Genomic DNA, 57,267 nt, shown 5'->3' with positions numbered 1-57,267 from the left:
GCCAGCAGTACCGCCCAACCCCGGTCTTGGGTCAGTTCGGCGACGCGTTCGAGTGCCGGGCATACGGCCAGCAGTTGTTGGCGCAGGCGGTTGATGGTGCGGGTGCGGTCGGCCACCAGATCGGCGCGGTGGGCGGTGAGCATGCGCAGTTCGGTGATCAGGTCATCGCCGGGACGCAGGACCGGCAGGTCCGCACCGCGCATCCGGGATTGATCGGCAATCACCCGGGCGTCTTTGGCATCGGTCTTGGACTCACCACCGCGGTAGGTGGCCGATGCTTGCCACACCTGCCGGCCCGCAAGGTATCGCACCGTCTTGCCTGCATCGGCCAGCACCGTGAGCACCAGGGCGGCGTACACGTTGCTCAAGTCCACTGTCCAGGACACCTCACCGGCAAGTGTGTCGATTTCGGCGACCAGGTCGCCGATCGTGCGCTCGTCGTTGACCACCTTGCGCGAGAACACCATGTTGCCGTTGCTGTCCACGACGCACACCCAGTGATGTTCTTTGCCGACGTCGATCCCAGCCCACATTTGCTTTTCGGTCACCGGACCTCTTTTCGCTTGTCTGCCAACAGAATCCCCAAGGACGACCTCGCCGGCATTTCCTTAAACAAGCGATCACATCGCAGATCTCAATCAGCGGCCCGAGGAAGTCCAGGCAGGCCGGGCGGCCAGTCCTTTCAAGCCGCACCACCAGGGCCGGCACCACCATGGCAGCCATACCCGACCCACCCGGGTCACAGCCCAACGTAACGCTCAGCAATACGAAGTAACTGCAACTACGAACTTAAGGACCATCATGAAAATTGTTGTCATCGGCGGCCGTGGGCTCATCGGCGCCAAGGTATCGACCATCCTCACCGCGCAGGGCCACGATGTGGTTACCGCGTCCCGCCGGTCGGGTATCGACGCACTCACCGGTGAGGGTCTCGCCGACGCGCTGGCAGGCGCGGATGTCGTCATCGATGTTTCCGACTCGCCATTGTTCGAAGACGAGGCGGTGATGCACTTCTTCACCACAACGACCACGAATCTCCTGGCAGCCGAACGTGCAGCCGGCGTAGGACACCACGTGGCACTGTCGGTCGTCGGGGCGCACACGACGCCTGATAGCGGCTACAACACTGCCAAAGGAGCCCAGGAAAACCGGATCCAGGATTCCGGCCAGCCGTACTCGATCGTTCGCGCTACGCCGTTCTACGAATTCGTGGGCGGCCTGGCCGACTCGGCCACCGATGGGGACGTTGTGACCTTGCCGCACGCCGCGTTTCGCCCGATCGCCGCCGACGATGTGGCGGCCGCCGTGGCCGGTGCCGCTGTTGGCAGCCCCACCAACGGGGTGGTGGAGGTTGTCGGTCCGGAAGCGATTGGGATGGACGACTTTGTCCGCACGGGTCTCGCGGCGGCCGGCGATCCTCGCCGGATCGTGACCGACGCCCGCGCGCCGTACTTCGGGGCAGTGATCGATGATCTCTCCCTCGCACCAGGTGACAACGCCACCATCTGCACGACACGCTTCGCCGACTGGCTCGCCGCGAACTCCGTTCGCCACTGCTAGACCCGGGCGGTGGAAAGGAGATCGGCAACCTATGCCTGCTGTGCCACCGGAGCGCGTGAATCCGGCTCGTGTGCGGTGCCCGTCGCGACGGCCGGCGGCTGAAACCGTTGGCCGGGTAGCGCAATGACACCGGCGGCAGCCGCCGCGTAGCACAGTGCCGCGACGACCGTGCACGCCGTGGTGATGCCGCTGAGGAACGAATGTTGCACGGCAACAAGCAGTTCGGGGTGCGCAGTGGCAATGCCGAACGCGGTCGGTACGGAGTTGCCGGCCTCGCTGGCCTTTCCGGTTGCGGCGAACGCGCTGTCGGCGAGGCGGGCACTGAAGATCGAGGAAAAGAGTGAGCCGACGATGGCCACGCCGAGTGTGGCACCCAGCTCGCGCGTGGCGTCGTTGACCGCCGAACCGATACCGGCCCGGGCCGGCGGCAGCACGAGCATGATGGATTCTGTTGCGGGAGTGGAGACCAGGCCGATGCCCAGGCCCATGAGAACCATCTGCGCAACGATGGTGGCCCAGTAGGGGGTATCGGTGTCGATGCTCCCGGCAATCCAGGCCATCGCAGTGCCGAAGGACGCCAGTCCGCTGACCACCACGGCGCGGGTGCCGATGCGTGGGGCGAGCAAGCCGCCGGCGATGGAACCGATCGCGATGGAGCCGGCGACGGGCAGGATGCGGGCGCCGGTCGAGAAGGGGCTGAACCCGCGCAGCACCTGAAAGTACTGCGTGATCAGAAAGATGAAGCCGGACAACGCGAAGAAGGTGACGGCCACCGACGCGCTGGCGGCGCTGAATCTGCGGTCGGCGAACAACCGGACATCGAGCATGGGGTGCTCTGCTGACTGCTCGATCGTCACGAACGCCAGCGTCAGCGCTGCCGCGGCGACAAAGCCGAACAGTGTCGCGGGGCTGTGCCAGCCTCGGGCAGGGGCTTCGATGATGGTGTAGACGAGCACTCCGAGCAATGCGGTCGAGGTGATCAAGCCCCGGATGTCGAGCGGTGGCACGCCCGGGTCGCGTGATTCCGGGACGAGGAAAACCCGAGAACGACTGCCAGCAGGGCCAACGGGATGAGTGCCCAGAACACGCTGCTCCACGAGAAGTGTTCGAGCAGAAGGCCTCCCGTGACCGGGCCGGCGGCGACACCGACGCCGACCACCGCGCCCCAGCCGCCCAGTGCCGCGGCGCGTTGGCGTCGGTCAGAGAAGGTGTTGGTGATGATCGACAGGGTGGTGGGGAAGATCAGCGCGGCGAAAACTCCCATGCCGAACCGCGCCGCGACGAGGGACCCGGTGCTGGTGGCCAGTGCGCCCATCCCACTGGTGACAGCGAATCCGAGAAGGCCGATCAGCAGCGCCGGCCGGCGACCGTAGCGGTCCGACAAGCTGCCTGCTGCCAAGACGAGGGCCGCGAAGGTCAGGGTGTAGCCGTCGACGACCCATTGCAGGCCGCGGGTATCGGCGTGCAGTTGGGTCGCGATGCTGGGCAAGGCGACGTTGACGATCGTCACATCGAGATTGATGGCCAGGACTGCTACGTAGACGGCAGTCAGAATGCCCGTCTTGCGGCGCGGGTCGTTTTGTCGGTCTGGGATTGTCATGGCAACCTCCGCTCGGTAGTTGATATAATCAGGTGTACTTTAAAAAATCAAGTGAGTGATGATGAGTAAAGATTACGGCCAGTACTGCGGACTCGCCAGGGCATTGGACGTGGTGGGTGACAGGTGGAACCTGCTGATCGTCCGTCAGCTCCTGATCGGGCCGGCGCGCTTCGGTGAGCTACGTGAGGGGCTGCCGGGGATCGCGACGAACCTGCTGACCGACCGGCTCCGCGATCTCGAATCCGCTGGTGTGGTGGCACGGCGCCTGTCCGATGAGGCCAACGCGATCACGTACGCCCTCACTGACTGGGGCGCCCAATTACGGGAGCCGATCTACGCCATGATCCGCTGGTCGACGCCGTTGATGATCCGCGGTCCGGAGGGCGATTCCTTCCGCGCCGACGGGCTGCTGCTGGCGCTGCCGGCCTTGTTGTCCGCGCGTGTGCCCGGTGATCGGCCGACCACGGTGGGAATCGTCGTGGACGGTGTGACCGTCCAACTGAGCGCGACCGAGGCCGGCATCGACGTGGGCTGGCCCGACGGTCGCAAGCTCGACGCCGTGCTGACGGCCGAGGCGCAGATCGTTCTCGGGCTCGCGGCGGGCCTGCTCGCCCTCGACGACGTCGCCCCTCTCGTCGACATCACTGGCGACCTCGCGGCGTTGCGCGTCTTCTTCGACGCGCCCACGTCTGCTGTCGACGTCGCGAAGTGATCGCGGGACGTCAGCGCCGCTGGACCAACAGCGTCTGCGCTGACGTCCCGAAGAAGCCCTGTTCGTCGAACAGCTCGGCCGTCGTCGAGCCGAGGCCGTCGGGGCCGATCGAGCCGCGGGCCCGCAGACAGAACTCCGGGCCGACAGGGGCGCGGTGCAGGTGCACCGTGGTGTCGGTGTTCATGAACATAAACTCGTTCGGATCCAGCGCCGCGCCAACGCCATTCGCGGAATCGACGACCATCGCCAGCTGCTGCAGGTCAGTCGTCTTCTCGTCATCGACCAGCGAGATCAGCGGCCGCATCCACACCACCGACGCGTTGGCGTCGTCGGGCTGCGGCACCCAGGTGACGGTCTCCAGATAGCCGGGCCGGCCCTGCCAGTGATGCCGGAAACCGGTGTCGGGCACCCGGGGCATCGGCGGGTACCGATCGAGGACCGCGTCGCGCGTGTCGGTCACCGCAAGAAGCCACGCCGACATCCGGGCCACCGCGCGTTCGGAGCCGTCACGCTGCGCGGCCGTCATCTCCGCGGTCATCATGCAGATGCGCGAGCCCGGCCGCGACACCCAGGCCCGAACCGCAACGGGCGCAACGGGAATGGCGCCGAGGATGTCGAGGGTCAGCCGGCCCACCTGCATGCCGCTGCCGGCAGCCAGTTCTTCGATGGACTTGGTCAGCAGTGCCAGCGGCGGTGACCCGTGCTGGATGCTCTCGTCCCAGTTGCTGCCGGTGCCTTCGGTCGATTCGAAGCGCTGCAGATCGCCGTCGGCGTCCAGCCGACGGTAGTAACAGTCGATCATGCGGCCCCGAAGTTCTCGGGCCAGCCGGGGTACGGCGGGGGAGTGCCGCCGAAGGCGGGGCACAGATCCTGGTGCGTGCACCACGAACACAGCTTGGACGGGTTGGGCCGGAAATCACCGGTCTCGCCCGACTTCTGGATGGCGTGCCAGATGGCCATCAGGGTCTTCTCGAACCTTTCCAACTCGGCCAGATCAGGGCTGTAGTCCAGCACCTGACTGTCGGCGAGGTACAGCAGCCGCAGCCGCGCCGGCACCACGCCCCGCAGCCGGAGCAGCGCCACCGCGTAGAACTTCATCTGGAACATGGCCTTGAACTCGGCCAGTGCCCGCGCTTCCGGAGGGGCCTTCCCGGTCTTGTAGTCGACCACGCGGAGCTCGCCGGTCGGCGCGACGTCGATCCGGTCGACGAAACCGCGCAGCAGGGTGCCGTCGGACAACTCGACCTCGACGCGTTGTTCGCAGCTCTGCGGGTCGAAGCGCGTCGGATCCTCGAGCCGGTAGTAACCCGACAGCAGGGCCCGCGCTTCCTTCAGCAGCGTCTCCCGCAGCTCGGGCGCGATCTCCTCGGCCAACTCGGGCTTCTCTGCCACCACGGCGTCCCACGCCGGTGTCACCAGGGACAACGCGGTCTCCGGCACGCGGTCGGTGGCAGGCAGCGCGTACAGCTGCTCCAACGCGGCGTGCACCACCGAGCCGCGCAACTGCGCGGTCGACGGCGGCTCCGGCAGCCGGTCGATGGCCCGGAACCGGTACAGCAGCGGGCACTGTTTGAAGTCACCGGCCCGCGACGGCGACAGCGCCGGCCGTCGGACAGGGGCGGTGGGCGAAGTCACGCGCGATCCGCCTTCGGCTTCTCGCTGTTGGTCATGCCAGCAGCTTAAGTGGGGGCCACGACAAAGTTGACGAGCCCCGGCCGTCTGCCCGGGTGGGTCGGCTGGCAGGCTGGCCCTGTGAGAATCACCGGACCCTTCACCGTCGGCGACCGCGTCCAACTGACCGACGCCAAAGGCCGGCACTACACGATGGTGCTGGCGACGGGCGGAGAATTCCACACCCATCGCGGCATCATCGCCCACGATTCGGTGATCGACCAGCCCGAGGGCAGCGTCGTGAAATCCACCAACGGCGACCCGTTCCTGGTGCTGCGTCCGCTGCTGATCGACTACGTCCTCTCGATGCCGCGCGGTGCGCAGGTGATCTACCCCAAGGACGCCGCGCAGATCGTGCACGAGGGCGACATCTTCCCGGGCGCAAGGGTTTTGGAGGCCGGCGCCGGCTCGGGTGCGCTGACGTGTTCGCTGCTACGGGCCGTCGGCCCGGGCGGTTCTGTGACGTCTTACGAAGTTCGCGACGACCATGCGGTGCACGCGGTGCGCAACGTCGAGACCTTCTTCGGTGAGCGGCCGGAGAACTGGAACCTGGTGATCGCCGATCTGAACGACTACGACGGCGGCGAGGTCGATCGGGTGGTGCTCGACATGCTCGCGCCGTGGGACGTGCTGGAGACGGTGTCGAAGGCGCTCGTCCCGGGCGGCGTCCTGATCGTCTACGTCGCGACCGTCACGCAGCTGTCGAAGACGGTCGAGGCGCTGCGCGAGCAGCAGTGCTGGACCGAACCGCGGTCGTGGGAATCACTGCAGCGCGGCTGGGACGTCGTCGGACTCGCGGTGCGCCCGCAGCATTCGATGCGGGGCCACACCGCGTTCCTGATCAGCGCGCGCCGCCTCGCGCCGGGGGCGGTGACGCCGCAGCCGCTGCGGCGCAAGCGCAACATCTAGTCGTCGCTGCTGACGAGGCCGCGCCGCACGGACAGCAGTTCGATTTCCGGGCGGCCCGCGACCTGACGTTCGGCGGCATCGAGCACCTCGACGACGTGATGGCGGTCAGCCGCCACGACCGACACCCCGATGGCCGCCCGGCGGTGCAGATCCTGATTTCCGCTCTCGGCTGCGGACACGTAGAACTTGCGCTGCCGTTCGGCGATGATCGGCCGGATCACCGAGCGCTTCTCTTTCAGCGAGTGCACATCGCCCAGCAACAGGTCGAATTCCAGCCACCCGACCCACATTCGACAGCTCAGCGACCAGGCGTCGGCTCCGCGCCCGACGCGCCCGGCCCGCCGGGTTGACCCAGCTTGAGCAGCAGGTTGGCGGTTTGCCGGTTCAGCTGCCAGGCGTCCCGGATGGGGCTGAATTCCATGGGGAACGTGAACTTGTTGTCCGGCGCTGCGACCGAACTGATGGTGATCGTGGCGATGATGTCGCCCGGCTGCCCGGCCGACCACAGCAGGTCGGTCGCCGTCACGTTCATCGGATTGAAGCCGTTGTCGCGCAGTGCCCTGGTGAAGTTGTCCAGCCCGGCCTGATCCTCGGCGGTGCCGTATTGGATCAGCCCGATCTTTTGTGCCGACGGCACCGCAGGGTCCGCGATCCTGTACAGCACCGCGGTGATCGCATCGGGCGATGGCAGCGGCGCCGCCTCGGGCGCCTTGGCGTCGGTCGTCAGCAGTGAACGGGGCATCGGGTCGGCCGGCGGCTCGACGTGTTCACTGCACCCGGCCAACCCGATCGCCGCCGCGACGACGGCGATCAAGGTCCCTCGGGTCGTATTCACCGGGCTGGTCCTGGCGCCTACTTCACCGACGACAGCAGGGCCATGGCCGAGCCCTTGGACAGTTGCCAGCCGGTGGGGCTGGGGCCGGCCACGAAGGTCAGCGGCTGGGCCGCGGTGGCACCGGTGGCAGCGGTGGCGGTGACGTTGGCCGTCGCGGTGCCGTCTCCGAGGTCATCGATGTCGGCAACGGCGAAGCTCATGGGGAACACGCCCTGCTTGACCGCGTTGCTGTAGGCCCGGTCGGCGGTGATGGCCTCGAGCCGCCCCACGCCGCCCTGGATGTAGCTGCCCTTGGACCCGGCGAAGCTTCCGGCGGCCGTCAGCCCGTTGAGTGTCGAGACCAGCGACGACTGCAGGCCCGGCGCGGGCGCCTGCGGCAGCGGCACCTGGCGGACGACCGGCGCGACCGCGGTCGACGTGCCGGTGGTCGGGATGGCCGTCTGCGAAGCCACGGTCGTCCCGACTGCTGCGGCGCCGACGAGGGCGGTGGCTGCGATGCCGGTGACGAGGGATTTGACGATCACTGCGGTCCTTTCGATGAGCCCGACTCGGGTATGAGATTAACAGCGCGGTCAGAGGGACACCCGTGTGTCGCAATTCCTTCGACGCCCACGATCGGCAGATCGCCGGTAGCGTTGAGGTATCCGCCGCACCAACTTCCGGTGTGGGAAAGGAGCAGCAAGATGTCTGAAATGGATCGCCCGGACGCCTTCGGCAGCCCGGGCACATCTCGTCAGAACCCCATGTCCAGCACCGATGCCGCCGAGTTGGCGCGGCTTCGCAGCGAGACGGCGGCGCTGCGAGAGCAGCTCACGAACGCGGCCGCGACGCATCGCGGACCGCGTGACGTGCAGCAACTCGAAGCCCGCATCGATTCGCTGACGACCCGCAACGGCAAGTTGATGGACACGCTCAAAGAGGCGCGGCAGCAGTTGCTGGCGCTCCGTGAGGAAGTCGATCGGCTGGGGCAGCCGCCCAGCGGGTACGGCGTCCTGCTGCTCACCCACGACGACGACACCGTCGACGTCTTCACCTCCGGCCGCAAGATGCGGCTGTCGGTGTCGCCGAACATCGAGGTGTCCGAACTCAAGCAGGGCCAGACCGTCCGCCTCAACGAGGCGCTGACAGTGGTCGAGGCCGGCTCGTTCGAGTCGGTCGGCGAGATCAGCACCCTGCGCGAAATCCTGAACGACGGGAAGCGTGCCCTCGTCGTCGGCCATGCCGACGAGGAGCGCATCGTCTGGCTCGCCGAGCCGCTGATCGCGCTCGAATTCCTCGACCCCGAGGTCGCCGAGGTGCTCGAGGGCGTCGACGACCTGGCCGACGAGCGGGCGCGCAAGCTCCGCCCGGGCGACTCGCTGCTGGTCGACAGCAAGGCCGGGTACGCCTTCGAGCGCATCCCCAAGGCCGAGGTCGAGGACCTGGTCCTCGAAGAGGTGCCCGACGTCGCCTACAGCGACATCGGTGGCCTGACGCGGCAGATCGAGTTGATCCGCGACGCCGTCGAGCTGCCGTTCCTGCACAAGGACCTGTACCGGGAGTACGCGCTGCGGCCGCCGAAGGGCGTGCTGCTGTACGGCCCTCCTGGTTGCGGCAAGACGCTCATCGCGAAGGCCGTCGCCAACTCGCTGGCGAAGAAGATGGCCGAGCTGCGCGGCGACGACGCCCGGGAAGCGAAGAGTTACTTCCTGAACATCAAGGGTCCCGAGCTGCTCAACAAGTTCGTCGGCGAGACCGAGCGGCACATCCGCCTGATCTTCCAGCGGGCTCGCGAGAAGGCCTCCGAGGGCACCCCGGTGATCGTGTTCTTCGACGAGATGGACTCGATCTTCCGTACCCGTGGCACCGGCGTCAGCTCCGACGTCGAAACCACCGTGGTGCCACAGCTTCTCAGTGAGATCGACGGTGTCGAAGGCCTGGAGAACGTCATCGTCATCGGCGCCTCCAACCGCGAGGACATGATCGACCCGGCCATCCTGCGGCCCGGCCGCCTGGACGTGAAGATCAAGATCGAGCGGCCGGACGCCGAAGCGGCGCAGGACATCTTCTCGAAGTACCTCACCGAGGAACTGCCGGTGCACGCCGACGACCTCGCCGAGTTCAACGGCGATCGCGCGCTGACCATCAAGGCCATGATCGAGAAGATCGTGGACCGGATGTACGCCGAGATCGACGACAACCGCTTCCTCGAGGTCACCTACGCCAACGGCGACAAGGAGGTCATGTACTTCAAGGACTTCAACTCCGGTGCCATGATCCAGAACGTCGTGGACCGGGCCAAGAAGTACGCCATCAAGTCGGTGCTGGAAACCGGGCAGCGCGGTCTGCGGGTGCAGCATCTGCTGGACTCCATCGTCGACGAGTTCGCCGAGAACGAGGACCTGCCCAACACCACCAATCCCGATGACTGGGCACGGATTTCGGGCAAGAAGGGCGAGCGGATCGTCTACATCCGCACGCTGGTCACCGGCAAGAGTTCGTCGGCCAGCCGGGCCATCGATACCGAGAGCAACCTGGGGCAGTACCTGTAACAGGACAGCAGGTGTGGGGGCCGTGCGCGCAATACTCCGGAATTGCGCACACGGCCTCACGCATGTCTGAGGTCGGCGAGGTAGCGGTCCCGTGCGTCGAGCCGGCGGCGCAGGCTGTCGACCTGTGGGTCGACGAACTCCGCGCGGTACTCGGCATCGGTCGTGGTGCGCGCGGTGATGTACATGAAGGTCAGGGCGCCCAGGAAGAGCGTCGTCTGGATCAGCGACTCCGGAATGGGCAGCGTCATGCCGAAGATGGTGCCGTCGGGCGAGCCGTTGCCCCGCGTCCATTCCGCCAGCAGCTTCGGGCTGATCAGGATCAGGCCGAGCACCAGGAAGATGAAGGCCGTCACCAGCGCGACGATCAGCAGCTGCAGCACCTGCGACATGGCCAGGACGAACACCACGTTGACACGTTCGATGCGCGACAACGGGATTCGGTGCTCGGGCGCGGGTAGGTGAACGAACGGCGTGTCGGCCAGTACCGCGTTCTGGGTCTCGGGCGCGTCGGGCGCCGCCGCCGTCAGGATCGGCCGGACCCGGTCGATGGTGGTCGCGATGACGAACGCCACGGCGATCAGCGCCAGGAAGCCCAGCGCGGACCACAGCCGGGCCCGGCTGACGATGGCCGCCATCAGCCAGACGTAGGTGTTGAAGAACACCAGCACCGTCAGCAGCATGATCGGCAGGGCCCGCACGAAGAGGCTGCCCACGAGCGTCAGGTTGTGCGCCGTGGTGTCCAGGGCCCAGCCGAGGATCGAGCCGATTCCGGTCGCGGTACAGACCAGGATGACGGCGACGATCACGCCGACGTAGATCAGGTTGCCGCCGACTTTCGGACCGGGACCGCCGAGCACCGTGCCGACGGCACACACGGCCACCGATACCGCGGCCACGCCGGCACGATTGCGCCACGACGCGATGCGCGACACCAGCCAGCCCGCCAATGCGGCCACCGGCGCCACCAGCAGGAGTAACGCCAGGACGAACCACTCGGTCCGGGTGGGCTGCGCCTCGATGTTGATGGTGTGTTTGCCGGTGACGGCGGTGACGAGGATCGAGTTGGCCATGAACACCGCGAACGCGGCCAGCGCCGGGGCCGAGCGTTGCCACAGCCGTCGCACCAGCGCCCCTGGACGCAGCACCGCGGGCAGCCCGCGCCGCAGAAACCAGGTCTCGGCGGCGACCCGGTCTGCCGGTGATGTGGTCATGCGGCTAATCGTCGCGTATCGACAGCCGTCTAGTCTTGGCGGCATGCAACGGATCATCGGAACTGAGGTCGAATACGGCATTTCGTCGCCGTCTGATCCGACCGCGAACCCGATCCTCACGTCCACCCAGGCGGTGCTGGCGTACGCGGCCGCGAGCGGCATCCAGCGGGCCAAGCGCACGCGGTGGGACTACGAGGTCGAGTCCCCGCTGCGCGACGCGCGTGGCTTCGACCTGAGCCGCTCCACGGGCCCGGCCCCGATCGTCGACGCCGACGAGATCGGCGCGGCCAACATGATCCTCACCAACGGCGCCCGCCTGTACGTCGACCACGCCCACCCGGAGTACTCCGCTCCCGAGGTCACCGACCCGATGGACGCGGTCATCTGGGACAAGGCCGGCGAACGCGTCATGGAGGCCGCGGCCCGCTATGTCGCCAGCGTCCCGGGCGCGGCCAGGCTGCAGCTGTACAAGAACAACGTCGACGGCAAGGGCGCGTCGTACGGCACGCACGAGAACTATCTGATGAGCCGGCAGACGCCGTTCAACTCGGTGATCGCCGGCCTGACGCCATTCTTCGTGTCCCGCCAGGTCGTGACGGGTTCCGGCCGGGTCGGCATCGGGCAGTCGGGGGACGAGCCGGGGTTCCAGCTGACGCAGCGCGCCGACTACATCGAGGTCGAGGTCGGGCTCGAGACGACGCTCAAGCGCGGCATCATCAACACCCGCGACGAGCCACACGCCGACGCCGACAAGTACCGCCGGCTGCACGTCATCATCGGTGACGCCAACCTGGCCGAGACGTCGACGTACCTCAAGGTGGGCACCACGTCGCTGGTGCTCGATCTGATCGAGTTCGGGCCGGCCGAGGGCATCGAGCTGTCCGACCTGGCGCTGGCGCGCCCGGTGCACGCGGTGCACGTCATCAGCCGGGACCCGTCGCTGCGCGCGACCGTGGCCCTGGCCGACGGCCGCGAGCTGACCGGCCTTGCGCTGCAACGCATCTACCTGGACCGGGTGGCCAAGCTGCAGGAACGCCGCGATCCGGACCCGCGCGCGGACCACGTCCTGGAGACCTGGGCCCACGTCCTGGACCTGCTGGAACGCGATCCGATGGAATGCGCCGACCTCCTGGACTGGCCGGCCAAGCTGCGCCTGCTGGAGGGCTTCCGGCAGCGGGAGAACCTGAGCTGGAACGCACCGCGCCTGCACCTGGTCGACCTGCAGTACTCCGATGTCCGGCTGGACAAGGGCCTGTACAACCGCCTGGTGGCGCGTGGCTCGATGAAGCGGCTGGTCACCGAGCAGCAGGTGCTCGACGCGGTCGAGAACCCGCCCACCGACACCCGCGCCTATTTCCGTGGCGAGTGCCTGCGCCGGTTCGGTGCGGACATCGCGGCGGCCAGCTGGGACTCGGTGATCTTCGACCTCGGCGGCGAGTCGCTGGTGCGGATTCCGACGCTGGAACCGCTGCGTGGAAGCAAGGCCCATGTCGGTGCGTTGCTCGATTCGGTGGACAGCGCGGTCGAGTTGGTGGAACAGCTCACCACGTAAACGCTTGTGTTCCCGGGGAACCCGGGCCCGGACCGGTAGTGTGAAGTTAGATATCGAGCAATCAGGAGGCGGCGATGGCTCAGGAACAGACCAAGCGCGGTGGCGGCGGCGGCGAGGACGACGACGTCTCCGGCCCGTCTGCCGCAGGTCAGGAACGTCGCGAGAAGCTCGCCGAGGACACTGACGATCTGCTCGATGAGATCGATGACGTGCTGGAAGAGAACGCTGAGGACTTCGTGCGCGCGTACGTCCAAAAGGGCGGCCAGTGACGCCAGCGTTCGGGCCCTTCTCTGATCGACTGGATGTCACCTCACCCCACCTGAACTTGTCCTCGTTTTCGGACTTTCTGAGCCGGCAGGCACCTCACCTGCTGCCGGTGGTGGGGGATGCTGTGGCCTCTGGTGCGGACCTGCCCCACGGCACGACGATCGTCGCGATCAAGTACCCCGGTGGTGTGCTGATCGCGGGCGACCGGCGCGCCACGCAGGGCAACATGATCGCCAGCCGTGACGTGCAGAAGGTGCACATCGCCGACGACTACACCGCGACCGGTATCGCCGGCACCGCGGCCATCGCGGTGGAGTTCGCGCGGCTGTACGCCGTCGAACTCGAGCATTACGAGAAGCTCGAAGGCGTGCCGCTGACGTTCCGTGGCAAGGTCAACCGGCTGGCCATCATGGTCCGCGGCAATCTCGGCGCGGCCCTGCAGGGCTTCGTGGCGCTGCCGCTGCTGGTGGGTTACGACCTCGACGACTCCGACCCGGGCAATGCGGGCCGCATCGTCTCGTTCGACGCCGCCGGCGGCTGGAACATCGAGGAAGAGGGCTACCAGTCGGTGGGCTCGGGCTCGCTGTTCGCCAAGTCGTCGATCAAGAAGCTGTATTCGCATGTGACCGACGCCGATTCGGCGCTCAAGGTCGCCATCGAGTCGCTGTACGACGCTGCCGACGACGATTCGGCCACCGGCGGACCGGATCTGACACGTGGCATCTATCCGACCGCGGTACTGATCGGTGCCGAGGGCGCCGAAGAGGTCACCGAGGAGCGTATCGCCGCGCTGGCCCGGGAAGTCATCGCCAACCGGACCCGCGCGAGAGGTAATGCCTGATGAGCTTTCCGTATTTCATCTCGCCCGAACAGGCGATGCGGGAACGTTCCGAGCTTGCGCGCAAAGGCATTTCGCGGGGTCGCAGCGTGGTTGTCCTGGCTTACGACGGGGGCGTGCTGTTCGTGGCGGAGAACCCGTCGCGCTCGCTCCAGAAGGTCAGCGAGCTGTATGACCGCGTCGGTTTCGCGGCGGTCGGCCGGTTCAACGAGTTCGACAACCTGCGTCGCGGCGGCATCCAGTTCGCCGACACCCGTGGCTACGCCTACGACCGGCGCGACGTCACCGGCCGCCAGTTGGCCAACGTCTACGCCCAGACCCTCGGCACCATCTTCACCGAGCAGGCCAAGCCCTACGAGGTCGAGCTGTGTGTCGCCGAGGTCGCGCATCACGGCGAGACGAAAGCTCCTGAGCTGTACCGGATCACCTACGACGGGTCGATCGCCGACGAGCCGCATTTCGTCGTCATGGGTGGTACGACCGAGCCGATCATCGCTGCGCTGGGCGACTCCTACCAGGAGAACGCGAGCCTGGCCGACGCGGTGAAGATCGCCGTCGACGCGCTGCACGCCGGGGCCGGCGATCGCGTGCTGGGGGCAGCGACGCTCGAGGTCGCGATCCTCGACGCCAAGAAGCCGCGCCGCGCGTTCCGCCGGATCACCGGTGCGGCGCTGGATGCGGTTCTGCCGAAGACCGAGGCGGAAGCTGAGGACGGGGACAAGGCCACCGACGGCGAGAGCAAGCCCGAGGGCGACGCGGCCGAGTAATCACTCGGCCGACGGGACCGCCGCCAGTCCGCGGAGTAGCACTCTGACGCCGAATTCGAAGGCGTCATCGGCGCGTTCGGGTTTGGTGGTGCCGGTGGCCAGTGCGGCCGCGAATTCCGGTGCGACATCGGCGCCCGCCTGCCACGGTTCGTCGGGCGCGGCGACATCGAGCGCCGAGCCCAGCACGAACGAGTCGATCAGGGTGATGGCCCGCAACGTGTCCGCGGGATCGAACCCGGCCCGGTCGAACGCCACAGCCAGCACGTTGTACATGGTGAGGGCGTGGTCGCTGTTCACCGCGTGCGACGTCAGCAGGGGGATGAGCCGCGGGTAGCGGGCGTAGCTCTGGCGGTAGGACCGCATGATGTCGGCGACGACGTCGGTCCACGGGCGCTGCGGGTCGTCGGCGGGCAGTGCGACCCCGGACATCGCCCGTTCACGCAGCAGCTCGACGATCTGTTCACGTCCTGCGACGTGGTTGTACAGCGATGACGGGCTGACCTTGAGGGCCCGGGCCAGTTCCGGCACGGTGAAGCCGCCGGTCTTGTTGACCAAATCCATTGCTGCGCCGGCGATGCGATCCGTGGAAAGCAGCGGTTTGGAGGGGCGGCCCATGGCATATGTCTACTACCTCTTTACAAGCGGGGGTAAGTGGGGCCAGAATAAAACGAATCTAATTCGTTTTAGGAGTCGAGCTGATGATCACCCTGACCGCCACCGCACCCGAGTCGCTGTCCCGCAGCACCGAGTCGACGCGCCCGCCGGTGCGGGTCGGTCTGGTGCAGCACCGCTGGCGTCCCGACGCCGACGAACTCGCCAAGGTGCTGCGCGACGGCATCGACCGCGCCGCGGGAGAGGGTGCCGCGCTGGTGTGTCTGCCGGAGATCACCCTGCTGCGGTACCCCGCCGACACCCCGGCCGGTCCGAACCCGGGTGACACCGCAGAAGACCTGCTCGACGGCCCGACGTTCGCACTCGCCGCCGAGGCCGCCCGTGCCAACGGGATCTTCGTGCACGCGTCGCTCTACGAAAAGTCGCCGGCGGCAGACGGTTTGGGCTTCAACACGGCGATCCTGGTGTCCCCGTCGGGCGAGCTGGCCGGCCGCACCCGCAAGATGCACATCCCCATCTCGGCGGGCTACTACGAGGACACCTATTTCCGGGCGGGCCCTGCCGAGGGCAACCCGTACCCGGTCTACGAGCCGGAGGGGCTCGGCGCCAAGCTGGGCATGCCGACGTGCTGGGACGAATGGTTCCCCGAGGTGGCCCGCAACTACTCGCTCGGCGGTGCCGAGATCGTCGTCTACCCGACGGCCATCGGCTCCGAGCCGGTCTTTCCCGCCTTCGACACCCAGCCGCTGTGGCAGCAGGTCATCGTCGCCAACGGCATCAACAGTGGCCTGTTCATGGTGGTACCCAACCGGATTGGCGACGAGGGCACCGTGACCTTCTACGGCTCGTCGTTCATCTCCGACCCGTACGGCCGGGTGCTGGTGCAGGCCCCGCGCGACGAAGAGGCGGTGTTGGTTGCCGACCTGGACCTCGACCAGCGCCGCGACTGGCTCGAGCTGTTCCCGTTCCTGCTGACCCGGCGTCCGGAGAGCTACGGTGCGCTGACCGCACCCGTCGACGCCCAGCGCCCGTACGGCGCCGGCCACGAAGCCACCGCGGTGGTGAAATGACCGACTATGTGATGCCTGCGGAGAGCGCGCCGCAGGACCGGGTGTGGATGGCGTTCCCCTCGGCCGGTTATTCGTTGGGGGACGACGAGACCGAGCACCACGAGGCCCGCTCGACGTGGGCCGCCGTCGCCCATGCGGTACTGGAATTCGAGCCGGTGACCGTCGTGGTGGACCCGGCAGAGATGGCCGCCGCGCGGCGGTATCTGTCGGCCGACGTCGACATCGTCGAGGCACCGCTGAACGACGCCTGGATGCGCGATATCGGACCCACCTTCGTGCATGCCGGCGACGGTTCGGTGGCCGCGGTGGACTGGGTGTTCAACGGCTGGGGTGGCCAGGACTGGGCGCGCTGGGATCATGACGCGAAAATCGGTGCCGCCGTGGCCGGTTGGGCCGGCGTTCCGGTGGTCAGCTCGAACCTGGTCAATGAAGGCGGCGGCATCCAGGTCGACGGGCAGGGCACGGTGCTGGTCACCGAGACCGTCCAACTCGACCCCGGCCGCAATCCCGGCGCCACCAAGGCCGACATCGAGGCCGAACTGGCCCGCACCATCGGCGCCACCCATGCCGTCTGGTTGCCGCGGGGCCTGACCCGCGACTCGGAGCGCTTCGGCACCCGTGGACACGTCGACATCGTCGCGGCCATCACGTCGCCGGGGCGCCTGTTGCTGCACGCGCAGCGCTCCGATGCACATCCGGACCACCTGGTGTGCAAGGAGATTCGCGAAGCGCTCGCCGACACCTGCGACGCCGCGGGCCGGCCGTGGGACATCGTCGAACTCCCGGCGCCGGATCTGCTGACCGACGCCGAGGGCTACGTCGACTACAGCTACATCAACCACCTGGTGGTCAACTGCGGCGTCATCGCATGTGCGTTCGGTGATCCGCGCGACGCCGACGCGGCCGCGATCCTGGCCGAGCAGTACCCCGGCCGGCGCGTGGTCAGCGTCGACGCCCGGCCGCTGTTCGAGCGCGGCGGTGGCATCCACTGCATCACGCAGCACCAGCCGTCGGCGCAGTGATCTGATCTCAGCCATTTGGCTGATGCCCCAGCTGCCCGGGTGGTGCTTTATTGAAGTCATCGCCCCATGGACGCCGCTGATGTTCGGGAGGTCGCGACGGCTCCTCGGCCGCGACCCGCAGTGCCCGACAACTGACTTCAAAGGCGGCTTCTCATGAAATATCTGGTGCAATGGCATGCCATCGATCCGGCTCGGATGCGGGCGACGGCCGAACACTTCCTGCAGACGGGTGCGAAACCGCCCGACGGAGCGACCCAACTCGGCAGGTGGTTCGGCCTCAACGGCAGCGGCTGCTCGGTGATCGAGGCTGCTGACGCCAAGCCGGTGTTCGAGCTCATCTCCGAATGGCAGGAGTATCTCCAGATCGAAGCCACCCCGGTACTCGAAGACGACGAGTTCGGCGCGATCGTCGCCAAGCTGTACAGCTAGCGGCGGTGTCACGGCGACCGACGGTCCCGGGTTTGGTCAGTGCCCTGCTGGGTAGCATCCGGGATATGGCCATCAAACTCGAGAACGTCGGCATCGCCGTGCGCGATCTCGACGCGACCATCGCGTTCTTCACCGACCTCGGGCTCACGGTGGTGGGCCGTGCCACGGTCAGCGGCGAATGGACCGAGACCGCCGTGGGTCTCGACGGCAACCACGCCAATATCGCGATGCTCGAGACGCCCGACGGTCACGGCCGCATCGAGCTGTTCGAGTACATCCATCCCGAGGCGAACGAGTCGGAACCCACCCGCCCCAACGACATTGGGATGCACCGCGTCGCATTCTCGGTAGACGACATCGACGCGGCCCTCGAGATCGCCGCCCGCCACGGGTGTCATCCACTCCGTGGCGTGGCGACCTACGAGGACATCTACAAGCTGACGTACGTTCGTGGCCCCAGCGGCATCATCGTGATGTTCGCCGAAGAGCTCAAGAAGAGCTGACGGCCATCAATCGGCTGACCGCCGCGCTCACCCGGTCGCGGTTGCCCGCGCCGTTGCGCACCACCCACGACGTCAGGTGTTCGAGCAGCTCCCGGATCTCCAGCAGCTCCTGAATGCGCCCGCTCTCATCGGTCTTACCGGTCAGCACCTCGGACCACAGGGTGTCGAGATCGAGGATGTCGCGCACCGTCGCATACGCCATCGCGACATCGGCCGTACTCACCGACAGCCGTTCCTGCATGCGGTAGATGGTGCCGGGACCGACCCGGTTGATCAGCTCGCCGGCGACCGACGTGGCGATGATCTCGCGGCGCAGCGGGTGCTTCGCGATCTCGGCCCGGGCGTGCTCGGCGATGCCGGCCGGGAAGTACTGCGTCAGGCGGTCGACGAACATCTCGTGATCCGGCACGTCGGAGGCCAACAGCTCCTGCGACACCAGATTCTTGGATTGTGCCAGCAGCACGGCGATTTCGGGACGGGTGAGCCCGAGTCCGACGAGACGGCGGCGGTCCAGTTCCTGCTTCGACGGCAGTCCTTCGACATCGGGGTCGACACCGGCCACGTCCTGCAGGTTGCCGATCAGCCGGACGTGCCGCTCCAACAGCGTGCCGGCCTCCGCGGCCGCCATGCTGATTGCGAGAATCTGGTCGGCGTTGTCGGCCAGCACCCGCGCGGCGACGTCGTCGGTGGCGTCGGCGAGCAGTGTATTGCGTTGTGCGGTGGCCATATTGCCGGAGTCCAGCGCGATCTTGAGGTTGACCTCGAGGTCGGAGGTGGCGACCCCGGCGGCGTTGTCGATGAAGTCGGCGTTGACTCGGCCGCCCTTCAGCGCGAACGCGATGCGGGCCTGCTGCGTCAGGCCGAGGTTGCCGCCCTCGCCGATCACCTTGCAGCGCAACTGCGATGCGGTGACGCGGACCCGGTCGTTCGCCTTGTCCTGGGCGTCGGCATCGGTCTCGTCGTCGGCGCGGACGTAGGTGCCGACGCCGCCGTTCCACAGCAGATCGACCGGTGCCCGCAGCACCGCGCTGATCAGCTCGTCGGGGGTGCATTCGGAGGCGTGGAAGCCGAGGCTTGTCCTGGCCTGCTCCGACAGCCGTATCGACTTTGCGGTGCGCGGCCACACGCCACCGCCGGCGGAGATCAGTGCCGGGTCGTAGTCCTGCCAGCTGGACCGGGGGAGCCGGAAGAGACACTCGCGCTCGACGTACGAGGTCTCGGGGTCCGGATTCGGGTCGAGGAAGATGTGCCGGTGGTCGAATGCCGCGACCAGTTTGATGTTGCGGGACAACAGCATTCCGTTGCCGAATACGTCGCCCGACATGTCGCCGATGCCGGCGACCGTGAACGGTTCGACATCGATGTCATGGCCGGCTTCGGCGAAGTGCCGCCGCACCGACAGCCACGCGCCGCGGGCGGTGATGCCCATGGCCTTGTGGTCGTACCCGGCCGACCCGCCCGAGGCAAAGGCGTCGCCCAGCCAGAAGTCGTATTCGGCGGCAATGGAATTGGCCAGGTCCGAGAACGTGGCGGTGCCCTTGTCGGCGGCCACGACGAGATAGGCGTCGTCGCCGTCGGGGCACACGGTGCGGTCGGGATGGCGGATGGTGCCGTCGACGATGTTGTCGGTGACGTCGAGCAGGCCGCGGATGAAGGTGCGGTAGCCGTCCGCGGGATCGACAGTGGCAGAACGCAAGACGAAGGCGCCCTTGGCGCCGGTCGGCACGATCGGGGCGTTCTTCACGGCCTGCGTCTTCATCAGGCCCATGACCTCGGTACGGAAGTCCTCGGCCCGGTTGGACCAGCGCAGGCCGCCGCGGGCGATCGCGCCGCTGCGCAGATGCACACCCTCGACGGTGTCGGAGTGCACGAAGATTTCGCGGTAGGGCACAACAGGTCCGGTGATCGACAGGCGCGCCGAGTCGATCTTGAACGACACGTAGTCCTTGGGTAGGCCGTCGACGCCGACCTGGAACCAGTTGGTGCGCAGTGTCGCCGCCACGAAGGCGTGCAGTGCCCGCCGGATCCGGTCGTCGTCCAGCGAGGTGGCGGCATCCACGAGACCGGCGACCTCTCGATCCGGCTGCTCGACGTCAGCGGTGGCGTCCGGGTTGAACCGGGCGTCGAACAGCGCCAGCAATGCGTTCACGAAACCGGGTGCGGCGAACAGGGATTCGATGATGTAGTCCTCGGAGAATCCCAGGCCCGTCTGCCGGAGGAACCGGCACGCCGCGCGGATCAGCACCGCGCGGCGCCAGTCGATGCCGGCCGCGACGATGAGCATCGCGTACCGGTCGACGCTCCAGCGCCCCGCGATGGCGGCCTCACAGGCCTGCGCGACCAGGTCACGTGTCGCCTCGGACAGCGAGAGATCGCCGAACTCGTAGCAGTGCCCGGCATCGTCGGAGTGGTGGTACGAGGCGACGCGCAGGCCGAACGACTCGAACATCGCGCAGACGTCGGCCAGGAACGGCGGATGCCCGGGCCACTGGATTTGGGCGTGGTTGTTCAGCCCGTCGGCGTCGAAAGACACCCGGGCAGCGGAATTCTGCATGGGAGGACTACTCCGGTCTATTTACTTGGATGTCTGTGTGTGGAGGGAGAGGGGAAAGTTGTTGCGGCGCACCTACTGAAGGGCGATGTACTTGGTCTCGAGGTACTCCTCGATGCCCTCGCTGCCGGCTTCACGGCCGATGCCGGATTCCTTGATACCGCCGAACGGCGCGGCCACGTCGGAGATGACGCCGCGGTTGACGCCCACCATGCCGGCCTCGACTGCCTCGGCGACCCGCAGTGCACGGTCCAGGCCCTGCGTGTAGACGTACGCGGCCAGGCCGTATTCGGTGTCGTTGGCGGCATCGATGCCGGCCTGTTCGCCGTCGAATCCGATGATCGCGGCGACCGGTCCGAAAATCTCCTCGCGCAGGAGGCGGGCATCGGTTGACACGTCGGCGAGCACGGTCGGCGGGTAGAAGAAGCCTTCGCCTTCAACGGGTTTGCCGCCGGTCGCCACCGTCGCGCCCTTGTTGACGGCGTCCTGCACCAGTTCGTCGACGGTCGCCCGCTGCTTGGCGGTGATCAGCGGACCGACCTGGCTGCCGGCCTGGTCGCCCGGGCCGGTGGCCAGTGCCGCCATGCGGGCGGCGAGCTTCTCGGTGAACTCGGCACGGACCGCGTTGTCGACGTGGATGCGGTTGGCGGCGGTACATGCCTCACCCATGTTGCGCATCTTGGCGGCCATGGCACCGTCGACCGCGGCGTCCAGGTCGGCGTCGTCGAACACCACGAACGGGGCGTTGCCGCCGAGTTCCATCGAGGTGCGCAGCACCCGGTCTGCGGACTGTGCCAACAGCTTTCGTCCGACACCGGTCGAGCCGGTGAACGTCAGCTTGCGCAGCCGCGGGTCCGTCAGCAGCGGGCCGGTCAGACCGGCGGCATCGGTGGTCGGCAGGATCGACAGCACGCCGGCGGGCAGGCCGGCGTCGGCGAACACCTGGCCCAGCAGCAGCATGGTCAGCGGGGTCTCGGCCGCGGGCTTGACGATCATGGTGCAACCGGCAGCCAGCGCCGGGCCGATCTTGCGGGTACCCATGGCCAGCGGGAAGTTCCACGGTGTGATGGCGAGGGTCGGGCCGACGGGCTGCTTGGTGACCAGGATGCGGCCGGTGCCGGTGGGCGACTGCGTGTAGCGGCCGTTGATCCGCACCGCTTCTTCGGCGAACCAGCGCAGGAACTCGCAGCCGTAGTTGACCTCACCCTGGCTCTCGGCCAGGGGCTTGCCCATCTCGAGGGTCATGGTCAGGGCGAAGTCGTCGCGACGCTCCATGACCAGTTCCCAAGCGCGGCGCAGGATTTCGGCGCGTTCCCGGGCCGGGGTGGCGGCCCACGATGCCTGCGCGGCGACCGCGTCGTCGAGGGCGCGGGCACCGTCGGCGGGCGAGGCGTCGGCGACCTCGATGAGCACGGCGTCCGTAGCCGGGTCGTGCACGGCGAAGCGAGCTCCGGTGGACGCCGGTACCTGCAGGCCGCCGAGCCACAGCTCGGTGGGCATGGACTCCAGCAGCGTGGTGCGGTCGATCATCGGGCTGCCGCCATTTCGCGCACGATGTCTACCAGGACGGCGATGCCCTCGTCGAGCAGCTCGTCGCTGATGACCAGCGGCGGGAGCAGGCGGATGATGTTTCCGTACGAGCCGCAGGTCAGAAGGATGACGCCGCGCTTGAAGGCCTCTGCCGCAATGGCTTTCGTGAGAACCGGATCCGGCTCATTGGTACCCGGTTTGACGATCTCGATGGCCAGCATGGCGCCGCGGCCACGGACGTCACCGATCACTCCGGTGTCGGTCAGGGCCTGCAGCTTGGGCACGACCGCGGTTTCGATGGCGCGGGCGCGGGCAGGCAGGTCCATCTCGGCCATGGCGTCGAGCGTGGCGAGCGCCGCGGCACAGGCGACAGGGTTACCGCCGTACGTGCCACCCAGGCCACCGGGGTGCACGGCGTCCAGCAGGTCGGCGCGGCCGGTGATGGCGGCCAGCGGCATGCCGCCGGCGATGCCCTTGGCCATGGTGATGATGTCGGGGACGATGCCCTCGTGGTCGGAGGCGAACCAGGATCCGGTGCGGGCGAAGCCCGTCTGCACCTCGTCGGCGATGAACACGACGCCGTTGGCCTTGCACCAATCGACAATGGTGGCAAGGAATCCCGGCGCGGGCACGATGAAGCCGCCCTCACCCTGGATGGGCTCGATGATGACCGCGGCGAGCGACGCGGCGCCGATCTGGGTCTCGATGCGGCTGATGGCGGCCTTGGCGGCGGCCTCGCCGGTCAGGCCATCGCGGTACGGGTACGACGCGGGCATGCGGTAGATCTCGGGCGCGAACGGACCGAACTGCGTCTTGTAGGGCATGGCCTTGGCGGTCAGGGCCATGGTCATGTTGGTGCGGCCGTGGTAGGCGTGGTCGAAGGCGACGACGGCCTGCCGGCCGGTGGCCAGCCGCGCGACCTTGACCGCGTTCTCGACGGCTTCGGAGCCCGAGTTGAAGAATGCGGTGCGCTTCTCGTGATCGCCGGGGGTCATGGCGTTGAGCCGCTCGGCGAGCTCCACGTAGCCCTCGTACGGGGTGATCATGAAACAGGTGTGCGTGAAGCGGGCGGCCTGCTGGGCCACTGCCGCGGCGACACCCGGGTGCGATGCGCCGACGCTGGTGACGGCGATGCCCGAACCCAGGTCGATCAGCGAATTGCCGTCGATGTCGACGATGACGCCGCCGTCGGCGTCCGCGGCGTAGACCGGTGCCGACGAGCTGACGCCACCCGCCACCGCGGCCTGGCGGCGCGCCGACATCTCGGCCGATCGCGGACCGGGCAGCGCGGTGACGATGTTGCGCTTCTGCGCCAGTCGATAGGTGATGTCGGTCATCGGTTGCTCCTGGTGATCGAACGGCTTGTGTACTGCTGATTCTCTGCGGTTGTGGCGCGGATAACTATGTCCACTTTGTCGATTTCGAGCGCATCAAGCACACCATTTTGTCGTGGGGTACGAGCGCTTGCGGAAGCCGACCAGAGCGGGGCTAACGCGGCCTGCGGAAGTAGCTCGGTGCCGTGCCTTCCCAGCGCTTGAAAGCGTGGGTGAAATTGGCCGTTTCGGCGTACCCCAGGTGCCGGGAGATCTCCTCGACCGAAACGTCCTGTTGGAGCAGCTCGAGGGCCAGCTGGCGGCGGACCTCGTCGAGCAACGCGCGGTAGGAGGTGCCCTCGGCAGCGAGCCGACGGCGCAGCGTGCGCTGGTCGATGTGCAATTCGTCGGCGATGGTCGGCATCGACGGCAGTTCGCCGGGGTTGTGCAGCAGCCGGCTCCGAACCTGGCCCGCCACGCCGACGCGAGAGAGCCTGCGCTCGAGCAGGTCCCGGCATTGCTGCTCGATCTTGCGCGCCGTATTGGCGTCGGCGAGCGGCGACGGCATCTCCAATACTTCGTGGGTGGCGGCGATTCGGTTGGTGCACTGGCCGGAACGTACAGCGGATACCGGAAGCCCCCACAGTTCGGCGAGCTTCTCGGCGCGAGCGGCATCGAGTGTCGTGTCCGCCCACGCCGGTGTCAGCGCCAGGTTGGCGCCCTGTGTCGCGGCGACGAATCCGGCGAGGTCCCGCTCGACGATGAACGCCCTGACATCCGTGGGTAATTCGCTGTCGTCGGCGACGAGGTATCCGTACTGGTCGTCGGTCTCCACCGAGAACCGCAGGTGCGTGGGGGACAGCGCGAGATAAGGCAGGATCAGTTCGACCCCCTGTCGGAGATTGGGGCTGGCCAGGATCAGGAACCCGAGCAAGCCGGCCCGTCCCAGGGTGGAGTGCACTCCCACCTCGATGCCGACACCCGGTCTGTCGCCAAGTCCCGCAATGAGATTGCGGATGACGTCGAATTCCTGATGCGCCCAGATTTCGGCGTTCTCGTCGTCCAGGTCGGCTTCGGTCAGTCCGCTACCTGCCAGACATTCGGCGGCTGTCATCCCATGCGCGATGGCGCCCTGCACCATGATGCGGACGCCTTCGGTGCCCCGCGGCACCGCCCAGACCGGGGCCATTCCCACTGTCCGAAAATACCAAATCAACGTCCCGTTGGAACATTCAGTCGCGTCGGCCCCGTCCGTAGCGTTTTTCGGCAGACGCAACCAACGAGGGTTGCCCGAAAGACGGAGTGTCGAATGTCGTCAGTCGAAGTGGCCGACCGGGCAGAAAGCCAACCCGCCGCGCGAACGGCGTTGCCCGATCCGGGCGAGCAGGTGCCGAAGTTGGCATGGCCGACTGTCGCGCTGTTTCTCGCGGGCGCCGCGGCATTCGTCACGTCGACCGTCGCTTATCTGGGCGGCGCCGCTCCGATGTGGGTGCCCATCGTGGTCAACGCGGTGGTGACCTTCACGATGTTCACCGTCGTCCACGACGCCGTGCACTATGCCATCAGCTCGACGCGCTGGGTCAACGGCTTGTTCGGACGGCTGGCTGTGCCGTTCGTCCAGCCGCTGATCTCGTTCCCCTCGTTCGGGTTCATTCACATTGAGCACCACCGGCATTCGAACGACGACGAGAACGATCCGGACACCTTCGCCTCCCATGGGCCGGCGTGGCAACTGCCGTTCCGCTGGGCCGTACTCGACGTTTCGTACGGCACTTATCTGATCCGCAAGGTTCGCGGTCGTCCCAAGGCCGAGGTCGCTGAAACCCTGGCATGCGTGGCCATTTCGGTGGCCGGGTTGATCGTCGCGATCATGTCGGGCCACTTCTGGACGCTGGCCGTCGTCTTCGTCATTCCGCAGCGCATCGCGGTGGTCGTCTTGGCGTGGTGGTTCGACTGGATGCCGCACCACGGGTTGGCGGACACTCAACGCAGTGACCGCTACCGGGCGACCAGAACCCGCGTGGGGATGGAGTGGCTCTACACCCCGTTGATGCTGTCGCAGAACTACCACCTGGTGCACCACCTGCACCCGTCGGTGCCGTTCTACCGCTATACCAAGACCTGGCGCCGCAACGAGGAGGCCTACCTGGACCGGAACGCCGCGATCTCCACGGTGTTCGGGCAGGGGCTCGACTCCGGCGAATTCCGGGAGTGGAAGCAACTGAACGGCAAGCTCGGTCGGCTGCTGCCGGTGCGGATGCCGGCGCGCTCGAGTTCACCGCACGCGGTGTTCCACCGAATCCCGGTGGCCGCGGTCGACCCGATCACCGCAGACAGCACATTGGTGACCTTCGCCGTTCCCGAGGCACTGCAGGACCAGTTCCGGTTCGAACCCGGCCAGCACGTCTCGGTGCGCACCGACCTGGGGGGCGAGGGCGTGCGCCGCAGCTATTCGATCTGCGCGCCGGCCACGCGGGCCCAGCTGCGGATCGCGGTGAAACACATTCCGGGAGGGACATTCTCGGGATTCGTGGCCGAGCACCTCAGGGCCGGCGACGTCCTGGAGGTGATGACTCCGGCCGGCAGCTTCAGCTCTGCCCTGCATCCGCTGCACCGCAAGCATTACGTCGGGCTGGTGGCCGGCAGCGGCATCACCCCGGTGCTGTCGATCCTGGCGACCGTCATGGAGCTCGAAACCGAGAGCCGGTTCACGCTCATCTACGGCAACCGCACCAAAGAGTCGACGATGTTCCGCGCCGAACTCGACCGTCTCGAATCCCGCTATGCCGACCGCCTCGAAATCCGGCACGTGTTGTCGGCCGAGCCGCGGCATACCCCGGAGCTGTCCGGACGCATCGATGCGGAACGCGTGATCGGCTGGCTCGCGGGCGACCTTCGTCCCGACAGCGTGGACGAGTGGTTCCTGTGCGGCCCGGCGGCGATGTCCACCGGTGCGCGCGAGACGCTGATCGAGGGTGGCGTCGAACCCGAGCGGATCCATCTGGAATTGTTCACCGGCTTCGACCGCGGCGACGCGCCTGTGCGCGACCACCAGTCGGCCACCGTCACCGTCCGATTGTCCGGAAAGAAGCAGACTTTCGGTCTCGCCGCCGGCGACACGATCCTGGAAAGCGCACTGCAGGCGGGAATCGGCGCGCCCTACTCGTGCATGGGTGGTGCGTGCGGCACCTGCCGGGCCAAACTGCTTGGCGGCACGGTCGAGATGGACCAGAACTTCGCCCTCGGGTGCAACGACCTCGACGCCGGCTACATCCTCACCTGCCAGTCACATCCGACCAGCCCGACGGTGTCGGTCGACTACGACGGCTGACCGGGTACTTGTCTGGCCGGTTTCGCGCCGGCCTGGGCGTTGATCCTGCGCCTACGTACATGGTTACTCGGCAATTCGCGCCCAGGTTGCAGGGTCAACAGGGGCATGCTCGGCCTGGGCGTCGACTCTGCACCCTGGCACATGGTTACTCGACAATTCGCGCCCAGGTTGCAGGGTGAACGTCGGATGGCGTTGATCCCGCGCCTACGTACACGCTTACTCGGCAATTCGCGCCCAGGTTGCAGGGTCAACAGGGGCATGCTCGGCCCGGGCGTTGACTCTGCGTCTACGCACATGGCTACTCGACAATCCCCGCCCAGACCGCAGAGTCAACCGGCACAGGGCAATTGGCCGGCCAAAAGAGAAGCGCCCCGCCACGCCGAAGCATGACGGGGCGCGTCCGAGTTCACTCAGGGCAGCGGGGGAGTGTCCATGGTCAGGGTCTCGCCCCGGAAGAACGCCGGCTGGGTGGCGCGCATGCCGAGCATGAGCACCGCGCCGAAGATCAGGATGCCGAAGCCCAGATAGAACACCAGCCCGATGCCGCCGATTTCCGCGCCGCTGCCGCTGGCCGTCGGATCCATGCTGACAAGCACCGATTTGACGAACACCGAAAGCAGCATGATGCCACCGAGTAGCGGGAACACCAGCTTGTAGACGACGTTGTGCGCGTTGAGAAACAGCTCCTTGCGGAAGAACCACACACAGGCGAATGCCGTGATGCCGTAGTACCAGCAGATCATGATGCCAAGGGCGGCAATGGTATCCAGCAAGGTGCGCTCGGACAGCAGCGTCACGATGGTGTAGAACGCGGCGGTGACGACGCCGGCGACCACAGTGCTGAACACGGGCGACAGCGTGCGGGGGCTGACGCTGGCGAACCGCTTGGGGAAGGCGCCGTAGGTGCCCATCGCCAGCATGGTGCGGGCGGCCGGCAGCACGGTGGTCTGCAGACTGGCGATCGACGAGGCGAACACCGCCAGCAGCAGCAACGGGCCGCCCCAATCGCCGAGGACCGGATAGGCCAGCGCGCCGAAGACGTTGGCCGCGTTGTCCTTGTTGCCCAGTCCCAGGCCGGTGTCGCCGATCCCGGCGTACATCATCACCGCGACCGCGACGAGGAGGTACGTCAGCAGAATCGACAGGACGCAGAGCAATCCGGCGCGGCCGGGGACCTTGGTGGGGTCCTTGCATTCCTCGCCGAGGGTCAGGCAGGTGTCCCAGCCCCAGAACGCGAAGATGGAGCCGATGAGCCCGATCACGAAGGCGCTCATGGTCAATCCGGTGAACGGGTCGAACCAGTCGATGTCGAAGTTCAGGTGTCCTTCGACGCCGCCCGACCGCACGATCGCGACGATCGAGAACGTGATGAGCACGATCATCTGGAAGCCGACCAGGACGTACTGCACCTTCTCGCTGGTCGTGATGCCACGGCAGGAGATGTAGGTGGCGATGGCCAGCAGCGCGACGGTGGACCCGATGTTGACCCAGACATTGTCGGCCGAGAGCGTGGCGAGTTTCTCGTTGTGAAGCACCTTGCCCAGGAATTCGTAGCCGAACTGGACGCCGATCGAGGCCAGATTGGACAGCACGATGATGGTGGCGATCACCATGCCCCAGCCGCACATCCAGCCGACATACGGGCCGAAAGCTTTGGTGGACCAGGTGAACGACGCACCGCAGTCGGGTGCCCGTGAGTTGAGTTCGCGGTACGCGTAGGCGGTCAGGAACATCGGGATGAAGCCGGCGATCAGGATGGCCGGCATCTTCAGCCCGACCGCCGCGACGATCAGCCCGATGCTGGCCGTGAGCGTGTAGCCCGGCGCCACGGTCGAGATACCGAGGATTGCCCCGGTGATGGTGCCGATTCTGCCTGCGGCGAGGCCCTTGGCGACGAGGCCTTCTTCCCGCTCTACGCGAGCGAGGTCGGAATCGGCCAGTTGTTCAGTCATTATCAGCCCCTTCATCTTTCGGAACCACGATCATGGGGACCTGCAGGACGCGCAGCATTTTTGCCGCGGTCGATCCCAGGAAGAGCCGGCGGGGCTGTGCGAGCCGGCTGGACCCGACCATGATCACGTCGCCGTCATGCCAGCCGAGTTTGTTGACGGCGTCCTCGACACCCGTGCCGGTGGCGACGCGCGACGTGACCGGAATGTCTGCCGGCAGAAATGCTTTCGCCTGGTCGAGGGCGTTCTGGGCGTGCTGCTGGGCCAGTTCCAGGTCGTCGGCGTCGTCGACGGCGACCAGCGACACCAGGCGCAGCGGTGTCCCGGTGTCCCGGCAGAGCCGCAGCGCGCTGTCCAGGAGCGCCTTGGCGCCCGGCCGGGTGCCGACGGCGCACGTGACTTCCCGAATCCGGTCATTGTGCTTCAGGCGGGCGCCGCGCGGTGCGATGACCACCGGAATCGGTGAGGCGTGCACCAGATCGTTGACCACCGACCCGAGGGACAACGAGCCGGCGATACCGCCGCCGGCGCCGCCGACCACGAGGGCCTCGGCCCCGGCGGCCTCTGCCGCGGCGATCAGGCCCGCCGTGCTGGACTCGTCGAAGCTCAGGTGGGTCGTCACCTTGAGGTCGCTGGGGACCCCGGCCGCGGCTGCGGCGAGCCAACTTTCGGCTTCGCGCTGCAGGATGCCGCCGGGCGTGGTGGCGAGGGCCGACCGTTCGCGCGGCAGCACCATGCACAGATCGATCTCGGCGCCGAGGGTGCGGGCGATCTGCTCGCCGACGGCGACGGCGTCGTCACCACCGGGTGTCGCGAGATACGCGACGGCGATTCGTGGATTGCTCACGGGCTAGCCTTCTTCACAGTTGGAGGACATGTGGCACGCCTTCGGCGGTGTCGGCGCGACGTCGATCGACGGGTTGCGATCGAAGAAGCCGACCGGCTTGAGCCAGAAGCTGACGGTGTCCGCCGGCATGATCGGCCAGTCTTCTGGACGGGTGATGTGGTGGATGCCGAAGACGTACCACAACACGACGTCGGTGTTCTCGATCGAGCGGTTGGCCTCGGTCCACATCGGCAGACCGGTGTCTTCCTTGCTCTGCGTGACGAATTCACCTGCGGGCCAGCGCTCGTCGGGAGAGTTGGGGGTGACCCACACGGTGTGCTCGATGGCGCGGCAGCGCGCCAGGACGGGGGAGTTCGGATCGAACATGGCCGGGAAGGCGCCGCCGGGCACCAGCTTGTAGGCCGGCGGGGTGCCGATGCCGTTGCGGACGTTGTCGTTGACGACCTTCCATGCCCGCTGGGTCTGGAAGTTCATGTCCTGCTTGCCCTCTGCCTCGGTGCGCAGCGGGGTGTTGCGCTGGCGCAGCGACAGCCCGTAGGGGTTGTCCGGCCCCATCGGTTCGATCTCGGTCTCGCTGGCGTACACGGTGTTCTCGGTGCCGTCGACGTCGAGGTCGAGTCGGGCGACGAGGAAGTGCTGGTGGTAGGGCGCGTAGGTACGGTGGTCGACCAACGTGCCGTGCGGGTGGGCCTGACCCTCCGGGAAGTTGCTCACCACCATGATTCCCGTTGCGCGGACCTCACATTCGATGTTGCCGTCCTGGTAGAACCGCCAGTAGGTGAGGTACTCGTAGTTGGCGACGGTGACGTGGAACGACACCGTGAGCCGGCGCATCCGGCGCACCTCGGCGCCGTGGTGGTGGTCGACGTGCTTCCACAGCACGGCGTTGTCTTCTTCGTGGATGCAGATGGCGTTCTTGATGGTGTACGGCTCGCCCTTGCTGTTGTGCAGCACGGCGTCCAGGTAGCGGATCTCGCCGAGACAGTCACAACCCAGCTCCAGCGAGGTGGTCATGAAGCCGATGCCCCACTCGCCGATGTCGAAAGCCGTTCGGCGGTAATGGTCTTCGCAGTGATCGCGGTAGGGCACCATCATCTCGGCGAACGACATCCGGTTGGCCACCGACCGCACGTTGCCGTTGTCGTTGTAGCTCACGGCGTGCAGCGTCATGCCCTCGCGGTAGTTGAACCCGACGCGCAGCGACCAGTTCTGCCACTTCAGCAGGTTGCCCTCGAGCGTGAAGGAAACCCCTTCGGGCTGAGTGATGTTGAGCGGCTGCAGCGGCTCCCGGGTACCGACGTTGCGGATGCGCTCGGGAATGTGCTGCGGCACATACTCGCCCATCATCTGCGGCCGCTCGACCGTGAAGGTGTCCTCGATCTCCAGCAGCTCCATGGTGTTCATGTCGATGACACAGTGGAAGCCGTTGACGGGACCGGCGTAGGGGTTGGCGCCGTCGGCGGCCCGTACCCAGGTGTCGGTCCAGCCCAGGCGGCGGTCCTTGTACTTCTCCGGCATCACGGCGTCGCCGTAGGTCCAGGTGTCCATGAACACCAGGTCCATGTCGGTGAACCCGCGTTTGGCCAGGGCCGCAATGACGTCCGGGTGCTTGCGCAGCACCTCGTCGGCCTCTTCCCACTCATCGACGGTGAAGTTGGGCTGCACGCCCGGGATGTGGTCCCACGACAGCACCGACACCGCGGTCAGTGATACGACGCCCTTGTAGGTGCGGTTGTTCGCGGTGTCGAGCAGCGTCGCCAGTGCGCGCCGGTCCGGCACGGTGCCGGTCGCGTCGAACGCGGCGACCTCTGCCTTGGCGGGTTCCACCATCTCGATGGAGGTGTATCGCCAACCCTAACCGACACCGTGTGCGGCCGCGAGAATCTCGGCGACCTTGGCGAATTCGGGTGCGGTCAGGGGATCGAGGGGATGGAAGGTGTCGGACATCGAGGGGGCTCCTGTCGGCAGGGTGGATTCGGGTCGCGAGGAGAGAACTCGCGGGGGAGAAAAGCGACGGTCGGATCAGTCGTGGGCACTCATGACGTGCTTGATCCGGGTGTAGTCCTCGACGCCATAGATCGACAGGTCCTTGCCGTAGCCGGAGTACTTGAATCCGCCGTGGGGCATCTCGGCAACCAGCGGGATGTGGCAGTTCACCCACACCGCGCCGAAATCGAGTGCACGGCTGAACTTCTCGGCGGTCGCGTGGTCTTTCGTCCAGACGCTCGAGGCCAGGGCGTACCGGACGCCGTTGGCGAGTTCGATGGCCTGGTCGTCGGAGCTGAACGGCTGCACCGTCAGGATGGGACCGAACGTCTCGTCCTGCACGATGGCGTCATCCTGGCGGACGCCGGTGATGACGGTCGGCTCGAAGTAGAAGCCTTTGTCGCCCAGTTGTTTTCCGCCGGTGACGATGGTGGCGTGCTCCGGTAGCGCGGAGATCTTCTGGCTGACCGTGGTGAAGTGGTTGACGTTGTTGAGCGGCCCGTAGAACGCGTCGGCGTCGTCGGGGAGTCCGGGCCGCAAGGTCTGTGCCGCCTCGACGAGGGCGTCGACGAACTGGTCGTGGATCGACTCGTGCACGATGACGCGCGTGGCCGCGGTGCAGTCCTGGCCGGCGTTGAAGAACGCGGCCTGCGCGATACCGGTTGCGGCCTTGGTGATGTCGACGTCGCCGAACACCACGGCGGGCGCCTTGCCGCCGAGTTCGAGGTGGCTGCGCTTGAGCTGCTGGGCGGCTGCCGAGGCCACGGCGACACCGGCACGGACAGAACCCGTGATGGACACCAGGCCGAGCGCCGGGTGGTCGACCAGCTCGGCGCCGGTGGCGCCGGTGCCGAGAACGACGTTGAACACGCCGTCGGGCAGGATGCCCTGGCTGATCCGGGCCAGCACCAGCGTGCTCTCGGGGGTGGTGTCGCTGGGCTTGAGGACGACGGTGTTGCCGGTGGCCAGGGCCGGGCAGATCTTCCAGATCGCCATCATGAACGGGTAGTTCCACGGGGTCACCTGGCCGACGACGCCGATCGGCTCGCGCCGCACATAGGAGGTGAAGCCCTCCATGTACTCACCGGCGGACAAGCCTTCGACCATGCGGGCGGCCCCGGCGAAGAAGCGGACCTGATCGGCGCTCACCGCGACTTCCTCGGCTGCGATCATGGCCTTGAGCTGGCCGGTGTTGCGGCACTGCGCCTCGACGATCTCGTCGCTGTGGGCCTCGATCGCGTCAGCGAGCTTGAGGAGCGCCTGTTGCCGCACGCTGGGCGTGGTCTTGCCCCAGGTGAGGAACGCGCGCTCGGCGGCGGCCACCGCGGCGTCGACATCGGTGCGGTTGGACACGGGGGACTGTCCGACCACGGAGCCGTCCACCGGGCTGATCAGGTCGATGACCTCCGACGACGACGAATCGACGAATTTTCCGTCGATGTAGTTCTGAAGAAGTCCGTCGGGCATCTCGTACCGTCGCTCTCTTGCTGGGAAGGCCGTCACGTCTCTGGCGGCCTTAGTGTGCGCCAGCACACACTCTTCAGCATCGGACAATTACGGGATTTTCGGTGGAGTTTTTCGACATTCTGTACATTCATGCCGGTGACGGTTCCGGTGCGATGGGTGCTGGACCAAGCTGATCTGCGAATCCGGCTGCGCGGCGGTGCTGCCGGCGTCGGCGGCGAGATCAGTTTGGTCCTGACAACCGAGTTGGCTGACCCGGCCAAATGGCTGTCCGGTGGTGAGCTGGTGCTGACCACCGGCATCAGTCTGCCGCCGGCTGCTGCGGACCGGCGGCAGTACCTCCGGCGCCTTCACGAAAGTGGCGTCGCCGGAGTCGGATTCGGTACCGGGCTCACCTTCGACGACGTGCCCGAAGAACTGGTGTCAGTCGCCGAGGAGCTGGGGCTGCCGCTGTTGGAGATTCCGTTGCGGACGCCGTTCGCGGCCGTCGTGCAGCGGGTCAGTTCGCGCATCGCGGCGCTGCAGTACGACGCGGTGCTGCGGGCGTCCCGGGCGCAGCCACGGATCACCCGGGCTGTCGTCAGCGGTGGCCCGCAGGAGGTCGCCGCGGAACTGGGGCGGGCGCTGCGGGCCAGTGTGGTGGTGCTGGATCCGTCCGGCACGGTGATCGCATCCCACCCGCGCAATCTCAACGTCACCACCATCAACCAGGTGCGCGATGCCATCGAGCCCGGGGCCGCGTCGGCCGTCGCGGTGCTGGCCGAGGGCGTCACCGTCGCGCAGCAGTCCATCCGCGTCGGTGGCCGCTCGCACGGGGTGCTCGCCGTGGTCAGTGAAACGGCATTGAGCCCGGTCGATCAGGTGCTGTTGGGCCACGCAAACTCGTTGCTCGCCTTGGATTTCGAGAAACCCGTGCGCTTGAAGGAGGCGCAGCAGCGGCTCAACGAACAGGCGTTCGGCCTCATTCTCACCGGTGAAGCCAACCTGGAGCCGGCCTGGGCGCAGCTGGCTCAGGCGGCCGATCACCGGGGCCGGATCAGGGTGCTTGTCGTCCAGGCGGATTCGGATACGAACGCTGAAGCCGACACCGCGAATCTGCTGAAGAAGGTGACCGCCGCGATCGTCGATGAGCTGGACCAGGCCGGCCAGCCGGCGTTCGTGCACGGCGCCGACAAATGGCTGGCGGTGCTGTTACCCGGAGCGGAGGCCGAGGAGATCGCCGCCGCGTTGGTGAACCGGATTGATGCATCGTTGCGCCGAACCATCCGTCTGGGCCTCAGCGGAATTCAGCCGCTGGCCAAATTGGGAGAGGCCGTCGACAACGCCCGGCTGGCGGCCTCCGTCGCGGAATGCGGCCGGCCGCCGATCGAATTCTCCGCGCTGGCCGGCAGCGCACTGCTGGCGTTCGGCGAGAGTCGGGACGTGCTGGTTGCGCTCGGTGCGGCCGTCCTGACTCCGGTCCTCGACCACGACGCGGAGTTCGGCACGGGATTGCTCACGTCGCTGCGGGCTTTCCTGGAAGCCAACGGGCACTGGGAATCTGCGGCCGCGGCCGTCGGCGTGCACCGGCACACGATGCGCAAGCGCATCGAGACCGCCGAGGCGCTGCTCGGTTGCGATCTGGCCGTCGCGCGGGTCCGCGCCGAGTTGCTGCTGGCGATCCTGGCGCGGACACCGGGCGACTGATCAGCCCACCGGAGCGGGGGAGTGCTGTGCGGGTGACGCCGCCGTCCGGCGCGTGGGCCGCAGCGGCCACCAGAACCATCGGCCCAGGAGCGCCGCGATCGACGGCGTCATCAACGACCGAACGATCAAGGTGTCGAACAACAGCCCGAGGCCGATGGTCGTCCCGGCCTGGCCGATGGAGCTCAGATCACTGGCCGCCATCGACATCATGGTGAAGGCGAACACCAAACCGGCTGTGGTGACGACACTCCCGGTCTCGCCCATCGAACGGATGATGCCGGTTTTCAGTCCCGCGCCGATTTCCTCCTGGAACCGGGAGACCAGCAGCAGGTTGTAGTCGGAGCCGACCGCCAGCAGGATGATCAGGCCGAAAACCGGTGCGATCCAGTTCAACTCGAGTCCCAACAGGTTCTGCCACACCAGCACCGAGAGTCCGAATGCCGCACCGAGTGACAGCAGCACGGTGCCGACGATCACCAGCGACGCGACCAGGGCTCGCGTGATCAGCAGCATGACGACGAAGATCAAGGTCAGCGCGGCAGTGCCGACAATCAGTAGGTCGTATTGCGAGCCCGACTGGATGTCCCGATAGATCGCGGCGGTGCCGGCAAGGTAGAACTTCGCGTCGGTGAGCGACGATCCCTTCACCGATTGATGCGCGGTCTCGAGCGTCGGCAGCACCGCGGCGATGCCGTCCGGCGTGGCCGGGTCTTCGGCGTGCGTGATGATGAAGCGCGCGGCCTTGCCATCGGGGGACAGGAACAGCTCCAGGCCGCGCTGAAAGTCCTTGTTGTCAAAAGCTTCTGGCGGCAGGTAGAAGAAGTCCCCGCTGCGGGACGCGTCGAAGGCCTGGCCCATGGCCCCGGCGGTGTCGGTCATGGCGGACATCTGGGTGACCAGCCCGGAGAAGCTGCTGTGCAAGGCGAGCAGCGTGCCGCGCATGGACTCCACCGTGGCGATCATCGGTGGAAACTGCGCCTTCATCTGCGGCAGCAGCGCCACGGTGCGGTCCATGTCGGCGCCCAGCGCGGCCATGTCGGAACTGAACGTGTCGACGTTGTCGATCGCGTCGAAGACGGATCTGGTTGCGGCGCAGACCGGGATGTCGGTGCAGTGCTGTTCCCAGTAGAAGTAGTTGCGCAGCGGCCTGGCGAAATCATCGAAATCCGCGAGATTGTCACGCAGTTCGCCCATCGTCGTGTGCATCTGGTGCACGTCCGCGGCCAGGTGCTGTGTTGCGCCACTCATCTGGTCGACCAGGACCTGCAGCCGCTTCATCGGTCCGATCAGACCGCCGAGATCGTCACTCATCCTCAGGATGTCGCCCATCCGGTCCTTCATGATCTGAAGGTTCTGCTGGATCGGAATCGATTGGGCACTGACCTGGAAGGGGATCGACGTGTGCTCGGTCGGGCCCCCGTATGGCCGAGTGATGCTCTGCACCATCGCGATTCCCGGCAGCTTGAAGATGTCCTTGGCCAGCTTGTCCAGAACGATCATGTCGCCGCTGTTGCGCATGTCGTGGTCCGTTTCGATCATCAGAATGTCGGGATTCATCGTGGCGGCGCTGAAATGGCGCTCGGCAGCGTCGTATCCGGCGTTCGACGGCAGATCGCGGGGGATGTAGAAGCGGTCGTCGAAGCTCAGTTTCATGCTGGGCATGAACATGATCCCGACGAGGGCGACCAGCAGGGACGCCACGAAGATCGGCGCCGGCCACCGGACGGTGGCGGTGCCGATGCGCCGCCAGCCCTTGGTCTTGGTCATCCGCTTCGGTTCGAGCAGGCCCCGCCGGGTGGCGACCGCCACGACGGCCGGCGCCGCGGTCAGCGCGCCGGCGACGACCACGACGAGCCCCAGCGCGGACGGAATACCCAGCGCCTTGAAGTACGACAGCCGCGCCAGGTGCAGGCACAGTGTCGCGCCGGCGATGGTCAGTCCGGAACCCAGGATGATGTGGGCGGTGCCGCGAAACATGGTGTAGTAGGCGGCTTCCGGGTCCTGTCCGGCCTGGCGGGCCTCGTGATAGCGGCCCACGAGAAAGATCGCATAGTCGGTTCCCGCGGCGATGGCGAGCGACGACAGCATGGCGACCACGAACGTCGAGAAGCTCAGCAGGCCATGGTCTCCGAGCAATGCGATCAGGCCTCTGGCGGTACCCATCTCGAACCCGACCATGATCAGCACGAGCACCACGGTGGCGGCGGAGCGATAGGCCACGGCCAGCATCACGATGATGACGACACCCGTAACGCCCATCATCGTGAGCATGCTCTTGTCGGCGGCCTCGTTCATGTCGGTGGTCAGCGGCGCGGGCCCGGTGACATACACCTTCAGGCCCGGGGGAGGCGGCTGCCGCTCGACGATCTCCCGAACCCGATCGACCGATTCATTGCCCAGCGTGCTGCCCTGGTCGCCGGCGAGATTCAGCTGCACGTAGGCCGCCTTGCCGTCACGGCTCTGCACGCCCGCCGAGGTCAGTGGGTGGCCCCAGACGTCCTGGACGTGTTGCACGTGCGCGGGATCCGATCGCAGCGCCCGCACCAGGCCGTCGTAATAGCGGTGCGCCTCGGAGCCGAGTTTCTCCGCGCCCTCGAGAACGATCATCGCGATGCTGTCGGAATCCGACTCGCGGTACGTCGCACCGATCTTCTTGGCGGCGATCAAAGCCGGGGCGTCCTGCGGCGACATCGTCACCGCGTGTTCGCGGGCCACCGACTCGATCTGTGGCACAAGGACATTCAGGGCGACGGTGAGCAGCAGCCAGCCGATGACGATGGGCCAGGCGAACCGCCGGATGAATCGCATGTACGCCGGGCGGGTGTCGTGGTCACTGTTGTTGGCGCTCATGCGTTCTTGACCAGACACGAGGTCTGGGCATCACGCCCGAGGGCGGACTGCTCCTGGCGGGCCTCGCCATCCACGGTGATACGACATCCGAGCCGGTCGCCGTCGCCCTGCGCGACGATGCTCGCGATCGTCGCCGGTGCGGTCGTGGTGATCTCCACGGTCCACGGCAGGGCGGCGAAACTTGCCTGCACCGGCTGGGCGTTCTCATCGAGGTAGTTGACGCTGCCCGCGGTGCCGGTGGGGCCGAAAACCTCATAGACCACATGCTTGACATGCGTCGGCTCGAGTGGCTCGGCAGTGCGGCCGGTGGCGGTGAAGATCGGTTCGGAGCCGAACGCGCCGCGCAGTTGCGTGACTGCCGTCGCGCCCAGCGCGACGGCGACCACGGTCACCGCAGGCACCCAGATTCTCGCCAGGACAGGTGGCATCGTTGTCTCCCCTCACAGCGCACGACGCAGGCTGTAGCCCGTGGACGCGCAATATGCGATACCCCTCGGGGTATTGAATCAAGCCAAACGTACCATACCCCCTAGGGTATGGCTGTCAGTGTGAGATCTCCGACAAGTTCGTTGGCGCATACCCCAGGGGGCATGCTATGAAGGAATGGTACGAGCCGCGGCGGAGAGCCTGATCGGATCGAATCGCCAAGGAGCACAACATGGCTCACCGGCTCGATCATCCGCGCGGCCACCGGAGGGAGTGAATCATGTGCCAGGCCAAGCGTTGTTCGCAATGCGGCAAGACCACCTGGTCGGGCTGTGGGATGCACGTCGACGCCGTCAAGGCCACGGTACCCGCCGGCCAGTGGTGCGACGGGCACCCCAAATCCGATCGACCGTCCCGCATGAAGTTCTGGAGGTAGGAACGTGAAAGACACGAAGCTCGTCATCCTCGGCGCCGGTATCGGCGGTCTGTCGGTCATCAAGGAACTCGCCGAATCCGGAGTGGCCCTTGACGATCTCGACCTGACCATCGTCGACGAGGACTTCTCGCACTTCCTAGGCTTCACCCTGCCCTGGGTACTGCGCGGTTGGCGCGAGGAGGGCAGCGTGCCCATCGAGCCCACGGTCTCCGCCCTGCGCGGCGTCAACACCGTCACCGGGACCGTTGCCGACATCGATCATTCGGCTCGCGTCGTGACGCTGGCCGACGGCGACGAGATCGGGTTCGACGCATTGATCATCGCCACCGGTGCCCGCAACGTCATCGACAAGGTGCCGGGGCTGCGTGATTCCGTCGATGCCGGGTCCGCTGTGCACTACTACAGCGCCGAGGCTGCCGCGGCCGCGCACGCCGCGTTGCAGCAGTTCTCCGGTGGCAGGCTCGTCTTCCTGGTCACCTCGTTGCCGTACCGCTGTCCGGTCGCCCCCTACGAGGGTGCGCTGCTGGCCGCGGACCTGTTGCGGGACAACGGTCACCGGGAGGCCACCGACATCGCGGTGTACACCCCGGAGAAGCAGCCCATGCCCTCGGCAGGGCCGTACGCCGGGCTGGAACTGGTGGAGATGCTGGGCGCCAACGACATCGGCTTCCATGGCGAGCATGCCGTCGAGCGCATCGACGCCGAGCACAAGGTGATCCACTTCGCCGACGGCACCGCCACCGAGTTCGATCTCCTGGTGTTCGTCCCGCCCCACGAGCCGGCCGTGACGATCGACGGCGCGGGTTGGATCACCGTCGACGCCGAGATGGCCACCGGGTACCCGGGCATCTTCGCCATCGGTGACGCGGCCGCCGTGACCGCCGAGTCGGGGCGACCGCTGCCCAAGGCGGCGATCTTCGCGAAGAACGGGGCGAGGGCGGCGGCCCGCAACGCGCTGCGCTACCTCGGGCGGGTCGGCGACGGTGCGGCGATGTCGGGCGAGGGCTACTGCTACATCGACGTCGGCGGCCATGTCTCGGCGCAGGGCAAGGGCAACTTCTTTGCGACGCCGCACCCGACGATCCATCTGACCGAGCCGTCCGAACTGCTCCACCGCGACAAGCAGACCGAAGAGAACGAGTGGCGGGCGCTGTGGGAGCGCGCTGCCGTCCCGGCCGGCCGCTGATACCCTGAGGGGTATAGCGGGCTCGGACCGTGAACCAAGGAAAGGCAGGTGCGACATGGTCGGCGATGAAGAGGCCATGGCCGCCGTTCTGGCCCGGTTGCGCCGCGCGCAGGGACAGCTGGCCGGTGTCATCTCGATGATCGAGCAGGGCCGCGAATGCAAGGACATCGTCACGCAGCTCGCGGCGGTGTCGAAGGCACTCGACCGGGCGGGATTCAAGATCGTCGCCACGGGCCTCCGCGAGTGCCTGGCCGGCAACGCCGCGGAGGGCCGTGACCCGATGACCGAGGCCGAGTTGGAGAAGCTGTTCCTGTCGCTGGCGTGAGGCCGGCTCAGTGGGCCGGCCGCTTGATGATGGTGAGCGACTGGTCGATCTTCTTGAACTTGGTGAAAGTGTCTGCGGGAACGCCGAACACGGCGCCGAGAACATCGGGCGGCAGCTTGCTGATGGACGCTCCGATGCCGATGTCGTCTTCGCCCTCCTGGGTGCTGGCGTTGAACACGATCAGCAGACTCAGATTCTGGGTGCCCTTGTTCTCGAAGTAGTGCAGTGAGCCCTGCGGCGCGAACACCACGTCGCCGACGTTGGCCTCGAACTGCTCGGAGTGCCCCATCGGATCGAGCAGGGTCCAGGTCGCCACACCGCTGGTGATGACATTGATCTCCCAGGCGCTGGGGTGCCAGTGCGGTTCCCGGATGCCACCGGGCTCCAGGGTGACCATCACCACGCTGGCTTCCTGTCCGGTGAGTATCGGCCAATTGCCTTCGTAGGCTTGGCGCAGCGTGCCGCCCTCGAACTGGGTGGGCGCCAGGGCGCCGAGGTGGAACATGTGCGGCTGTGCCGTGTTCAGCTCGGCCGGGATGCGCGGGTTGCCGAACCGGGCGGCGTTGTCGGTCATGGTGTTTTCCTGAGTTTCCTTGCGGGGCAGAGGGGTTGAGAACGCGCGGTCGGCGCCGGCGCCGGCGATCGCCGCAACCCCGACTGCGCCCGCACCGCCGAGCATCGTCCGTCGATTGATCATCATGTGGACAGATTCACCGGCGTCCGGGCCGTTGTCGTCAGCGCTGGCACCCAACCGCGTCTTCCTGCTGGCTGCAATACGGAATTGATGCCTGCGGTAGCGACTTTTGCCTGGTCAGGGCCGACGATTGAGGCAGTCCGAAAGCGGACGAGCCCTTCGACAGAAAGCGCACCGATCATGAAGAACCCGATCAAGTTCATCGCTCCCGCAATGGCCGTGGCCGGTATTGCCGGTGCCCTCCTGCTGGCGCCGATCGCCAGCGCCGACACCGATCCGCTGATCCCCAACGGAACCGACCCGCACTCGTCGTACGTGTTGGGCGAGCACTTCTCCAACCATGACGAGGCCAACCAGAGCGCCGGCTACCTGGATACGTCGTTCTGATCCCCGCCGAACCGGCACGGCTCCGTCCGCCACCCACCTCGGGTGGCGGACGGAGCCGTTTCTGGATGTGTCAGAAGCGCCGGACGAAATCCAGTGCGGTGGCGGCGACGTCGCGCCACCCACTGTCGATGACGAGGGAGTGGCCGCGTCCCGGGATTTCGACGATCTCGGTGACGTTCGGGTTCTTCTGCTGCCGCTTGTACGACGCGTTGGCGATGGCCCACGGCACGGTGTGGTCCTTCTCGCCCGAGATGATCAGCAGCGGACCACGTTCCGGATTCCGGGTGTCGACCTTGGCCTCGGTGCTCGAATGGAAGTTGGCGGTGGCGGCCTGGAACAGCGGCAGGCCCGAGCCGGCGACCGAGTAGTTCTCGTACAGCTTTGCCGACTCCTCTTCGGACACGGCATTGCCGAACCCGAACCGGAACTGCTTGGGGGTCAAGGCGACCGCGCGGTCACGGTTGAGCGGGTTGCCGAGGACGGGGAACGCCGAGCGCAGGGCCGCGATCGGCAGCGGCAGCACGCCGCGGAACGGCGCGGGATCGATCGCGACCGCGACCTTGGCCAGGCCGAGGCCCGCCAGCTTCTGGGTGATCAATCCGCCGAACGAGTGGCCGATGACGATCGGCTTGCGGTCGAGTGCGCCGATGACGTCGACGTAGTGCTGCGTGATGTCACCGATGCTCTTGCGGGCGAACACCGACGGATTGCGACGGGCGTCCTCCACTGTCGCCGGATCGTCGGGCCAACCGGGGGCGAGGGTCACGAAACCCTGTTCCTCGAACAACGTCCGCCAGCTGTCCCAGCTGTTCGGCAGCAGCCACAGGCCGTGTACGAACACGACGGGCTGCCGTCCGGTGCGGTTGGCGCGGTCGATGTCGGCCTGTTCGGTCCGGGTGATGGTCATGGCGTCTCCTCAAAGTAGAAAGAACGGTCGTTCTGCCTCTGTAACCGGCGACGCGCGGGATGTGTTCCCGAAATCAGAAAGAACGTTCTAGCTCGCGAGTACGCTGGGGTCATGGACAGTGCCGAAGCGGCTCTGCGACCACGCGAGCGGCTGCTGCGGGTCGCGGCGGAGCTGTTCTATCGCGAAGGAATCCACGCCGTCGGCGTCGACCGGATACTCGCCGCGGCGGGCGTCACGCGCGCCACCATGTACCGCCACTTCAAGGGCAAGGAAGGGCTCGTCGAGGCGTACCTCGGGCTCGAGGACGAGACCATCCGCGGCTACTTCCGCGACGCCGCGGCCACCGCCGGCCCGGATGCCGACATGCTCGAGCTGGTGATCGACGGCATCGCCGAAGACATCGCGAGGTACCACACCCGCGGTTGTCCGTTCATCAACGCCGCCGCCGAGTACCCCGCGCCGGACAGTCCGGTGCGGCAACTCATCGCCCGGCACCGCAACTGGTTTCGCGGTGCGCTGCAGGACGCGGCCGGCGCTTGCGACGACGCCGAGCAGGTCGCGGCATCGCTCGTGCTGCTGCGGGACGCCGCGCTGGTCGGCGGATACCTCGACGGAATCGACTCGACCCAGACCGCCTTCGTCCGGGCCGCCCGGCAGGCCGCGGGTATCTCTCGGTGATGCGCGGCCTGTTGCCCACCTAATACCCATGCCCAACCCGTAAGCTCGATTGTGTGCAGCGACGGATCATGGGAATCGAGACCGAGTTTGGCGTGACCTGCACTTTTCATGGTCACCGCCGGCTCAGCCCTGACGAGGTAGCGCGGTATCTGTTCCGGCGAGTGGTGTCGTGGGGCCGCAGTTCCAACGTCTTCTTGCGAAACGGTGCACGCCTGTACCTCGATGTGGGCAGCCACCCCGAGTACGCGACCGCCGAATGCGACAACCTCGCGCAGCTGGTCACCCACGATCGCGCGGGTGAGCGCGTGCTCGAAGATCTGCTGGTCGACGCCGAGCAGCGGCTCGCCGACGAGGGCATCGGCGGCGACATCTACCTGTTCAAGAACAACACCGACTCGGCGGGCAACTCCTACGGCTGCCACGAGAACTACCTGATCGTGCGGGCCGGGGAGTTCTCCCGGATTTCGGACGTGCTGTTGCCGTTCCTGGTCACCCGCCAGCTGATCTGCGGCGCGGGCAAGGTGCTGCAGACGCCGAAGGCCGCGACGTTCTGTCTGAGCCAGCGCGCCGAGCACATCTGGGAGGGTGTCTCCAGCGCGACCACCAGGTCACGGCCCATCATCAACACCCGCGACGAGCCGCACGCCGACGCCGAGAAGTACCGCCGGTTGCACGTCATCGTCGGCGACTCCAACATGTGCGAGTCCACCACCATGCTCAAGGTGGGCAGCGCCTCGCTGGTGCTGGAGATGATCGAGGCGGGCGTGCCGTTCCGGGACTTCTCGCTGGACAACCCGATCCGGGCCATCCGTGAGGTCAGCCATGACCTGACCGGCCGGCGCGCCGTGCGGCTGGCGGGCGGGCGGCAGGCCTCGGCGCTGGACATCCAGCGCGAATACCATTCGCGCGCCGTCGATTACCTGCAGACCCGCGAGCCCAACGTGCAGCTCGAGCAGGTCGTCGACCTGTGGGGCCGCCAGCTCGACGCCGTCGAGAGCCAGGACTTCGCCAAGGTCGACACCGAGATCGACTGGGTGATCAAGCGGAAGTTGTTCCAGCGCTACCAGGATCGCTACAGCATGGAGCTGTCCGACCCCAAGATCGCGCAGCTGGACCTGGCCTACCACGACATCAAGCGCGGACGCGGCGTGTTCGATCTGTTGCAGCGCAAGGGCCTGGCCGCCCGCGTCACCACCGACGAGGAGATCGACGCGGCGGTCAACACCCCGCCGCAAACCACCCGGGCCAAGCTGCGCGGCGAATTCATCACCGCCGCACAGGAAGCCGGGCGCGACTTCACCGTCGACTGGGTGCACCTGAAGCTCAACGACCAGGCGCAACGCACGGTGCTCTGCAAGGACCCGTTCCGGTCGGTCGACGAGCGGGTGAACCGGCTGATCGCCAGCATGTGACGGGCGCGTCCGTCACCGCGGGCGCGCCGGTAACCGGGTGGCGCACAGCAACCACTTAGTCTGTTGGACGTGGCGACGTCCAAGGTTGAGCGGTTGATGAACCTCGTCATTGCGCTCCTGTCCACCCGTAGCTACCTGTCCGCAGAGCAGATCCGGGCCAACGTCACGGGCTACCAGGACCCGCCGACCGACGAGGCGTTCTCCCGGATGTTTGAGCGCGACAAGAACGAGCTGCGCGACCTCGGCATCCCACTGGAGACCGGGCGCGCCTCGATGATGGACGTCAATGACGGCTACCGCATCAACCGCACCGCCTACGAGCTGCCGCCCGTCGAGCTGACGGGCGACGAGCGCGCCGTCGTCGCGATCGCCACCCAGCTGTGGGAATCGCAGGAGATGGTCACCGCCACGCAGAGCGCGCTGCTCAAGCTGCGGGCCGCGGGCGTGGACGTCGACGCGCCCGACGCGGGCGTCGCGATCACCACCGGAACCACGCAGGGGCTGCGCGGTTCCGAGGAGGCCCTGGGAATTCTGTTGTCGGCCATCGACTCCGGCCGTGCCGTGCAGTTCGCGCACCGTCCCAATCGGAGTTCGCCGTACGTCGACCGCACCCTCGAGCCCTGGGGCGTGGTCACCTACCGCGGCCGGTGGTACGTCGTCGGTCACGACCGCGACCGCAACGACGCGCGCACCTTCCGGGTGTCGCGCATCGCCGGTGAGGTGCGCGCCGTCGGACCCGACCACGCCGTCACCCGGCCCGAGGGCGTCAACCTGCGGGACATCGTGCACCGTGCGGTCTCCGAGTGGCCGGCCGGCGAGCAGGCCCGGATCTGGGTCGCCGAGGGGCGGGCGACGGCGTTGCGCCGGCAGGCCGTCAGCTCCTCACCCAGCACGCGCGGCGGGCGCAGCGGCGACGAGATCGTCGTCGACATCGGCATGGTCGACCGGCTGGCCCGGGAGATCGCCGGCTACGGCGCCGACGCGGTCGCGCTGGAGCCGAAATCTTTGCGGGACAACGTGATCGGACGGTTGCGTGCGCAGGCGGGGGAGAGCCTTCACAAGTGAGCAACGTATCCACCCGCCTCGTGCGGCTGTTGAACATGGTCCCGTATTTCCAGGCCAATCCGCGGGTCAGCCACACCAAGGCCGCCGCTGATCTGGGCGTGACACGCAAGCAGCTGGAAGCCGACCTCTGGCAGCTGTTCGTCTGCGGGCTGCCCGGCGGAGGCCCCGGGGAACTGATCGACCTCGACTTCGAGGGCGACACCATCGAGGTGATCTTTTCCGCGGGCATGGACCGCGCACTGCGGCTGACGTCGCCGGAGGCCACCGGTGTGCTGATGGCGCTGCGCGCGCTGGTCGACGTACCCGGTGTGGTGGATCCCGACGTGGCGCGCAGCGTGATCGCCAAGATCGAGGCCGCTGCCGGGACCGCCGGCGCGACGGCCGCGGCGGTGCCGGCCCCGGACGTCACCGGCGACGTCGAGAACAAGGCGACGGCGACGGTGCGGGCCGCGGTGCGCGACAAGCGGGCGTTGTCCCTCGAGTACTACTCCGCTTCGCACGACACCGTCTCGCAGCGCGTCGTCGACCCGATCCGGGTGGCCCTGATCGGTGACCACAGCTACCTCGAGGCGTGGTGCCGCACCGCCGAGGGGGTGCGGCTGTTCCGCTTCGACCGCGTCGTCGACGCCACCGCGCTGGACGAACCCGCCGCGCCGCCGGCACCCGCGGTGCAGGCCGGACCGGACACGTCGCTGTTCTCCGCGGAGACCGCGGACCCGACACTCCCGGTGGCGACGCTGCTGATCGACGAGTCCGCGGCGTGGATGTTCGACTACTACCCGCTGGCGGTGCAGCGCGAGATTCCCGACGGCAGCTGGGAAGCCACCATGAGTTACGCGTCGACCGACTGGATGGCCCGGTTCGTCCTCGGTTTCGGTTCGGCGGTCCGCGTGCTGGACCCGCCCGAACTCGCCGACCGCGTGCGGGAGTCCGCGGTAGCGGCGCTGGCGGCGTATGAACCCGGCCCTGGCGAGTAGACTCGGCCTCAACTTCTGGAGGTGACCCAAATTGGGCGGTTTGCAACCGTGGCACTGGTTGATCGTCATCGCGGTGTTCGTGCTGCTCTTCGGCGCGAAGAAGCTGCCGGACGCCGCGCGTTCGCTCGGTAAGTCGATGCGCATCTTCAAGTCCGAGTTGAAGGAGATGCAGTCGGACGGTACGACGGAGCAGCAGCCTGCGCCGCGTCCCATCACTGCTGAGCGCGTCGAGAACCCGGCACCCGCACCGCAGGCGGCGCCGGACGCCGCGGACAAGCACCCGGCCTGACCTTTGCCGTGATCCCGCCGCGGGCCCAGCGCACGCGGCGGTCGGCGTCTTTCACACTCACGTGCCAGTAACCGCAATTTTCCGAAAGCTCGACCCGCGCCGCCGACGGTCGCGGGTCAATCCTGACGGCACCATGTCGCTCGTCGATCACCTCGAGGAGCTCCGGACCCGGCTGCTGATCGCGGTCATCGCGGTCCTGTTGACGACCGTCGTCGGCTTTCTCTGGTACGGCCACAGCTTCTTCGGATTCCCCAGCCTCGGTGACTGGCTGCGCGGCCCGTACTGCTCGCTGCCGGCGTCGTCGCGGGCATCCATTGCGCCGGACGGGGAGTGCCGGCTGTTGGCCACCGCGCCCTTCGACCAGTTCATGCTGCGTCTGAAGGTCGGTATGGCGGCGGGCATCATCCTGGCCTGCCCGGTGTGGCTCTACCAGATCTGGGCGTTCATCACCCCGGGCCTCTACAAGAAGGAACGGCGCTTCGCGTCGTTGTTCGTCGGCGTCGGCGCGCTGCTGTTCGTGTCCGGTTCGATCTTGGCCTACGTGGTGCTGTCCACGGCCCTGTCGTTCCTGTTGACCGTCGGCAGCGACGTACAGATCACCGCGCTGTCCGGTGAGCAGTACTTCGGCTTCCTGATCAACCTGCTGATCGTGTTCGGCATCAGCTTCGAGTTCCCGCTGCTGATCATCATGCTGAACCTGGTCGGGGTGCTCACCTACGAGAAGCTCAAGGCCTGGCGCCGCGGGCTGATCTTCGGCCTGTTCGTGTTCGCGGCGTTCGTGACGCCCGGCTCCGATCCGTTCTCGATGCTGGCACTGTCGCTCGCGCTCACCGTGCTGCTGGAGATGTCGATCCAGGTGGCGCGGCTGCACGACCGGCGCAAGGCCCGGCGCGAGGCCGAGCTCGAAGCCCAGGCCGTTCCCGACGACGAGGCCGCCCCGATCGGGTCGGTCGAGCCCATCGATGCGCCGGCTGCCGTGCCCACCCCGACCCGGCTGACCATCGATGACGACGCCACCTGACCCGCAGGACGTGACTCCGGCCGAACCGGGGCCACAGCTCCGCGACTTCGCCGCCGGTCTGTCGTTCACGCTTGACCCGTTCCAGACCGAGGCCTGCGTGGCGCTCGAGAACGGGCGCGGCGTCCTGGTGTGCGCCCCGACCGGCGCCGGCAAGACCGTCGTCGGCGAATTCGCGGTACATCTGGCGCTGGCGGCCGGGCGCAAGTGCTTCTACACCACCCCGATCAAGGCGCTGAGCAACCAGAAGCACAACGATCTCGTGGCCCGCTACGGCGCCGAACGTATCGGCCTGCTCACCGGTGACCAGGCGATCAACGGTGACGCCGACATCGTCGTGATGACCACCGAAGTGCTGCGCAACATGCTGTACGCCGATTCGCACGCGCTGCACGGCCTGGCGTACGTCGTGATGGACGAGGTCCACTTCCTGGCCGACCGCATGCGCGGCGCGGTGTGGGAGGAAGTGATCCTGCACCTGCCCGACGAGGTCCGGCTGGTCAGCCTGTCGGCGACCGTGAGCAACGCCGAGGAGTTCGGCGGCTGGATTCAGACGGTTCGCGGTGACACGACCGTCGTCGTCGACGAACACCGCCCGGTGCCGCTGTGGCAGCACATGCTCGTCGGCAAGCGGCTGTTCGATCTGTTCGACCTGTCGAAGGGGACATCGGGAGCCAAGGGCAAGGCGCGCGTCGACCCGGAGTTGTTGCGGCACATCGCGCATCGCCGCGAGGCGGACCGGCTGATGGACTGGCAGCCCCGCGGGCGCGGCCGCGACGGGCACCGGGGCCGGCCTGCCATGTACCGGCCACCGAGCCGTCCCGACGTCATCGGCACGCTCGACCAGGCCGGCCTGCTGCCGGCCATCACGTTCGTGTTCTCCCGCGCCGGGTGCGACGCCGCGGTCAAACAGTGTCTGCGGTCCGCGGTGCGGCTGACCAACAAGGCCGAGCGCGAGCGGATCGCCGAGATCGTCGACCGGCGCTGCGCCGATCTGGCCGAGTCCGATCTGGCGGTGCTCGACTACCACGAGTGGCGCGAAGGCCTGCTGCGCGGCCTGGCTGCCCACCACGCCGGCTTGCTGCCGGTGTTCCGGCACACCGTCGAGGAGCTGTTCACGGCCGGCCTGGTGAAGGCCGTCTTCGCCACGGAGACACTGGCTTTGGGCATCAACATGCCCGCCCGCACCGTGGTGCTGGAACGGCTGGTCAAGTACAACGGCGAGCAGCATGCCCCGTTGACGCCGGGGGAGTACACGCAGCTGACCGGCCGCGCCGGGCGCCGCGGCATCGACGTCGAGGGCCACGCCGTGGTGCTGTGGCACGCCACCGACGAGATGGCCGATCCGGCCCAGGTCGCCGGCCTGGCGTCGACCCGAACGTTCCCGCTGCGCAGTTCCTTTGCGCCGTCGTACAACATGACTATCAACCTGGTGCAGCACATGACGCCGGCTGCGGCGCACCGGCTGCTCGAGCAGTCGTTCGCGCAGTACCAGGCCGACCGGTCGGTCACCGGGCTGGTGCGCGGCATCAGGCGCGGTGAGCGGATGCTCGCCGAGATCGCAGCCGAGCAGGGGGACGACTGGGAGTCGGTGCTCGAGTACGCCCGGCTGCGGGCGCGCATCACCGAACGCGAACGGGCGCAATCCCGGGCCGGTCGCCTGACGCGGCGCAAGGGCATCAACGACGCGCTGGCCGCGCTGAAGCGTGGCGACGTCATCGCCATCGGCCTGGGCCGCCGCAGCGGGCTGGCCGTGGTGCTGGAGCCGGCGTACGACGCAGACGATCCCCGCCCGCTGGTGCTGACCGAACACCGTTGGGCGGGAAGGATTTCCGCGGCCGACTACGCGGGGACGTCGCAGCGCCTGGGCAGCATGTCGCTGCCCAAGCGGGTGGAACACCGGCAACCCAAGGTGCGCCGTGACCTGGCGTCGGCCCTGCTGTCGGCGGCCGAAGCGCTCGACGTGCCGTCGGTGCGGCGCAGTCGCGGATCCGCCGAGGCGACGCCGGACATCGACCCGGAGCTGGCCGGCCTGCGGGAACAGATGCGCCGTCACCCCGCGCACCAACTGCCCGACCGCGAGGCCAGAGTGCGCGCCGCCGAGCGCTACCTGCGCATCGAACGCGACAACGACCAGACCCAGCAGAAGGTCGCGGCGGCCACCAACTCCCTGGCCCGCACCTTCGACCGCATCGTGTCGCTGTTGAGCGAGCGGGGCTTCATCGAAGGCGCCGAAGGCGAGCCGGCGGTGACCGAAGACGGACGGCTGCTGGCCCGGATCTACAGCGAGAGTGACCTTCTGGTCGCCGAATGCCTGCGCGGCGGGGTGTGGGATGACCTGAACCCTGCCGAACTGGCTGCCGTCGTCTCGGCGGTGCTGTTCGAATCGCGCGGTGACGGCCCGTCGGTACCGCCGGGCTCCGAGCAGGTCACCGACGAGGTGCGACGGGCACTGGCCAAGACCCGCAGGTTGTGGACCGACATCCGGGGCGACGAGCGCCGGCACCGGTTGCCGTTCAGCAGGGAACCCGACGCCGGGTTCGCCGCGGCGATGTACAGCTGGGCGACCTATGGCGACCTGACCGCGGCGCTGTTGATGTCCGACAACGGCAACGGAAATGCGCTTCCCGCAGGTGATTTCGTGCGGTGGTGCCGTCAGGTGCTGGACCTGCTGGACCAGGTGCGGCTCGCTGCGCCGGCGCCGCAGCTGAGGGTCACGGCCAAACGTGCCATCGGGGCCGTGCGTCGCGGCGTCGTCGCCATCGACACCATGTGACCTGCCGCGCCTCAGGCCAGGCCGAGATCCAGCCAGTCGTCGACCATGAACCGGTCGCCGCGCGCCACGATGGTGGCGCCGCCATGGCCGGCGTAGTGCGCCGGCACCACGGCCGCCCGGCGCCGCGATGCCTCGGTGAACACCCGCTTGCGGGTGACGGTCGCCTCGGCCGCGTCGACGTCGAAAGCGCACGGATCATCCGGCCGGGGAATCTGGATCGGACAGTGCGTCAGGTCGCCGACGAACACCGCCGGCTTGCCGGCATCGAGCCACAGCACCGACGATCCGGGCGTGTGGCCGGGGGCCGGGCGCAGCCACACCGAGTCACTCAGCTGATGGTCGCCGGAGAACTGCACGGTCTGGTCGGCCACCGGGATGACGCTGTCCTCGAACACCGTTCGCATCTCGTCGGTGGTCTCGGGGTTGTCGGGCGCGAAGAACCGGTAGTCGGCCTCCGGCATCAGGTAGCGGGCGTTGGGGAAGGTGGGCACCCAGGCGCCGTCGACCAGTTGGGTGTTCCAGCCGACGTGATCGGTGTGCAGGTGCGTGTTGAGGACGACGTCGACGTCGGCCGGGTCGATGCCCGCGGCCCGCATGTTGTCGAGGAATGGCGTGTCGAGGTGGTCGAGCGGCAGCATGTGCGGCCGGTGCCGGTCATTGCCCGCGCCGGTGTCGATGACGATGGTCAGCCCGTCCACCTGCAGCACCCAGCTCTGGATCGCGATCCGGAACAGGTCGGTCTCGGGGTTCCAGAATCGCGGCGCCAGCAGCTCGGCCTCGGCGTGCCAGGCCTCCGGCGGTGTCGACGGCCACAGCGTGGTGGGGATTTGCACCTGGGTTTCCGCGACGCGCGTCAAGACGGCGTTGCCGAGCCGGATTCGGTCCGTCATACCGCGAGACTAAGGCCGGCCGTGCCAGGTGATGCCCAGACACGCGCCCCGCGTGCGGGTCATCCAGGAACGGTGACACCGGTAGTGTGGTTGACCAGCAGCTCGGATGACGTCCGGGCAGTAGAGCACCGAGGGAGAGACGATGAGCGGTCCAGAGGGAACTGATCCGTCACAGCAGTGGCAAGGTCAGCAGCCCGCTTGGGGTCAGCCGGCGTCCGGCGCCGAGCAGCCGACCACTGCCGCCCCGGCGTGGGGGCAGCAGCCGGCCTACAACCCGGAGCAGTACCAGCAGCAGTACCCGGCGGTGCAGCCGGGCGCCGCGCAGCCTGGGGCACAGCAGGTTCCGGGCTACCCCCAGCAGCAGTACCCCGGTTACCCGCAGCAGGGTTACCCGCAGCAGGGCGCCTACGGTCAGCCGCAGTACGGCCAGCCGGGTCAGTACGGTCAGCCCCAGTACGGCCAGCCGGGTCAGTACGGCCAGCCGCAGTTCGGTGAGGGTGCCGCGGGTCAGCAGTTCGACCAGCAGTTCGGCGCCCCGGCTGCCAAGAAGGCCAGCAGCAAGACGCTGATGATCATCGGTGGGGTCGTGGCCGCGGTTGTCGTCGCGGTCGTCGGTGTCCTCGGTTTCCTGTGGCCGGGCTTCTTCGTCACCACCAAGCTCGACATCAACGCCGCGCAGTCGGGCGTGCAGAAGATTCTGACCGACGAGACCAACGGCTACGGCGCCAAGAACGTCAAGGACGTCAAGTGCAACAATGGCACCGACCCTGAGGTCAAGTCCGGGCAGACGTTCGACTGCGACGTGAACATCGACGGCACCAAGCGCACCGTCAAGGTCACCTTCAAGGACGACAAGGGCACCTACGAGGTCGGCCGCCCGAAGTAGTTCCACTCAACTCTCACCAGGCCCAGGCCGGAACCTCTACGTCATATGTGACACGAGGGTTCCGGCCTGAGTCGTTTACGCCGTCGAGCGTGCGGCTGGATCGCCCCACCGAGCAGATCTGCGATCTGACGGCACACTCGTCGCATGAACCGGCGGATTACAGCTTGTCGAGCGCCTTCTGCAGCCGCGCGATGGAATTGGTGATGCCGTACTTTCCGGCCAGGTCGGCCACGCGCTGCGGGTCGCGGGCCGCGAGCGGCAGGGCGTCGGACTCCGTCGACAGGGACACCGGCGCATCGGTCGCGACGAGGACGACGGGCAGCGCGGCCGTGATGTAGTCCGCCGCGGCCAGGATTTTCTTGCGTTGCGCCGCAGCCATTTTGGAGGTCGGGTCCTGGGCGGCCGCCTCGATGGCGGCCAGTGAACCGTAGGTCTGCAGCAGGGTTGCCGCCGTCTTCTCGCCGATGCCGGCGACGCCCGGCAGACCGTCGGACGCGTCGCCGCGCATCAGGGCGAGTTCGGCGTATGCCGCGCCCGCGCGATCCAGCGGGACGCCGTAGGTCCCGGCGACCTCGGCAGGCCCGTACAGCACCGCCTTGGCCAGGCCGCGGCCGATATAGAACACCCTGATTCCAGGTCCGTCATCACTGGCCAGCTGCAGCAGGTCGCGGTCACCGCTCACCACGATCGCGGGGTCGGTCTGTTCCCGGGTCGCCAGCGTGCCCAGCACGTCGTCCGCCTCGAAACCTGGTGCGCCCGCGGTGGCGATGCCGAAAGCGTCGAGCAGCTCCATGATCACGGCGACCTGGGGTGTCAGATCGTCGGGCACCTCCTCGATATCGGGCTCGCCGTCCGGGTTCTCCTCGAGCACGCGGTGCGCCTTGTAGGACGGGATCAGGTCGACGCGCCACTGCGGCCGCCAATCCAGATCCAGGCACACCACCAGGCGGCCGGGACGGTGCTGGGTGACCAGGGCCGCGATGTTGTCGATGAAGCCGCGGACCGCGTTGACGGGGCGGCCGTCCGGCGCGGTGATCGAGGACGGCACCCCGAAGTACGACCGGAACCACATGCTGGCTCCGTCGAGCAGGAGGATCGGCTGGTTCATGCTCAGGCCCGCCTGTCGCGGATGTCGGTCGGCATCGCACTAGCCTATTGCTATGCGGGCGAGCGAAGTGACGGGGAATGTGACAGCAGGTCGATTCAACACCGACGTCTATGCCGCGCGTCTGCGCTCGGCCGCCGCGGCCGCCCAGGCCGCCGGCCTGGCGGGACTCGTCATCACCCCGGGGTACGACCTCCGGTATCTGGTGGGGTCGCGGGCGCAGACATTCGAGCGGTTGACGGCACTCGTGGTGCCCGCCGACGGTTCGACGCCGACGGTCGTGGTGCCGCGGCTGGAACTGGCGTCGCTGAAGGAGTCGGCGATCCTGGAACTGGGCCTGGCGGTGCAGGATTGGGTCGACGGCGACGACCCCTACGCGCTGGTCGCCGCGGCGCTGCCGGGCAGTGCCGTCGCGGTGACCGACGCGATGCCCGCGCTGCACCTGCTGCCGCTGGCATCGGTGCTCGGCGCGGTGCCGGTACTCGCCACCGACGTGCTGCGGCAGTTGCGAATGATCAAGGACGCCAGTGAGATCGACGCCCTGACGAAGGCGGGCGCAGCCATCGACCGCGTCCACGCGCGGGTGCCCGAATTCCTGAAGCCGGGCCGCACCGAGGCCGACGTCGCCGCGGACATCGCCGAAGCGATTGTCGCCGAAGGGCATTCGGAGGTGGCATTCATCATCGTCGGCTCCGGACCGAACGGTGCCGACCCGCACCATGAATGCTCGGACCGTGAATTGCAGGTGGGGGACATCGTCGTCGTCGACATCGGCGGGCCCGTCGAGCCCGGCTACAACTCGGACTGCACCAGGACCTACAGCATCGGCGAGCCCGATCCCGCGGTGGCACAACAGTATTCGGTGCTGCAGCGGGCGCAGGCCGCGGCGGTGGCCGCGGTCCGGCCCGGGATGACGGCCGAGCAGATCGACGCCGCGGCCCGCGACGTGCTGGCCGCCGAAGGGCTGGCCGAGGTGTTCGTCCACCGCACCGGTCACGGCATCGGCCTTTCGGTCCACGAGGAGCCGTACATCGTGGCGGGCAACGCATTGCCGCTCGAGCCCGGCATGGCGTTCAGCGTCGAGCCCGGTGTGTACTTCGCCGGGCACTGGGGCGCCCGGATCGAGGACATCGTCGTCGTCACCGACGACGGCTGTGTGTCGATGAACAACCGGCCGCACGATCTGGTGGTTGTCCCGGTTTCGTAGCGGGCTGTTGTCAAGATCGGCTAAGAAAGCCAAGATCGAGGCCATGGCTGAAATCCGCCGTGGCCGCACGGGACGTGCCGCCAAGCTGGCAACCCTTCCTGCCGGGATCGCGGGCCGCGCCGTCCTGGGCGTCGGCAAGCGCATGGCCGGCAAGTCGAAAGAGGACGTCAACGCCGAGCTCGTCGAGAAGGCCGCCGAACAGCTCTTTCAGGTGCTGGGGGAGCTCAAGGGCGCGGCCATGAAGCTGGGGCAAGCACTTTCGGTCATGGAGGCCGCGATCCCGCCGGCGTATGCCGAGCCCTACCGCGAGGCCCTGACCAAGCTCCAGAGCGACGCCCCGCCGCTGCCCGCCGAAAAGGTGCACCGCGTGCTCGATGCCCAGCTGGGCACCAAGTGGCGTGAGCGTTTCCAGTCGTTCGACGACACGCCCGTCGCCTCCGCCAGCATCGGGCAGGTGCACAGCGCGGTGTGGAGCGACGGCCGCCGCGTTGCGGTCAAGGTGCAGTATCCGGGCGCCGATGAGGCCGTGCGCGCCGACCTCAAGACGCTGCGCATGCTGACCACACTGTTCAAGCAGGTGGTTCCGGGCGCCGACGTCAAGAGCATCATCGACGAGCTCATCGAGCGCACCGAGGAGGAACTGAACTACCGCATCGAGGCGGACTATCAGCGGGCGTTCGCCAAGGCCTTCGCGGGGGACCCGCAGTTCTACGTCCCGGCGGTCGTCGCGTCGTCACCGAAGGTCGTCATCACCGAATGGATGGAGGGCCGCAAGCTCTCCGAGATCATCGCGGGTGGCACGGAAGACGAACGCAACCGGTGCGCGCACCTGCTGCTGGAGGTCACCATCAGTGCTCCGTACCGCTGCGGGCTGCTCCACGTGGACACCCATCCCGGCAATTTCATGCTGCTCGACGACGGCCGGTTCGGTGTCATGGACTTCGGTGCCGTTGCGGTTCACGAAGGCGGTCTGCCGCGCGCGACCGGCCCCATCCTGCGGCTCGCGCGCGACGAGAAGTGGGAGGAGATGACGGCGTATCTGCGCGAGGAAGGCTTCATCCCCGCCGGGGCCACCGTCTCGCACGAAGAGATCAACGCTTATCTGCTGCCGTACATCGAGCCGTTGCGCCACGAGAGCTTCCACTTCAGCCGCAGATGGCTGCAGGGCATCGCCGCCACCGCCGCGGACATCCGCAGCGAGCAGTTCGCCGCCACTTTCAAGACCAGCCGCCAGCTGAATCTGCCGCCCAACTATCTGATGATGTTCCGGGTGCTCGGCGGTCTACTCGGGATTGCCGCACAGCTGGACGCGACCATCAACTACGCCGAGATCGTCGACAAGTGGGTGCCCGGCTTTCACGAGGACTGAAGATCGCGCGGTAACTCCGGAGTCGTTGCGGCTGGTGGAACACCTTGCTGGGCAAGATGTTTGACCTCATTGGTCACTTTCGGCACAGGCGTCCCAAACTGCGGAAACTTGTCGGTGATTCGAACTAGTGTGGCGCTCCACGGGTTTTCGTGGGCGCCTTTGCGCTGTTCAGGGGCTATTTTAGGTTGTGCGCCTGGGGTTTTGAGCGTGTCGGCGGCGAGTTGAAGGACGCGCACGCGGTGTCCCTCTAGGTTTCGGGGTTACCACACCAACCTCAACCGCCAGGAACGATCCGCGTGCGCGTCAGTACTGCATTTAACCGAATACTTCAGGTCCCCGGAGCCAACGTCACCGATGTCACCATCGGCGACCGCGATATCGAAGTCACCGTCGGCCTTAAAGCCCGCTCGATGCGCTGCCCGTGCGGCAAACGTGTGCGGGCCGGTTATGACCGCCGGCGCCGGCGCTGGCGCCATGTGGATCTGGCCTGCAAGAAACTGTGGCTGGTCTACGACATCCGCCGCACGAACTGCCCACGCTGCGGCATCGTCACCGAGCAGGTGCCGTGGGCTCGTCCCGGTGCCCGATTCACCCGAGACTTCGAAGACACGGTGCTCTGGCTGGCCCAACGCACCGACCGCACCACCGTGGCCACGCTCATGCGGTGCGGCTGGGAATCGGTCACCGCCATCATCAACCGCGGTGTCGACGAACTGCTCGACCAACGACGACTCACAGACCTGTACCGGATCGGCGTCGACGAAATCTGCTACCGCCACCCGCACAAATATCTGACCATCGTCGGCGACCACGACACCGGCACCGTCATCGGAGTCCAGCCCGGACGCAGTGAAGAATCGCTATCGAAATTCTATGAACAACAACCTGATTCGACACTAGAGACGATCACCGCCGTGAGCATGGACGTGAGCAAGGCGTTCCGCGGAGCCACCCGAACCCACCTACCGGAAGCCACCATCTGCTTTGACCCGTTCCACATCATGCAATGGGTCAACCGGGCATTGGACCGGGTCTTCGCCGCCGCCGCCAGCGGACCGGACAAAGTCGCCATGACCTCAGCGCAGTGGCGCCAGACCCGATGGGCGCTGCGCACCGGCGAAAACAAACTCACCGACAACAAACGTGAACTGGTCAACCAGATCGCCCGCGCGAACCGTCACGTCGGCCGGGCCTGGGCCCTCAAAGAACAGCTGCGCGACCTGTATCGACTCCCACACGAACCCGGTGTCGCCCGTCAACGACTCAAAGCCTGGATCACCGCCGCCAAACGCAGCCGTATCCCGTCCTTCATCGAACTCGGCAAACGACTACAGGAACACTTCGACGCCGTCATCGCCGCCGTGGAACTCGGCATCTCCAACGCCCTCCTCGAAGGCATCAACGCCAAAATCCGACTCATCAACGCCCGCGGCTACGGCCACCACTCCGCCCGAACACTGACCTCAATGATCTATCTCTGCCTGGGCGGGCTCCACCCTCAGCTACCCACGAGAAGGTGAGGAGTAGCACTAGTGTTCGATGTATGGGATTGACCGATCCGGCCGCTGTCGAGGAGGCGTACGCCGCCTACGAGGCGGCGCATGCGCGGCTCGCGGCCTTGGACTACACCGGTCTGGA

51 protein-coding genes and 1 pseudogene (1 of these 52 only partly in view) are annotated in these 57,267 nt (G+C 67.2%); 28 read left to right on the top strand and 24 right to left on the bottom strand.

From position 1 onward, the window contains the following. Positions 1-533, bottom strand: the beginning of a protein-coding gene (locus tag ACJH6J_RS21005; protein WP_406804486.1) for an IS110 family transposase. It extends 661 nt beyond the left edge of the window; the window shows 533 of its 1,194 coding nt (coding positions 1-533); it begins with the start codon at positions 531-533; its stop codon lies beyond the left edge, outside the window. Positions 534-801: 268 nt separating this feature from the next. On the opposite strand from ACJH6J_RS21005, the gene ACJH6J_RS21000 reads away from it, so the two are divergent. After that, entirely contained in the window at positions 802-1,560 is a 759-nt protein-coding gene (locus ACJH6J_RS21000; RefSeq protein WP_406804480.1) for an SDR family oxidoreductase, read from the top strand. Between the two features lie 29 nt (positions 1,561-1,589). Here the strand turns inward: ACJH6J_RS21000 and ACJH6J_RS20995 are convergent, their stop codons facing one another. Both ACJH6J_RS20995 and ACJH6J_RS20990 read right to left on the bottom strand, forming a co-directional pair. Continuing rightward, complete coding sequence (locus tag ACJH6J_RS20995) at positions 1,590-2,567, bottom strand: MFS transporter (protein ID WP_406804479.1); 978 nt, start codon at positions 2,565-2,567, stop codon at positions 1,590-1,592. Then, positions 2,540-3,160 (bottom strand): MFS transporter, encoded by a 621-nt coding sequence (locus ACJH6J_RS20990; RefSeq protein ID WP_406804478.1) that lies wholly within the window; start codon positions 3,158-3,160, stop codon positions 2,540-2,542. The genes ACJH6J_RS20995 and ACJH6J_RS20990 overlap by 28 nt, the downstream gene beginning before the upstream one ends. Before the next feature lie 61 nt (positions 3,161-3,221). On the opposite strand from ACJH6J_RS20990, the gene ACJH6J_RS20985 reads away from it, so the two are divergent. After that, positions 3,222-3,872 (top strand): winged helix-turn-helix transcriptional regulator, encoded by a 651-nt coding sequence (locus tag ACJH6J_RS20985; RefSeq protein WP_406804477.1) that lies wholly within the window; start codon positions 3,222-3,224, stop codon positions 3,870-3,872. Between the two features lie 10 nt (positions 3,873-3,882). Here ACJH6J_RS20985 and ACJH6J_RS20980 read toward each other — a convergent pair whose 3' ends face one another. Together ACJH6J_RS20980 and ACJH6J_RS20975 are read right to left on the bottom strand one after the other, a co-directional pair. Next, entirely contained in the window at positions 3,883-4,674 is a 792-nt protein-coding gene (locus tag ACJH6J_RS20980) for a thioesterase family protein (protein ID WP_293021198.1), read from the bottom strand. After that, complete coding sequence (locus ACJH6J_RS20975; protein ID WP_135356648.1) at positions 4,671-5,507, bottom strand: RecB family exonuclease; 837 nt, start codon at positions 5,505-5,507, stop codon at positions 4,671-4,673. The genes ACJH6J_RS20980 and ACJH6J_RS20975 overlap by 4 nt, the downstream gene beginning before the upstream one ends. A gap of 117 nt (positions 5,508-5,624) precedes the next feature. Between ACJH6J_RS20975 and ACJH6J_RS20970 the strand changes: the two genes are divergently transcribed. Next, positions 5,625-6,452, top strand: a complete 828-nt coding sequence (locus ACJH6J_RS20970; protein ID WP_053856389.1) for a tRNA (adenine-N1)-methyltransferase — start codon at positions 5,625-5,627, stop codon at positions 6,450-6,452. Here ACJH6J_RS20970 and ACJH6J_RS20965 read toward each other — a convergent pair. Genes ACJH6J_RS20965 through ACJH6J_RS20955 form a run of 3 tightly spaced genes read right to left on the bottom strand, consistent with a single transcriptional unit; the run spans position 6,449 to position 7,811 of the window. Beyond that, complete coding sequence (locus ACJH6J_RS20965) at positions 6,449-6,742, bottom strand: DUF503 domain-containing protein (protein WP_406804476.1); 294 nt, start codon at positions 6,740-6,742, stop codon at positions 6,449-6,451. The two genes, ACJH6J_RS20970 and ACJH6J_RS20965, sit on opposite strands and share 4 nt — an antisense overlap. Before the next feature lie 8 nt (positions 6,743-6,750). After that, positions 6,751-7,287, bottom strand: coding sequence for a hypothetical protein (locus ACJH6J_RS20960; protein WP_406804475.1), 537 nt, complete (start codon positions 7,285-7,287; stop codon positions 6,751-6,753). 17 nt (positions 7,288-7,304) lie between these two features. After that, positions 7,305-7,811: a hypothetical protein gene (locus ACJH6J_RS20955; protein ID WP_061001618.1), complete on the bottom strand. Its 507-nt coding sequence runs from the start codon at positions 7,809-7,811 to the stop codon at positions 7,305-7,307. A gap of 168 nt (positions 7,812-7,979) precedes the next feature. Between ACJH6J_RS20955 and arc the strand changes: the two genes are divergently transcribed. Beyond that, positions 7,980-9,818, top strand: coding sequence for a proteasome ATPase (arc, locus tag ACJH6J_RS20950; protein WP_374704280.1), 1,839 nt, complete (start codon positions 7,980-7,982; stop codon positions 9,816-9,818). A gap of 56 nt (positions 9,819-9,874) precedes the next feature. On the opposite strand, the gene ACJH6J_RS20945 is transcribed toward arc, so the two are convergent. Next, positions 9,875-11,029 carry a hypothetical protein gene (locus tag ACJH6J_RS20945; protein WP_406775943.1) on the bottom strand — a complete coding sequence of 385 codons (1,155 nt, stop codon included), beginning with the start codon at positions 11,027-11,029 and terminating at the stop codon, positions 9,875-9,877. 43 nt (positions 11,030-11,072) lie between these two features. On the opposite strand from ACJH6J_RS20945, the gene dop reads away from it, so the two are divergent. From dop to prcA, 4 genes are all read left to right on the top strand, one after another. Then, positions 11,073-12,581, top strand: a complete 1,509-nt coding sequence (gene dop, locus ACJH6J_RS20940) for a depupylase/deamidase Dop (RefSeq protein ID WP_061001615.1) — start codon at positions 11,073-11,075, stop codon at positions 12,579-12,581. 74 nt (positions 12,582-12,655) lie between these two features. Continuing rightward, a complete protein-coding gene (locus ACJH6J_RS20935; RefSeq protein ID WP_061001614.1) occupies positions 12,656-12,850 on the top strand; it encodes a ubiquitin-like protein Pup in 195 nt (64 codons plus the stop codon). Next, complete coding sequence (prcB, locus tag ACJH6J_RS20930; RefSeq protein ID WP_237163029.1) at positions 12,847-13,689, top strand: proteasome subunit beta; 843 nt, start codon at positions 12,847-12,849, stop codon at positions 13,687-13,689. Before ACJH6J_RS20935 ends, prcB begins: the two co-directional genes overlap by 4 nt. Further along, positions 13,689-14,453, top strand: coding sequence for a proteasome subunit alpha (gene prcA, locus ACJH6J_RS20925; RefSeq protein ID WP_406804474.1), 765 nt, complete (start codon positions 13,689-13,691; stop codon positions 14,451-14,453). Before prcB ends, prcA begins: the two co-directional genes overlap by 1 nt. On the opposite strand, the gene ACJH6J_RS20920 is transcribed toward prcA, so the two are convergent. Then, positions 14,454-15,068 carry a TetR/AcrR family transcriptional regulator C-terminal domain-containing protein gene (locus ACJH6J_RS20920; RefSeq protein WP_406804473.1) on the bottom strand — a complete coding sequence of 205 codons (615 nt, stop codon included), beginning with the start codon at positions 15,066-15,068 and terminating at the stop codon, positions 14,454-14,456. Positions 15,069-15,151: 83 nt separating this feature from the next. On the opposite strand from ACJH6J_RS20920, the gene ACJH6J_RS20915 reads away from it, so the two are divergent. The 4 genes from ACJH6J_RS20915 to ACJH6J_RS20900 all read left to right on the top strand — a co-directional run bounded on the left by ACJH6J_RS20915 (position 15,152) and on the right by ACJH6J_RS20900 (position 18,089). Then, positions 15,152-16,135, top strand: a complete 984-nt coding sequence (locus ACJH6J_RS20915) for a nitrilase-related carbon-nitrogen hydrolase (protein ID WP_053853861.1) — start codon at positions 15,152-15,154, stop codon at positions 16,133-16,135. Beyond that, positions 16,132-17,157 carry an agmatine/peptidylarginine deiminase gene (locus ACJH6J_RS20910; protein WP_212811988.1) on the top strand — a complete coding sequence of 342 codons (1,026 nt, stop codon included), beginning with the start codon at positions 16,132-16,134 and terminating at the stop codon, positions 17,155-17,157. The genes ACJH6J_RS20915 and ACJH6J_RS20910 overlap by 4 nt, the downstream gene beginning before the upstream one ends. A gap of 153 nt (positions 17,158-17,310) precedes the next feature. Next, positions 17,311-17,586: a DUF3303 domain-containing protein gene (locus tag ACJH6J_RS20905; RefSeq protein WP_212811987.1), complete on the top strand. Its 276-nt coding sequence runs from the start codon at positions 17,311-17,313 to the stop codon at positions 17,584-17,586. Positions 17,587-17,651: 65 nt separating this feature from the next. After that, positions 17,652-18,089: a VOC family protein gene (locus ACJH6J_RS20900; RefSeq protein WP_020100695.1), complete on the top strand. Its 438-nt coding sequence runs from the start codon at positions 17,652-17,654 to the stop codon at positions 18,087-18,089. On the opposite strand, the gene ACJH6J_RS20895 is transcribed toward ACJH6J_RS20900, so the two are convergent. The 4 genes from ACJH6J_RS20895 to ACJH6J_RS20880 form a co-directional block, all read right to left on the bottom strand. Further along, on the bottom strand, positions 18,076-20,643 hold the full coding sequence (locus ACJH6J_RS20895) for an NAD-glutamate dehydrogenase domain-containing protein (RefSeq protein WP_406804472.1): 2,568 nt from the start codon (positions 20,641-20,643) through the stop codon (positions 18,076-18,078). The two genes, ACJH6J_RS20900 and ACJH6J_RS20895, sit on opposite strands and share 14 nt — an antisense overlap. A 72-nt stretch (positions 20,644-20,715) precedes the next feature. Further along, positions 20,716-22,170: an NAD-dependent succinate-semialdehyde dehydrogenase gene (locus ACJH6J_RS20890; protein WP_135356640.1), complete on the bottom strand. Its 1,455-nt coding sequence runs from the start codon at positions 22,168-22,170 to the stop codon at positions 20,716-20,718. Beyond that, positions 22,167-23,507: a 4-aminobutyrate--2-oxoglutarate transaminase gene (gene gabT, locus ACJH6J_RS20885; protein WP_293021223.1), complete on the bottom strand. Its 1,341-nt coding sequence runs from the start codon at positions 23,505-23,507 to the stop codon at positions 22,167-22,169. The genes ACJH6J_RS20890 and gabT overlap by 4 nt, the downstream gene beginning before the upstream one ends. 151 nt (positions 23,508-23,658) lie before the next feature. Further along, positions 23,659-24,672: an AraC family transcriptional regulator ligand-binding domain-containing protein gene (locus ACJH6J_RS20880; protein ID WP_406804485.1), complete on the bottom strand. Its 1,014-nt coding sequence runs from the start codon at positions 24,670-24,672 to the stop codon at positions 23,659-23,661. 120 nt (positions 24,673-24,792) lie between these two features. On the opposite strand from ACJH6J_RS20880, the gene ACJH6J_RS20875 reads away from it, so the two are divergent. Further along, positions 24,793-26,814, top strand: coding sequence for a fatty acid desaturase (locus tag ACJH6J_RS20875; RefSeq protein WP_406804471.1), 2,022 nt, complete (start codon positions 24,793-24,795; stop codon positions 26,812-26,814). Positions 26,815-27,224: 410 nt separating this feature from the next. On the opposite strand, the gene ACJH6J_RS20870 is transcribed toward ACJH6J_RS20875, so the two are convergent. The 4 genes and pseudogenes from ACJH6J_RS20870 to ACJH6J_RS20855 form a co-directional block, all read right to left on the bottom strand. Continuing rightward, the gene (locus ACJH6J_RS20870) at positions 27,225-28,766 is read right to left on the bottom strand and encodes an APC family permease (protein WP_406804470.1); all 1,542 of its coding nucleotides are present in this window, start codon (positions 28,764-28,766) and stop codon (positions 27,225-27,227) included. Further along, a complete protein-coding gene (locus tag ACJH6J_RS20865; RefSeq protein WP_406804469.1) occupies positions 28,759-29,610 on the bottom strand; it encodes a universal stress protein in 852 nt (283 codons plus the stop codon). The genes ACJH6J_RS20870 and ACJH6J_RS20865 overlap by 8 nt, the downstream gene beginning before the upstream one ends. A 3-nt stretch (positions 29,611-29,613) precedes the next feature. After that, positions 29,614-31,557, bottom strand: a pseudogene (locus tag ACJH6J_RS20860) (primary-amine oxidase). Between the two features lie 75 nt (positions 31,558-31,632). Continuing rightward, on the bottom strand, positions 31,633-33,063 hold the full coding sequence (locus ACJH6J_RS20855) for a gamma-aminobutyraldehyde dehydrogenase (RefSeq protein ID WP_267325009.1): 1,431 nt from the start codon (positions 33,061-33,063) through the stop codon (positions 31,633-31,635). 147 nt (positions 33,064-33,210) lie between these two features. Between ACJH6J_RS20855 and ACJH6J_RS20850 the strand changes: the two genes are divergently transcribed. Further along, the gene (locus ACJH6J_RS20850) at positions 33,211-34,746 is read left to right on the top strand and encodes a PucR family transcriptional regulator (protein ID WP_406804484.1); all 1,536 of its coding nucleotides are present in this window, start codon (positions 33,211-33,213) and stop codon (positions 34,744-34,746) included. Here the strand turns inward: ACJH6J_RS20850 and ACJH6J_RS20845 are convergent, their stop codons facing one another. Both ACJH6J_RS20845 and ACJH6J_RS20840 read right to left on the bottom strand, forming a co-directional pair. Continuing rightward, positions 34,747-37,596 (bottom strand): RND family transporter, encoded by a 2,850-nt coding sequence (locus ACJH6J_RS20845; RefSeq protein ID WP_406804468.1) that lies wholly within the window; start codon positions 37,594-37,596, stop codon positions 34,747-34,749. It abuts the gene before it with no gap. Then, positions 37,593-38,024, bottom strand: a complete 432-nt coding sequence (locus ACJH6J_RS20840) for an MmpS family transport accessory protein (protein ID WP_212811977.1) — start codon at positions 38,022-38,024, stop codon at positions 37,593-37,595. The genes ACJH6J_RS20845 and ACJH6J_RS20840 overlap by 4 nt, the downstream gene beginning before the upstream one ends. A 438-nt stretch (positions 38,025-38,462) precedes the next feature. On the opposite strand from ACJH6J_RS20840, the gene ACJH6J_RS20835 reads away from it, so the two are divergent. Together ACJH6J_RS20835 and ACJH6J_RS20830 are read left to right on the top strand one after the other, a co-directional pair. Next, the gene (locus ACJH6J_RS20835) at positions 38,463-39,644 is read left to right on the top strand and encodes an NAD(P)/FAD-dependent oxidoreductase (protein WP_212811976.1); all 1,182 of its coding nucleotides are present in this window, start codon (positions 38,463-38,465) and stop codon (positions 39,642-39,644) included. Between the two features lie 55 nt (positions 39,645-39,699). After that, positions 39,700-39,969 (top strand): metal-sensitive transcriptional regulator, encoded by a 270-nt coding sequence (locus ACJH6J_RS20830; RefSeq protein ID WP_212811975.1) that lies wholly within the window; start codon positions 39,700-39,702, stop codon positions 39,967-39,969. A gap of 7 nt (positions 39,970-39,976) precedes the next feature. Here the strand turns inward: ACJH6J_RS20830 and ACJH6J_RS20825 are convergent, their stop codons facing one another. Next, entirely contained in the window at positions 39,977-40,669 is a 693-nt protein-coding gene (locus tag ACJH6J_RS20825) for a cupin domain-containing protein (protein ID WP_212811974.1), read from the bottom strand. A 174-nt stretch (positions 40,670-40,843) separates the two neighbouring features. Between ACJH6J_RS20825 and ACJH6J_RS20820 the strand changes: the two genes are divergently transcribed. After that, the gene (locus ACJH6J_RS20820) at positions 40,844-41,050 is read left to right on the top strand and encodes a hypothetical protein (RefSeq protein WP_212811973.1); all 207 of its coding nucleotides are present in this window, start codon (positions 40,844-40,846) and stop codon (positions 41,048-41,050) included. Between the two features lie 70 nt (positions 41,051-41,120). Here the strand turns inward: ACJH6J_RS20820 and ACJH6J_RS20815 are convergent, their stop codons facing one another. Further along, complete coding sequence (locus ACJH6J_RS20815) at positions 41,121-41,957, bottom strand: alpha/beta hydrolase (protein ID WP_406804467.1); 837 nt, start codon at positions 41,955-41,957, stop codon at positions 41,121-41,123. A 111-nt stretch (positions 41,958-42,068) separates the two neighbouring features. Between ACJH6J_RS20815 and ACJH6J_RS20810 the strand changes: the two genes are divergently transcribed. The 7 genes from ACJH6J_RS20810 (at position 42,069) to ACJH6J_RS20780 (ending at position 50,172) form a co-directional block, all read left to right on the top strand. Beyond that, positions 42,069-42,635: a TetR/AcrR family transcriptional regulator gene (locus ACJH6J_RS20810; RefSeq protein WP_212811971.1), complete on the top strand. Its 567-nt coding sequence runs from the start codon at positions 42,069-42,071 to the stop codon at positions 42,633-42,635. 53 nt (positions 42,636-42,688) lie between these two features. After that, positions 42,689-44,047, top strand: a complete 1,359-nt coding sequence (pafA, locus tag ACJH6J_RS20805; RefSeq protein WP_212811970.1) for a Pup--protein ligase — start codon at positions 42,689-42,691, stop codon at positions 44,045-44,047. Positions 44,048-44,116: 69 nt separating this feature from the next. Next, a complete protein-coding gene (locus ACJH6J_RS20800) occupies positions 44,117-45,112 on the top strand; it encodes a YafY family protein (protein ID WP_212811969.1) in 996 nt (331 codons plus the stop codon). Next, complete coding sequence (locus ACJH6J_RS20795) at positions 45,109-46,089, top strand: YafY family protein (RefSeq protein WP_212811968.1); 981 nt, start codon at positions 45,109-45,111, stop codon at positions 46,087-46,089. The genes ACJH6J_RS20800 and ACJH6J_RS20795 overlap by 4 nt, the downstream gene beginning before the upstream one ends. A gap of 31 nt (positions 46,090-46,120) precedes the next feature. Beyond that, positions 46,121-46,378 carry a Sec-independent protein translocase subunit TatA gene (tatA, locus tag ACJH6J_RS20790; RefSeq protein ID WP_020100720.1) on the top strand — a complete coding sequence of 86 codons (258 nt, stop codon included), beginning with the start codon at positions 46,121-46,123 and terminating at the stop codon, positions 46,376-46,378. Positions 46,379-46,511: 133 nt separating this feature from the next. After that, positions 46,512-47,399 carry a twin-arginine translocase subunit TatC gene (gene tatC, locus ACJH6J_RS20785; RefSeq protein ID WP_244872591.1) on the top strand — a complete coding sequence of 296 codons (888 nt, stop codon included), beginning with the start codon at positions 46,512-46,514 and terminating at the stop codon, positions 47,397-47,399. After that, complete coding sequence (locus ACJH6J_RS20780; RefSeq protein WP_346415711.1) at positions 47,383-50,172, top strand: RNA helicase; 2,790 nt, start codon at positions 47,383-47,385, stop codon at positions 50,170-50,172. The genes tatC and ACJH6J_RS20780 overlap by 17 nt, the downstream gene beginning before the upstream one ends. A gap of 11 nt (positions 50,173-50,183) precedes the next feature. Here the strand turns inward: ACJH6J_RS20780 and ACJH6J_RS20775 are convergent, their stop codons facing one another. Continuing rightward, on the bottom strand, positions 50,184-51,062 hold the full coding sequence (locus tag ACJH6J_RS20775) for an MBL fold metallo-hydrolase (RefSeq protein WP_318985930.1): 879 nt from the start codon (positions 51,060-51,062) through the stop codon (positions 50,184-50,186). Between the two features lie 142 nt (positions 51,063-51,204). Between ACJH6J_RS20775 and ACJH6J_RS20770 the strand changes: the two genes are divergently transcribed. After that, positions 51,205-51,948, top strand: a complete 744-nt coding sequence (locus tag ACJH6J_RS20770) for a DUF4333 domain-containing protein (protein ID WP_212811964.1) — start codon at positions 51,205-51,207, stop codon at positions 51,946-51,948. Positions 51,949-52,105: 157 nt separating this feature from the next. On the opposite strand, the gene ACJH6J_RS20765 is transcribed toward ACJH6J_RS20770, so the two are convergent. Next, complete coding sequence (locus ACJH6J_RS20765) at positions 52,106-53,056, bottom strand: 5'-3' exonuclease (RefSeq protein WP_212811963.1); 951 nt, start codon at positions 53,054-53,056, stop codon at positions 52,106-52,108. 52 nt (positions 53,057-53,108) lie between these two features. On the opposite strand from ACJH6J_RS20765, the gene ACJH6J_RS20760 reads away from it, so the two are divergent. The 3 genes from ACJH6J_RS20760 (at position 53,109) to ACJH6J_RS20750 (ending at position 57,149) form a co-directional block, all read left to right on the top strand. Beyond that, entirely contained in the window at positions 53,109-54,260 is a 1,152-nt protein-coding gene (locus ACJH6J_RS20760) for a M24 family metallopeptidase (protein WP_406775933.1), read from the top strand. A 43-nt stretch (positions 54,261-54,303) separates the two neighbouring features. After that, a complete protein-coding gene (locus ACJH6J_RS20755; protein WP_212811962.1) occupies positions 54,304-55,629 on the top strand; it encodes an AarF/ABC1/UbiB kinase family protein in 1,326 nt (441 codons plus the stop codon). 296 nt (positions 55,630-55,925) lie between these two features. Beyond that, positions 55,926-57,149, top strand: coding sequence for an ISL3 family transposase (locus tag ACJH6J_RS20750; RefSeq protein ID WP_212806588.1), 1,224 nt, complete (start codon positions 55,926-55,928; stop codon positions 57,147-57,149). Positions 57,150-57,267: the final 118 nt, after the last annotated feature.

Source organism: Mycobacterium sp. SMC-18 (assembly GCF_045310895.1).
GTDB lineage: Bacteria > Actinomycetota > Actinomycetes > Mycobacteriales > Mycobacteriaceae > Mycobacterium.
Note: the sequence above shows the minus strand (reverse complement) of the source record. Positions and strands in the feature narration are given on the sequence as shown.

Coding starts and splice junctions, on each gene's coding strand:
- ACJH6J_RS21000 (WP_406804480.1), top strand. CDS start 802: ATGAAAATTGTTGTCATCGGCGGCCGTGGGCTCATCGGCGCCAAGGTA.
- ACJH6J_RS20990 (WP_406804478.1), bottom strand. CDS start 3,160: ATGACAATCCCAGACCGACAAAACGACCCGCGCCGCAAGACGGGCATT.
- ACJH6J_RS20985 (WP_406804477.1), top strand. CDS start 3,222: ATGAGTAAAGATTACGGCCAGTACTGCGGACTCGCCAGGGCATTGGAC.
- ACJH6J_RS20980 (WP_293021198.1), bottom strand. CDS start 4,674: ATGATCGACTGTTACTACCGTCGGCTGGACGCCGACGGCGATCTGCAG.
- ACJH6J_RS20965 (WP_406804476.1), bottom strand. CDS start 6,742: ATGTGGGTCGGGTGGCTGGAATTCGACCTGTTGCTGGGCGATGTGCAC.
- arc (WP_374704280.1), top strand. CDS start 7,980: ATGGATCGCCCGGACGCCTTCGGCAGCCCGGGCACATCTCGTCAGAAC.
- ACJH6J_RS20945 (WP_406775943.1), bottom strand. CDS start 11,029: ATGACCACATCACCGGCAGACCGGGTCGCCGCCGAGACCTGGTTTCTG.
- dop (WP_061001615.1), top strand. CDS start 11,073: ATGCAACGGATCATCGGAACTGAGGTCGAATACGGCATTTCGTCGCCG.
- ACJH6J_RS20935 (WP_061001614.1), top strand. CDS start 12,656: ATGGCTCAGGAACAGACCAAGCGCGGTGGCGGCGGCGGCGAGGACGAC.
- prcA (WP_406804474.1), top strand. CDS start 13,689: ATGAGCTTTCCGTATTTCATCTCGCCCGAACAGGCGATGCGGGAACGT.
- ACJH6J_RS20920 (WP_406804473.1), bottom strand. CDS start 15,068: ATGGGCCGCCCCTCCAAACCGCTGCTTTCCACGGATCGCATCGCCGGC.
- ACJH6J_RS20915 (WP_053853861.1), top strand. CDS start 15,152: ATGATCACCCTGACCGCCACCGCACCCGAGTCGCTGTCCCGCAGCACC.
- ACJH6J_RS20910 (WP_212811988.1), top strand. CDS start 16,132: ATGACCGACTATGTGATGCCTGCGGAGAGCGCGCCGCAGGACCGGGTG.
- ACJH6J_RS20905 (WP_212811987.1), top strand. CDS start 17,311: ATGAAATATCTGGTGCAATGGCATGCCATCGATCCGGCTCGGATGCGG.
- ACJH6J_RS20900 (WP_020100695.1), top strand. CDS start 17,652: ATGGCCATCAAACTCGAGAACGTCGGCATCGCCGTGCGCGATCTCGAC.
- ACJH6J_RS20895 (WP_406804472.1), bottom strand. CDS start 20,643: ATGCAGAATTCCGCTGCCCGGGTGTCTTTCGACGCCGACGGGCTGAAC.
- ACJH6J_RS20890 (WP_135356640.1), bottom strand. CDS start 22,170: ATGATCGACCGCACCACGCTGCTGGAGTCCATGCCCACCGAGCTGTGG.
- gabT (WP_293021223.1), bottom strand. CDS start 23,507: ATGACCGACATCACCTATCGACTGGCGCAGAAGCGCAACATCGTCACC.
- ACJH6J_RS20880 (WP_406804485.1), bottom strand. CDS start 24,672: ATGGCCCCGGTCTGGGCGGTGCCGCGGGGCACCGAAGGCGTCCGCATC.
- ACJH6J_RS20875 (WP_406804471.1), top strand. CDS start 24,793: ATGTCGTCAGTCGAAGTGGCCGACCGGGCAGAAAGCCAACCCGCCGCG.
- ACJH6J_RS20870 (WP_406804470.1), bottom strand. CDS start 28,766: ATGACTGAACAACTGGCCGATTCCGACCTCGCTCGCGTAGAGCGGGAA.
- ACJH6J_RS20855 (WP_267325009.1), bottom strand. CDS start 33,063: ATGCCCGACGGACTTCTTCAGAACTACATCGACGGAAAATTCGTCGAT.
- ACJH6J_RS20845 (WP_406804468.1), bottom strand. CDS start 37,596: ATGAGCGCCAACAACAGTGACCACGACACCCGCCCGGCGTACATGCGA.
- ACJH6J_RS20840 (WP_212811977.1), bottom strand. CDS start 38,024: ATGCCACCTGTCCTGGCGAGAATCTGGGTGCCTGCGGTGACCGTGGTC.
- ACJH6J_RS20830 (WP_212811975.1), top strand. CDS start 39,700: ATGGTCGGCGATGAAGAGGCCATGGCCGCCGTTCTGGCCCGGTTGCGC.
- ACJH6J_RS20825 (WP_212811974.1), bottom strand. CDS start 40,669: ATGATGATCAATCGACGGACGATGCTCGGCGGTGCGGGCGCAGTCGGG.
- ACJH6J_RS20820 (WP_212811973.1), top strand. CDS start 40,844: ATGAAGAACCCGATCAAGTTCATCGCTCCCGCAATGGCCGTGGCCGGT.
- ACJH6J_RS20815 (WP_406804467.1), bottom strand. CDS start 41,957: ATGACCATCACCCGGACCGAACAGGCCGACATCGACCGCGCCAACCGC.
- ACJH6J_RS20810 (WP_212811971.1), top strand. CDS start 42,069: ATGGACAGTGCCGAAGCGGCTCTGCGACCACGCGAGCGGCTGCTGCGG.
- tatC (WP_244872591.1), top strand. CDS start 46,512: ATGTCGCTCGTCGATCACCTCGAGGAGCTCCGGACCCGGCTGCTGATC.
- ACJH6J_RS20780 (WP_346415711.1), top strand. CDS start 47,383: ATGACGACGCCACCTGACCCGCAGGACGTGACTCCGGCCGAACCGGGG.
- ACJH6J_RS20775 (WP_318985930.1), bottom strand. CDS start 51,062: ATGACGGACCGAATCCGGCTCGGCAACGCCGTCTTGACGCGCGTCGCG.
- ACJH6J_RS20770 (WP_212811964.1), top strand. CDS start 51,205: ATGAGCGGTCCAGAGGGAACTGATCCGTCACAGCAGTGGCAAGGTCAG.
- ACJH6J_RS20765 (WP_212811963.1), bottom strand. CDS start 53,056: ATGAACCAGCCGATCCTCCTGCTCGACGGAGCCAGCATGTGGTTCCGG.
- ACJH6J_RS20760 (WP_406775933.1), top strand. CDS start 53,109: ATGCGGGCGAGCGAAGTGACGGGGAATGTGACAGCAGGTCGATTCAAC.
- ACJH6J_RS20755 (WP_212811962.1), top strand. CDS start 54,304: ATGGCTGAAATCCGCCGTGGCCGCACGGGACGTGCCGCCAAGCTGGCA.